This is a genomic window from Herbaspirillum seropedicae (genome assembly GCF_001040945.1).
Classification (GTDB): domain Bacteria; phylum Pseudomonadota; class Gammaproteobacteria; order Burkholderiales; family Burkholderiaceae_D; genus Herbaspirillum; species Herbaspirillum seropedicae.
Map to the genome: position 1 here is coordinate 1,985,319 of NZ_CP011930.1, position 56,422 is coordinate 2,041,740.

Below are 56,422 nucleotides of genomic sequence, written 5' to 3' on the forward strand. Positions count from 1 at the left end.
CCGAAAAGGAAACCCTGACCTCGCGCCTGATCGATCGTCCGATCCGCCCGCTGTTCCCGGAAGGCTACCTCAACGAAGTGCAGGTGATCATCCACGTGCTGTCGGTGAACCCTGAGATCGATCCTGACATCCCCGCCATGATCGGCGCCTCGGCCGCCCTGTCGCTGGCCGGCATCCCCTTCAATGGCCCGGTGGGCGCAGCCCGCGTGGGTTACATCGACGGCCAGTACGTCCTGAACCCGACCACTTCGCAGCTCAAGTCCTCGCAACTGGACCTGGTGGTGGCCGGTACCGAGACCGCCGTGCTGATGGTGGAATCCGAAGCCGACCAGCTGTCCGAAGAAGTCATGCTGGGCGCCGTCGTGTTCGGTCACGACCAGTCCAAGGCCGTCATCGAAGCCATCCACGCCCTGGTGCGTGACGGCGGCAAGCCGGAAGTCCAGTGGACCGCCCCGGCCAAGAACGAAGCCTTGATCGCCCGCGTCTCTCAACTGGCCGAAGGCCCGCTGCGCGAAGCCTACCAGACCAAGGACAAGCAAGCCCGTACCGAAAAGCTCAAGGCCGTGACCGCCCAGGTCAACGAAGCCCTGGTCGCTGAAGCCGCTGCCAACAACGGCGTGGCTGCGGATGCTGCCGAAGTCGGTTCCATCCTGTTCGACCTGGAAGCCAAGATCGTGCGTTCGCAGATCCTGGAAGGCGAACCCCGCATCGACGGCCGCGACACCCGCACCGTGCGTCCGATCTCGATCCGTACCGGCGTGCTGCCGCGTACCCACGGTTCGGCCCTGTTCACCCGTGGCGAAACGCAAGCCCTGGTCATCGCGACCCTGGGTACCGCACGCGACGAACAGAAGATCGATGGTCTGCTGGGTGAATACTCCGACCGCTTCATGCTCCACTACAACATGCCTCCGTTCGCCACCGGCGAAACCGGTCGCGTGGGCACCCCGAAGCGCCGCGAAATCGGCCACGGCCGCCTGGCCAAGCGCGCGCTGATCGCCGCGCTGCCGGCGGCTGACGAGTTCAGCTACTCGGTGCGCCTGGTCTCGGAAATCACCGAGTCCAACGGTTCCTCCTCGATGGCGTCGGTGTGCGGCGGCTGCCTGGCATTGATGGACGCCGGTGTGCCGATGAAGGCCCACGTGGCCGGCATCGCCATGGGCCTGATCAAGGAAGGCAACAAGTTCGCCGTGCTGACCGACATCCTGGGCGATGAAGATCACCTGGGCGACATGGACTTCAAGGTGGCCGGTACTGCCAACGGCATTACCGCCCTGCAGATGGACATCAAGATCCAGGGCATCACCAAGGAAATCATGCAGGTCGCGCTGGAGCAGGCCAAGGAAGGCCGCCACCACATCCTGGGCAAGATGCAGGAAGCCGTGCCGGCCGGCCGTGCCGAGCTGTCCGACTTCGCACCGCGCCTGATCACCATCAAGATCAACCCGGAAAAGATCCGTGACGTGATCGGCAAGGGCGGCGCAGTCATTCGCGCCCTGACCGAAGAAACCGGCACCCAGATCGACATCAGCGACGAAGGCGTGGTCACCATCGCCTCCGTGGATGCGTCGGCTGGCCAGGAAGCCAAGCGCCGCATCGAAGAGCTGACCGCTTCCGTGGAAGTGGGCAAGATCTACGAAGGCACCGTCCTGAAGCTGCTGGACTTCGGCGCCATCGTCCAGGTCCTGCCGGGCAAGGATGGCCTGCTGCACATCAGCCAGATCGCCAACGAGCGCGTCAATGCCGTGGCCGACTACCTGAAGGAAGGCCAGCAAGTGCGCGTCAAGGTTCTGGAAACCGATGACCGTGGCCGCCTGAAGCTGTCGATGAAGGCTGCCCAGGCTGAAGAAGGCGGCGAAGCTGCTGCTCCGCAAGAAGCCCAGTAAGACCGTCTGCCGCGGGCAGCCGATGAGCTTGTCCCGGCAGGTCTGACCAGGTAACAAGGAAGTCCCCCGTGCCGCAAGGCCGGGGGATTTTTTTTTGCCGGGATCGGCTACCGGGGGAGCGGACAATCTGCCCACGTGATTTCGAACCAAAAGTATGCGATTCTGTCGGTCTGCATTGAGGGACATCAATGTCCTGGTATGCCGCGCTCATCAGGGGAGGCGCGGGCGATACTGCCATGCAGGCATATCCGAATAGAGAGTAGGGGACAGCTGCGCAACCCGGCCACGTCAGAGGGACGGGTTTGCGCGGACAGAACAACAGGTTACTTTTGAAAGGAAGGCAATGCCCCACGTAGTCATCATCGGTTGTGGATTCGGCGGCCTGGCCGCCGCGCGCGAACTGGCCAATGCCGAGGTGCGCATCACCATGATCGATCGCAGCAACCACCACCTGTTCCAGCCGCTGCTCTACCAGGTGGCCACGGCAGGGCTGTCGGCCCCGGCCATCAGCGCACCGATCCGCGCCATCCTGGCGCACCAGCGCAACCTGACCACCTTGATGGCCGCCGTGACGGGCATCGACACCGCCGCCAAGACAGTGCAGCTCGAAGACGGCAGCACGATGGCCTACGACCACCTGATCGTGGCCGCCGGTTCCACCCACAGCTATTTCGGGCGGGATGAGTGGAGCAGCCTGGCGCCCGGCCTGAAGACCCTGGAAGATGCCTTCGAGATCCGCAAGCGCATCCTGATGGCCTTCGAGCGCGCCGAGCGTGAGAGCGATGCGCGACGCCGCCAGGAATGGCTGACCTTTACCGTCATCGGCGGCGGCGCGACCGGCGTCGAAATGGCGGGTACGCTGGTAGAGATTGCCCGCCACACCCTGGCCGGGGAATTCCGCAACATCGATCCGCATTCGGCGCGGGTGGTGCTCATCGAAGGATCGGACCGCATCCTGGGCGCCTATCCGCCCGACCTTTCCGACAAGGCGCGCGAGCAATTGCAGAAGCTGGGCGTGGACGTGCGTACCGGCAGCCGCGTGGTGCATATCGATGAGACCTGCGTGCGTTATACCAACTTCGATGGCGAACAGACCTTGTCCACCCGCACCGTGATCTGGTCGGCCGGGGTGGCCGCCTCGCCGCTGGGCCGTGCCCTGGGGGTGGAGCTGGACCGCGCCGGCCGTGTGCCGGTGTCGCCCGAGCTCAATATCGCCGGGCATGATGATGTCTATGTCATCGGCGACCTGGCGGCGGCGCAGTCGGAGGGCAAGCCGGTACCGGGCGTGTCGCCGGCGGCCAAGCAGATGGGGCGCGTGGCGGCACGCAACATCAAGCACCGCATTGCCGGCCAGACGCCGGAGACCTTTGTCTACCAAGACTATGGCTCACTGGCCACGATCGGCCGCAAGGCGGCCATCGCCATGGTGGGCAAGCTCAAGTTCTCGGGCTATCCGGCCTGGTTGTTCTGGCTGTTCGTGCACGTGTATTTCCTGATCGGTTTCCGCAACCGCATCATGGTGATGGCCGATTGGGCCTGGGCGTATTTCACCTTCAAGCGCAGTGCCCGGGTCATTTCGGCGACCATGCCGACGCAGGCCGAGCAGTCGCCCTTGCGCAAGGAAGCGGCTGAATAGGCCCTCTCGGCCCATCAGCAGAAAGCCCTCGTTTCCGGTGACGGAAGCGAGGGCTTTCTTCTTTCTTGCAGGGATGCCGAGTGTGGCTCAGTCTTCCAGCGCCAGCATGGCGAAACTGGCCAGCCAGTGGCCGCCGCTGTAGTGGCTGCCGACGACCTGGTCGATGGAGGCCGCGATGTGGCGCTGGATGGCAGCCTCGATGGCGCTGCGTGCGGCGTGGCCCGCGGGCAGGTGGCGCAGCACGGTCTTCATGCACCAGGCGCGCGAGAGGTTCAGGCCGTCCAGGTGGGCGATCTTGGGATCGGTCGGGTCGGAGACGAGGGCCGGCTGCATGATCTGCTCGATCTCTGCCACACGCGGTAGGTACTGGTCGAACCAGGCGGCGAAGGCTTGCGCCGACAGGACCTTGCTCATCAGGAGCGCCTCGGTGAGCGCGCCAGAGATGTACTCGTCGCCGCCGGGTTCATAGTGGGCAGGATAGTCGGTGTCCTTGCCGTAGTAGCGCTGTGCGCTGGCCAGGATGACCTGTTCCAGTTCGATATCCTTGACATGGCGCGCCTGATCCAGCGACAGCGCCAGGGCGAAGGCGGTGTTGTAGTGCGTGCCAACCCGGATCGGATAGCTCAGCTTGGACAGGTACTCCAGCAAGCGGCGGCGGATCTCCAGCGTCAGTGGCTGCATCGCGGTGCGCCAGCTAGCAGCACGCGGCAACGTGGATTGCGCCAGTTCCTGGTCCAGTGCGAGTATCCAGCCGAAGCCATAGGGACGTTCGAATGAGGCGCGGCCACCGACGCGGAAATAATCGGTCTCGCGCTCCATCAGTTCGGGCGTAAAGTGTTCATCGAAAATGGCCTCGACCTCAGCGCGCGCGGGCAGCTCGGGATAACGCTGTACGCAGCGCAGCAGCAGCCAGAAGCCATGCACAGCCGAGTGCCAGTCATAGCAGCCATAGAACACCGGATGCATGGCGCGCGGAGAGAGCACATCCCCGGCGTCATTGAGCACGTGCATGATGTGATTCGGATATTCCTGGCGCAGATAGGCCAGCGGCATGCGGGCAAACTCTTCAGCCCGTTCCAGTGTGAGTTGCATGGGGACTCCTTGAGGCAATGTGGGAGACCTGGCCAGCATCGTCTGCGGCCAGGTCCGGCCCTCCGAACAGATCAGCGGAAGGCGAGGAAGTACATCAGGAACACGTTCACCGTCAGCAGCGTCAGCGCGGTCGGGATCTGCACCTTGATGACCTGGTACTTGTTCTTCAGTTCCAGCAGCGCCGCCGGCACGATGTTGTAGTTGGCCGCCATCGGCGTCATCAGCGTGCCGCAATAACCGGAGTACATGCCGATGGCCACCAGCGGCGCCGGGTCGGCGTGATGGCCCAGGATCAGGAAGGGCAGGGCGATGCCGGCGCTCATCACCGGGAAGGCGGCGAAGGCGTTACCCATCACCATGGTGAACAGCGCCATGCCCACGCAGTAGATCACCACCACCAGGAAACGGTTGTCGGGATTGACGAACAGGCTCACCACCTGCTGTACCGACGTACCGGTCTTGGCCGCCACGAAGACGCCACCCAGCATGGCCAGCATCAGCGGCAGGATGGCGGCCCAGCCGATGGAATCCACCAGGCGGCGCGACTGGCGTACCGCTTGCAGTGGCGTGCCACGGGTCAGCACGCAACCGGCGATGAGTGCACACACGCAGGCCACGCACAGAGCCGCCAGCGTGAGCTGCTTCTGGTCCAGCAGCATCACGCCGCCCACCGAGACGCCCTTGAGCAGCACGGTACAGGCCACCGTGATCACCGGGATCAACACTGCGGGGAAGAACAGCCAGTTGCCCAGTCGCTTGGAGGACGCCACGCGTTCTTCATGCGTGGAGGTGGCATAGCTGCCCATGGAGAGCAGGCCGGTGCCGGCGATCAGGGAGATGATGATGACGGTGCCGCCGATGATACGGTGGGCCATGGACTTGCCGAGGTTTTCCACCAGCAGGTCACCGAACAGGAAGACCGCGCCGAAGAGGAACCAGAACAGCGCCGTGGTGAAGCGCTTGGGGTTGCCCTTGTCGCGCAGGGTCATGACGGTCAGCATCATGACGATGATGCCGATGAGGTAGTAGATGCGATTGATCGAGATGAGCGTATTCATGCGGACACCTTGGCAGCGGATTGGGTGGCCTTCCACGCATCGACATCGCGGCGGATGGAAGCGTCGAGGCGGGTCAGGCGGAACATGTGGATCACCAGTGCCGACAGGGCAGTGGGGATGGCCCACAGGCCGATGTGCAGCGGCTCGATATTGGTGATGCCGTTTTCCTTCAGGAAGGCGTCCATGAGCAGCACCGCGCCAAAGGCGATGAAGATGTCTTCGCCGAAGAAGACCGCGATGTTGTCGCACGCCGCAGCATGCGCCTTGATCTTGTCGCGGATGTGTTGCGGCAGGTCTTCGCCATAGGCGTTCACTGCAGCCCCCTCAGCCATCGGCGCCAGCAGCGGACGCACGGTCTGCGCCTGGCCACCGAGGTAGATCAGGCCGAGGGCGGCCGTGCCTTCACGCAGGATGAAGTAGAGCATCAGGATGCGCGCCGAGGTGGCGCTGGCGATGCTGGAGATCCAGGCCTGGGCACGCTCCTTCAGACCATAATGTTCCAACAGGCCGATGATGGGCAGGATCAGCAGGAAGGTCGCCAGCGAACGGCTGTTGACGAACTTCTCGCCGAAGGTTTCCAGCAGCATGCCGAAATCCATGCCCACCGACAGGCCGGTGGTGAGGCCCGCGACCGTGACCACCAGCAGCGGATTGAAACGCAAGGCAAAACCGGCCACGACGATCGGTATCCCGATCAGGGGCAGCAGTGTCGTACTCTCCATGAAAAACTCCCTATGTGAATGTGGAAAAGATCCTATCGTCCTAGTGCAAGGTCCGTGCCAACTGCATCGCGCAAAGCCTTGCCGGGTCTGGCTTTGCGGCAATCACTGTAGTGTCGGGACGTGACTTTTCCTGCGGCCTCGCGGGCCTCGTACTGGCGACTTTTCTTCTTGTGGTTGGAACAGAACTACCGCTTGTGACTACCTTGAATCCTGTCGTACGGCGCACATTCCCGCATGGTGCGATGTTGCGTAAGACATCTCACACCGTCTCACGCCGCCGCGCGCACCGCGATGCGCTCTTCGTGCAGGCGCGCCCGAATCTGGCGCGCAAAATCCAGTGCATGCGCGCCATCTCCGTGCAGGCATACGGTCTGTGCATTGACTTCGACGATGCTGCCGTCGATGGCCTTGACCTTCTTTTGCTTGACCAGCATCAGGGTCTGGGCGATGGCGTCGGCATCGTTGTCGATCAGGGCGCCCGGCTTGCTGCGCGCCACCAGGCTGCCATCGGCTTCATAGGCGCGATCGGCGAAGACTTCTTCCACCGCATTGAGGTCGGCATGGCGGGCGGCGGCGATCAGTTCGCTGCCGGCCAGGCCATACAGGCTCAGCTCGGGATTGAAGGTGCGGATGGCAGCGCAGATGGCATTGGCCAGCACGGCATCCTTGGCGGCCTGGTTGTAGAGCGCGCCGTGCGGCTTGACGTGGGTCATGCGGCCGCCTTCAGCGCGCACGATGGCCTCGAGCGCGCCGAGCTGATAGAGCATGCCGCTGACGATTTCCTCGGGCGGCAATTGCATGGCGCTGCGGCCGAAGTTCTCGCGATCGGGGAAGCTGGGGTGTGCGCCGATGGCCACGTGATTCTGGATCGCCCAGCGCACGCTGCGGCGCATGGTATTGGCATCGCCTGCATGCCAGCCGCAGGCGATGTTGGCGGAGCTGACCAGGGTCAGCAGTTGTTCGTCGGTGTCGCAGCCTTCGCCGAGGTCGGCATTGAGATCGATATGCATGGCGTTCCCTTATTTCTTGTAGAGCGTGGCGCGCGACCAGTCCAATGCGGCGACCGTGGCGCGGATGGAGTCGAGGTAGCGTTGCTGTTCTTCGGCGGCGGCCAGGGCATCGGCCATCTCGCAGGGTTCCAGCCGCAGCGTGGCGTTCAGCGGCGCTTGCGCCAGCTTCCACAGGTCGGCGCCGATGATCACGCCGATCTTGGGATAGCCGCCGGTGGTCTGCGCATCGCCCATCAGGATGATGGGCTGGCCCGAGGGCGGCACCTGGATCACGCCCGGCACTACGCCGTGCGAGAGCATGTCGCGGCCCTGCTTGCGCTTGAGTTCCGGGCCTTCGAGGCGATAGCCCATGCGGTTGCTGTTGGGTGTGACGCGCCAGGTATCGGACCAGAGCGCTTCGCGCGCACTCTTGCTGAACTGGTCGAATTCGGGAGCGGGCAGCACGCGCAGCGTGACGTGCTGGCTATGTTCGTCGGCGCGCAGGGCCAGGCCGCTCCAGCGCGGCGAACGGACACCGAAGGCAGGGCCGTGGACGGCGGCGGCAGCGGCTTGCGCATCGCCGATGGGCAGCTTGTCGCCGCGTTTGAGCGCACGTCCTTGATGGCCGCCGAAACCGGCCTTGAGATCGGTACTGCGCGAACCCAGCACCAGCGGCACATCGATGCCGCCGGCCACGGCCAGGTAGGTGCGCATGCTGTGACGCGGCGCCTGCTCGGGCGAATCGGCGGCGGCCAAGCTCAGTTTGAGGATGCTGCCGGCGCGCACCGGAATGCTCCAGCATGCCGCGATGGGCTTGCCATCGAGCGTGGCGCCGATGTCGTCGCCACCGAGGGCGATGCGGGTGGCCCGGGTGAAGCGCAGCTCGGCCACGCCCATGGTGATTTCCAGCCCTGCCGCATCGACCGGATTGCCGACCAGCAGGTTGGCGCTGGCCAGGGCCAGGGTATTGAGCGCGCCGCCGGGATGGATGCCCAGGCGGCGATGGCCGTAGCGGCCCATGTCCTGCACCGAGGCCAGCATGCCGGGTTGGATGATGTCGATCATGAGGCTACGCGCTCCACGGTAAAGCGTACACGGTCGCCGGGACGCAGCAGCGTGGGCGGTTCCTGGGAAGGGTCGAACAGTTGCAGGGTGGTGCGGCCGATGAGTTGCCAGCCCCCCGGCGAGGCCATTGGGTAGACGCCGGTCTGTTCGCCGCCGATGCCGACCGATCCGGCCGGGATGCTCACGCGCGGCGTAGTGTGGCGCGGAGTCGCCAGGCTGGCGTCGAGTCCGCCCATGTAGGCGAAGCCGGGCAGGAAGCCCAGGAAGTAGACGACGTACTCGGCATTGCTGTGACGGGCGATCACTTCCTCTGTCGACAGGCCGGTATGGCGCGCCACGTTGTCGAGGTCAGGGCCGGCGCTGCCGCCGTAGACCACCGGGATCTCGACCGTGCGCCCGACGCTGCGCTCGCCGCTAAGCTTGGGCCAGGTCGTCTCGATGCGGTGCGCCAGGATCTCCAGGTCGACCACGGGGCGTGTGGTGATGAGCGTCAGGTTGTTCATGCCGGGCACGACTTCGCTGACTTCTTCCCATTGGCCGGCCAGTTCGGCCAGCGCCCAGATGCGCTGCTGCTGGGGCAGGGTGGCGGGCGCCGGCAGACTGCATAGCAGTGCGCGATCGCCCAAAGGGTGGAGCTGTGGCTGCATGTGTCTCTTGCCTCGCCGTTGATTTTTGTTGAGAACCCGCCGATGCCGCCGACGGGGTCAAGGTGCGTCTGGTGATGCCCTGCTTTTTTGCGGATATTACATTCCAAAGAAAATATAAACAATATGTCGATAAATTATTTATTTGGTCTTTACGTTATAGTGTTGCCATTTCGTCGCCCTGACTTATCCGCTTCCCATGAGCCAAGAGAACAACGAGACGTCCAGCCCCGTCCAGCCTGATGCGCAAGACGTGGTCATGGCCCCGCGACCGACCAAGATCGTGTCGTCCCAGCACCTGGTGTCCGAACGCAGCGCCGAGCTGTCCGAGCTCGAATATGCGCTCATCATGGCCTGCAATGCCTTCAACCGCTGGATGGTGCGTTGCATGGCCGCCGCTGGCGCCAAGGACATGACGGCCATCGAGGTGTCGCTGTTGCATCACGTCAATCACCGTGACCGCAAGAAAAAACTGGCCGATATCTGTTTCGTATTGAACGTCGAGGACACCCACGTGGTCACCTATGCCTTGAAGAAGTTGGTCAAGGCCGGCTACGTCAAGAGCGAGAAGGCGGGCAAGGAACTGCTGTTCTCGACCACCCCGGCCGGGCAGGCGCTGTGCATGAAGTACCGCGAGGTACGCGAGCGCTGCCTCATCGAGGTCCAGGCCGAGAGTGGCATTCCCAACCAGGCCATCGGCGAGGCTGCGCAATTGCTGCGCAATGCCTCCGGGCTGTACGACACGGCAGCACGGGCGGCGGCCTCGCTTTGAGACCCATCACACTCCATTCAATGAAGGATAGGACACATGCGCGCAATCGAGATCAAGGAATTCGGCGGGCCTGAGGTATTGCAGGCCTGCGAACGGCCCGTGCCGGAACTGAAGGCCGGTGAGGTACTCATCAAGGTCCACGCCGCGGGCGTGAATCGTCCGGATGTGTTCCAGCGAACCGGCAACTATCCGGTCCCGCCTGGCGCTTCCGACCTGCCCGGCCTGGAAGTGGCGGGCGAGATCGTGGCCGGCGACTTGGGCGACAGTGGTTTCAAGCTGGGCGACCTGGTCTGCGCGCTGGTGCAGGGCGGCGGCTATGCGGAATTCTGCGCTGCGCCGCTGGCCCAGTGCCTGCCTGTGCCCAAGGGTTTGAGCGCGCTGGAGGCGGCAGCCCTGCCGGAAAACTACTTCACGGTGTGGAGCAATGTGTTCGACCGCGGACAACTGTCGGGTGAAGAAACCCTGCTGGTGCAGGGTGGTTCGTCCGGCATTGGCGTGACGGCCATCCAGATCGCCCGCGCGCTGGGGCACCGCGTGTTTGCTACCGCCGGCAGCGCCGAGAAGTGCCGCGCCTGCGAAGAGCTGGGGGCTGAGCGCGCCATCAACTACAAGACCGAGGATTTCGAGGCCGTGGTCAAGGAATTGACCGGCGGCCGTGGCGTGGATGTGATCCTGGACATGGTGGGCGGCGACTATCTGCCGCGCGAGATCAAGGCCTTGGCCGACGATGGCCGCCTGGTCTTCATCGCCCAGCTGGGCGGGGCCAAGGGACAGCTGGACATGGGGCAGGTGATGCGTCGTCGCCTGACCATTACGGGCTCGACCTTGCGTCCGCGTCCCGTGGCCTTCAAGGCCGCCATCGCGGCCAAGCTGCGTGAACATGTCTGGCCCCTGATCGAGGCCGGCAAGATCCGGCCGGTGATCCATCATCGCTTTCCCCTGGAGCAGGCTGCGCAGGCGCACGCCATGATGGAAGGCAGCACCCATATCGGCAAGATCATGCTGGAGCTATGAGTCGGTGGGGCTGCTGGGTCTCAGGCGGTCGGTCTGGTTTGACCGTGTGGATGGCAAGCGGCTACAATGTGGGGTTATCCAAATCGAAACCGAATTCAACGAACACAGCCTATGCGTCGCAAACTTGTAGCCGGTAACTGGAAAATGAATGGCAGCCTGGCTGCCAATGCTGCCCTGGTGGCCGGCATCAAGGAAGGGCTCGCGGCCCAGGCTTGCGATGTGGCCGTCTGCGTGCCGGCGCCTTACCTGGCGCAGGTGCAGGCGCTTGTGGCCGGTTCGCCGGTGGGGCTGGGTGCGCAGGATATGTCCGCCCATGCTTCGGGCGCCTATACCGGCGAGGTGTCGGCATCCATGTTGCAGGAATTCGGTGTGCAGTACGTCATCCTGGGTCACTCCGAGCGTCGCGCCTATCATGGCGAGTCCGATGCAGCGGTGGCGGCCAAGACGGTGGCTGCGCTCAAGGCCGGGTTAGTGCCGCTGGTGTGTGTGGGCGAGACGCTGGAGCAGCGTGAAGCCGGCCAGACCAATGCCGTCGTGGGTGGTCAGCTCGATGTCGTGCTGGCTGCGCTGAGCGCGGAAGAGGCTGCCCGCATCGTCGTGGCTTATGAGCCGGTCTGGGCAATCGGCACCGGCAAGACCGCTACGCCCGAGATGGCGCAGGAAGTGCATGCGATGTTGCGCGCGCGTCTGGGCGCCAAGAGCGCGGAAGCTGCTGCCAAGGTATGCATCCTGTACGGCGGCAGCATGAAGCCCGATAATGCCCAGCAGTTGCTGGCCATGGGTGACATCGATGGGGGTCTCATCGGTGGTGCGGCGTTGAAGGCGGCGGATTTCCTCGCGATCATCAATGCGGCGGCCTGAGTTTCAGGCAGGCGGTTCAGGTTTCAAGTAAGGGGTTTGTCAGCCGCGCGGGAGATACTCGGTGGCAGGCAGTCGAAATATCAAGAGTGGATTGGTTCAAATGAATACTTTGTCTTTGGTGGTAGTGGTAGTTCAGGTGCTGGCGGCGCTGGCAATCATCGGTCTGGTGCTGTTGCAGCACGGTAAGGGTGCCGACATGGGTGCGGCTTTCGGTTCCGGCGCGTCCGGCAGCCTCTTTGGCGCGACCGGCTCGTCCAACTTCCTGTCCAAGTCGACCGCTGTGGCTGCTGCCATCTTCTTCGCGGCGACCCTGGGTCTGGCCTTCATCGGCAATCACCATGTTTCGCAAAGCGGCGGTGTGATGGATAATCTGCAGGCGCCTGCCGTCCCGGCTCAACAAGCGGCCCCGGCTGCGCCCGCTGCACCGGCCGAAGCTGGCAAGCCTGGCGACCAGTCCAATCAGATTCCGAAATAAGCCTTTGCTGAATCTGAAATAATCGAAGAATAAAACGATAAGAATCTTTCTTTTTAGCTGATTGTGCATTGAACAAGAGTAACAAATGAAGGTACAATAGCAGTCTCAGGCCGACGTGGTGAAATTGGTAGACACGCTATCTTGAGGGGGTAGTGGCGAAAGCTGTACGAGTTCGAGTCTCGTCGTCGGCACCATAGAAATGAAATGAAAAGCCAGCGAAGGTCTTCGTGCCTGAGCTGGCTTTTTGTCGAGGAAGTTTCTGATTGATATTGAGAATCATTCCCATCGATAAACCAACGCATAGCGGCCAATCGTGAACCTCGAAAATTACTTCCCAGTCCTCCTGTTTATTCTTGTTGGCATCGGCGTCGGTGTCGCTCCCCAGCTCCTCGGTCGTCTTCTTGGTCCGCACAAGCCGGACGCTCAAAAAACTTCTCCTTACGAATGCGGTTTTGAAGCATTCGAAGATGCGCGCATGAAGTTCGATGTGCGCTACTACCTGATCGCCATCCTGTTCATCCTGTTTGATCTGGAAACCGCCTTCTTCTTCCCTTGGGGCGTGTCCATGCGTGAGCTGGGCTGGCAAGGTTTCGTCACGATGATGGTCTTCATCGCTGAATTTGTTGTCGGATTTTGGTACATCTGGAAAAAGGGTGCCCTGGATTGGGAGTAAGCCATGTCTATTGAAGGCGTATTGAATGAGGGGTTTGTTACCACCTCGCTGGATAAGGTAATCAACTGGACCCGTACCGGATCCCTGTGGCCCATGACCTTCGGTCTGGCCTGCTGCGCAGTTGAGATGATGCACGTCGGTGCTTCGCGTTACGACCTGGACCGCTTCGGTGCGGTGTTCCGTCCGTCGCCGCGCCAGTCCGACCTGATGATCGTAGCCGGCACCCTGTGCAACAAGATGGCGCCGGCGCTGCGCAAGGTCTATGACCAGATGCCGGAACCGCGCTGGGTCATCTCCATGGGCTCCTGTGCCAATGGTGGTGGCTACTATCACTATTCCTACTCGGTGGTGCGGGGTTGCGATCGCATCGTGCCGGTGGACGTGTATGTCCCGGGTTGCCCGCCGACGGCTGAGGCGCTGCTGTATGGCGTGATCCAGCTGCAGAACAAGATCAAGCGCACCAACACCATCGCGCGCTAAGAGGGCAGTATGACGACAAAATTGGAAACTCTCGAAGCCGCCCTGCGTAATGCGCTTGGAGGGTATCTTCAGAATCTGACCGTGGCCCTCGGTGAAGTCACCGTGGTGGTCAAGGCCGCTGACTACCTGTCGGCCATGCGCGTGCTGCGCGACCATGCCGACACCCGTTTCGAACAACTGATCGACCTGTGCGGCGTGGACTACTCCACCTACGGCGATGGCGCCTGGGAAGGTCCGCGCTTTGCCGTGGTGTCGCACCTGATGTCGATCGCGCACAACTGGCGTGTGCGTGTGCGCGTGTTTGCCCCGGATGACGACCTGCCCATCGTGGCCTCGGTCGATCCGATTTGGAACTCGGCTGGCTGGTACGAACGTGAAGCCTTCGATTTCTACGGCATCCTCTTCGACGGTCACCCCGACCTGCGCCGCATCCTGACCGACTATGGCTTCATCGGCCACCCGTTCCGCAAGGACTTCCCGGTGTCCGGCTATGTCGAGATGCGTTACGACGCCGAACAGAAACGCGTCATCTATCAACCCGTAACGATCGAGCCGCGCGAAATCACCCCGCGCATCATTCGTGAAGAAAACTACGGGATCAAATAATGGCAGAGATCAAAAACTATACGCTGAACTTCGGCCCTCAGCACCCGGCCGCGCACGGCGTGCTGCGCCTGGTGCTGGAGCTGGATGGTGAAGTCATTCAGCGCGCCGACCCCCATATCGGTCTGCTGCATCGTGGCACCGAGAAGCTGGCCGAGCAGAAGACCTTCCTGCAGTCCGTGCCTTACATGGATCGCCTGGACTATGTCTCGATGATGAGCAACGAGCACGGTTACGTGCTGGCCATTGAGCGTATGCTGGGTATCGATGTGCCGCTGCGTGCGCAGTACATCCGCGTGATGTTCGACGAAATCACCCGCCTGCTGAACCACCTGATGTGGATCGGCGCGCACGCGCTGGACGTGGGCGCCATGGGCGTGCTGCTGTATGCCTTCCGTGAGCGCGAAGACCTGTTCGACTGCTACGAAGCCGTCTCCGGCGCCCGCATGCACGCGGCCTACTATCGTCCGGGCGGTGTCTACCGCGACCTGCCGGACAGCATGCCGCAGTACAAGGCTTCCATCGTGCGCAACGAGAAGGCCATCCGCGAACTGAACGAAAACCGTCAGGGTTCGCTGCTGGACTTCATCGAAGACTTCACCAATCGCTTCCCGACCTATGTCGACGAATACGAGACCCTGCTGACCGACAACCGTATCTGGAAGCAGCGTCTGGTGGGCGTGGGCGTGGTCTCGCCGGAACGCGCCCTGCAGATGGGCTTCTCCGGTCCGATGCTGCGTGGCTCGGGCATCGCCTGGGACTTGCGCAAGAAGCAGCCGTATGAAGTCTACGACCTGCTGGACTTCGACATCCCCGTGGGCAAGAACGGCGACTGCTACGACCGCTATCTGGTGCGCGTGGCTGAAATGCGCCAGTCCAACCGCATCATCAAGCAGTGCGTGGAATGGCTGCGCAACAACCCGGGTCCGGTCATCACCGACAACCACAAGATCGCGCCTCCCAAACGTGCGGACATGAAGTCCAACATGGAAGACCTGATCCACCACTTCAAGCTGTTCACCGAAGGTTTCCGCGTGCCTGCCGGCGAAGCGTATGCCGCCGTCGAGCATCCGAAGGGCGAATTCGGTGTCTACCTGGTCTCGGACGGCGCCAACAAGCCGTACCGCCTGAAGATCCGTGCCCCGGGCTTTGCCCACCTGCAGGCCCTCAACGAAATGGCCAAGGGCCACATGATTGCCGACGCGGTCACCATCATCGGTACGCAAGACATCGTGTTCGGGGAAATCGACCGGTAAGTCGAAGAGCAAGAGTAAGAGTCAAGGCGGGCTTCGATGAGAAGCCCGTCAGGTTTGGGGAATATCCAATAACCGCGCAGTACTGATGCGCATGGATGGCCAACGATATGCTGTTAAGTCAAGAAGCCCTTAAGAAAATCGATCGCGAACTCGCGAAATACCCGGCGGACCAGCGCCAGTCTGCGGTCATGTCCGCACTGCGCATCGCCCAGGTGGAACATGGCTGGCTGCCGGCCGAGCTGCAGCAGGAGATTGCCGACTACATCGGCATGCCCGCCGTGGCCGTGCAGGAAGTGGCGACCTTCTACAACATGTTCAACACCAGCCCGGTGGGCAAGCACAAGATCACTGTGTGCACCAACCTGCCGTGCCTGCTGTCGGGCGGCGAACGCGCCGCACACCACCTGAAGCAAAAGCTGGGCATCGATTATCGCGAAACCACGGCCGACGGCCAGTTCACGCTGATGGAAGGCGAATGCATGGGCGCTTGCGGCGACGCACCGGTCATGCTGGTCAACAACCATCAAATGTGCAGCTGGATGTCCAACGAGAAGATCGACGCGCTGCTGGAGGAACTGAAGAAATGACCTGCCTGCACGACCGCCACATCAAACCGCTGATCCTCGCCGACCTGAATGGCGAGAACTGGCACCTCGAGGATTACGTCAAGCGCGGCGGCTACGAGTCGCTCAAGCGCATCCTCAATGAAAAGATCACCCCGGAACAGGTCATCGCCGACCTCAAGGCCTCGGGCCTGCGTGGCCGCGGCGGTGCGGGTTTCCCGACGGGCTTGAAGTGGAGCTTCATGCCGCGCCAGTTCCCCGGCCAGAAGTACCTCGTCTGCAATACAGATGAAGGCGAGCCGGGCACCTTCAAGGACCGTGACATCATTCGTTACAATCCGCACGCGCTGATCGAAGGCATGATCATCGGCGGCTACGCGATGGGCATCACTGTCGGTTACAACTATATCCACGGCGAAATCTTCTCCGCCTACGAGCGTTTCGAAGAAGCGCTGGAAGAGGCGCGCGCCGCCGGCTTCCTGGGTGACAACATCCTGGGCACCGGCTTCAGCTTCCAGCTGCACGCGCACCACGGTTATGGCGCCTACATCTGCGGCGAAGAAACCGCGCTGCTGGAGTCGCTGGAAGGCAAGAAGGGCCAGCCGCGCTTCAAGCCGCCGTTCCCGGCCAGCTTCGGCCTGTACGGCAAGCCGACCACCATCAACAACACCGAGACCTTCGCGGCCGTGCCCTTCATCTTCAAGGTGGGCCCGCAGGCCTACGCCGAGATGGGCAAGCCCAACAATGGCGGCACCAAGATCTTCTCGATCTCGGGCGACGTCGAGCGTCCGGGCAACTACGAGATCCCGCTGGGTACACCGTTCTCCACGCTGCTGGAGCTGGCAGGTGGCATGCGCGGCGGCAAGAAGATCAAAGCCGTCATCCCGGGTGGTTCGTCCGCACCGGTGATCCGTGGCGATGTCATGATGGACACCACCATGGACTACGACGCCATCGCCAAGGCCGGCTCGATGCTGGGTTCGGGTGCGGTGATCGTGATGGACGAAACCCGTTGCATGGTCAAGTCGCTGCTGCGGCTGTCCTACTTCTACTACGAAGAATCCTGCGGCCAGTGCACGCCGTGCCGCGAAGGCACCGGCTGGATGTACCGCATGGTGGAGCGTATCGAGAACGGTCACGGCAAGATGGAAGATCTGGACGTGTTGAACTCGGTGGCTGACAACATCCAGGGCCGCACCATCTGTGCGCTGGGTGATGCGGCGGCCATGCCGGTACGTGCGTTCGTGAAGAATTTCCGCGAAGAGTTCGAATACCACATCGAGCACAAACACTGCCTGGTTCCGGCATACATCTGAACAGGGCAGGGGATGCCAGGTGGAATGGAATAAGCCTTCCACCGGTATTGTTGGCAAGAATATTTAGCTTGGGCAAACAGCCATGGTTGAAATCGAAATAGACGGCAAGAAGGTTGAAGTGCAGGAAGGCAGCATGGTCATGGACGCTGCCAACAAACTCGGCACGTACATCCCTCACTTCTGCTATCACAAGAAACTGTCCATCGCGGCCAACTGCCGCATGTGCCTGGTCGAGGTCGAGAAGGCCCCGAAGCCGCTGCCTGCCTGCGCCACGCCGGTCAATGCCGGCATGATCGTGCGCACCGCCAGCGACAAGGCCGTCAAGGCCCAGAAGGGCGTGATGGAATTCCTCCTGATCAACCACCCGCTGGATTGCCCCATCTGCGACCAGGGCGGTGAGTGCCAGCTGCAGGATCTGGCCGTCGGTTACGGCGGTTCGTCCTCGCGCTACCAGGAAGAAAAGCGTGTCGTGGAGCCCAAGGACGTCGGTCCGCTGATCTCCATGAAGGAAATGAACCGCTGCATCCACTGCACCCGCTGCGTGCGCTTCGGCCAGGAAGTGGCCGGCGTGATGGAGCTGGGCATGCTGGGTCGCGGTGAGCATTCCGAGATCACCACCTTCGTCGGCAAGACCGTGGACTCCGAGCTGTCGGGCAACATGATCGACCTGTGCCCGGTCGGCGCGCTGACCTCCAAGCCGTTCCGCTACAGCGCCCGTACCTGGGAACTGTCGCGCCGCAAGTCGGTGAGCCCGCACGATAGCGTCGGCGCCAACCTGATCGTCCAGGTCAAGAATGGCAAGGTCATGCGCGTGTTGCCCTTCGAGAACGAAGAAGTCAACGAGTGCTGGATCTCCGACAAGGACCGTTTCGCCTACGAAGCGCTGGACAGCGAACAACGTCTGACCAAGCCGATGTTGAAGCAGGACGGCAAGTGGCAGGAAGTGGACTGGCAGACCGCGCTGGAATACGTCGCCCACGGCCTGCGCAACATTCGCCACGAACATGGTGCTGACGCCATCGCCGCGCTGGGTACCCCGTACTCCACGCTGGAAGAACTGAGCCTGCTGCAGAAGATCGTGCGCGGCGTCGGTTCGGAGAACATCGATTTCCGCCTGCGTCAATCGGACTTCGGCCTGGATGGCCAGATCAAGCCGTGGCTGGGCATGTCCATCGTCGAGTTCTCGCAGCTGAACCGCGTCTTCGTGATCGGTTCCTTCCTGCGCAAGGACCACCCGCTGCTGTCGGCCCGCCTGCGCCAGTCCGCCAAGAGCGGCGCCAAGGTCAGCGTGCTGCATGCCACCGACGATGATCTGCTGATGCCGGTGGCCAACAAGATCATCGCCGCGCCCTCGGCATGGCTCTCCGCCCTGGCCGAAGTGGCCGTGGCCGTGGCCGAAGCCAAGGGCGTGGCCGCACCGTCCGCCTACGCTGGCGTGACGGCCTCGGACGCCGCCAAGGCCACCGCGGCCAGCCTGCTGTCGGGCGACGCCAAGGGCGTGTTCCTGGGCAACGCTGCCGTACAGCACCCGCAAGCGGCGCAACTGCACGCTGCCGCACAATGGATCGCAGAACAGACCGGCGCCAAGCTGGGCGTGCTGACCGAAGGCGGTAACGCCGTGGGCGGCTACCTGGCCAACGCTGTGCCGGCTGCGGGCAAGGCCGCCGCTGTCTTCGCGCAGCCGCGCAAGGCTTACCTGCTGCTCAACGCTGAACCGGAACTGGACAGCTACGACCCGCAAGCCGCCAGCGCCGCACTGAAGCAGGCCGATATGGTCGTGGTGATGTCGGCCTTCAAGCATGGCGCCGACTACGCCGACGTGCTGCTGCCGATCGCTCCCTTCACCGAGACCTCCGGCACCTTCGTCAACACCGAAGGCCGCGCCCAGAGCTTCAACGGCACCGTCAAGCCGGCCGGCGATGCGCGTCCGGGCTGGAAGGTCCTGCGTGTGCTGGGCAACCTGCTGGAACTGGAAAACTTCGAGTACGAGACGTCCGAGTCCATCCGTGACGAACTGTTGGGCAAGGAGACCGACCTGTCGGCCCGCCTGAACAACCTCGCCTCCGTGCAGCTGCGGGCCGTCTCGACCGCTGCCGCTGAAGTGGAGCGTGTGGCCGATGTGCCCATCTACTTCGCCGATCCGATCGCGCGCCGTTCCGCGCCGCTGCTGGAAACCCGTGATGGTCAGGCCCCCAGGGCGTGGCTGTCGGCAGCACTGGCGTCCAAACTGGGCGTGGCTGAAGGCGACCAGGTCAAGGTCAAGCAAGGCTCGGGCAGCGCAGCGCTGACCGCAGCCATCGATAAGAAACTGCCGGAAAACGTGGTTCGCGTCGCTGCTGCGCACGCCTCCACGGCTGCACTGGGCGGCATGTTTGGCGCAATCGTCGTGGAGAAAGCGTAAAAATGGATCACCTGATCGCCCAAATCAATACGGTAGGCCCGGCCTACCTGGGTCCGACCCTGTTCACCCTGGTGTGGACGCTGGTCAAGATCCTGGTGGTGATGGTGCCGCTGCTGGTGTGCGTGGCCTACATGACCTACTGGGAGCGCAAGCTGATCGGCTGGATGCACGTGCGTCTGGGCCCCAACCGAGTCGGTCCGGCCGGCCTGCTGCAGCCCATCGCTGACGCCGTCAAGCTGATCTTCAAGGAAATCTCGACACCGTCCAAGGCCAACAAGGCGCTGTTCTACCTGGCTCCGGTGATGACCATCATGCCGGCGCTGGCCGCCTGGGCGGTGGTGCCGTTCTCGCCGGAACACGTGCTGGCCAACGTCAACGCCGGCCTCTTGTACCTGATGGCCATCACCTCGATGGAAGTCTACGGCATCATCATCGCCGGCTGGGCCTCCAACTCGAAGTACGCCTTCCTGGGTGCGATGCGCGCCTCGGCACAGATGGTGTCCTACGAAATCTCCATGGGCTTCTGCCTGGTGGTGGTGCTGATGGTCTCGGGCAGCCTGAACATGACCGACATCGTCATGGGCCAGACCCAGGGGCACTTCGCCAGCATGGGCCTGAACTTCCTGTCGTGGAACTGGCTGCCGCTGCTGCCGATCTTCGTGATCTACTTCGTCTCCGGCGTGGCCGAGACCAATCGCCACCCCTTCGACGTGGTGGAAGGTGAATCCGAAATCGTGGCCGGTCACATGATCGAGTACTCGGGCATGTCCTTCGCCATGTTCTTCCTGGCCGAATACGCCGCGATGATCCTGATCTCGATCCTGACCGCACTGCTGTTCTTCGGCGGCTGGTCGGCTCCGGTGTCGGCGCTGGACTTCATCCCGGGCTGGATCTGGCTGGGCTTGAAGACCTTCTTCTTCCTGTCGCTGTATGTGTGGATCCGCGCATCGTTCCCGCGCTACCGCTATGACCAGATCATGCGTCTGGGCTGGAAAGTGTTCATTCCGCTGACCCTGGTGTGGCTGGTGGTCGTGGCGATCTGGATTCAGTCGCCGTGGAATATCTGGAAATAAGTTGGAAGGCTGAGGCTAAAAATGGAAGCTATTAAGGATTTTTTCGGCAGCCTGATGCTCCGCGAGCTGTTCAAGGGCCTGGCCCTGACGGGTCGCTACCTGTTCAAGCGCAAGATCACGGTGCAATTCCCCGAGGAAAAAACGCCGATGTCGCCGCGTTTCCGCGGTCTGCATGCGCTGCGTCGTTATCCCAACGGTGAAGAACGCTGCATCGCCTGCAAGCTGTGCGAAGCGGTCTGCCCGGCCATGGCCATCACCATCGAGTCCGAGCAGCGTGCTGACGGTACCCGTCGCACCAGCCGCTACGACATCGACCTGACCAAGTGCATCTTCTGCGGTTTCTGCGAAGAGTCCTGCCCGGTCGACTCGATCGTCGAAACGCACATCCTGGAATACCACGGTGAAAAGCGGGGCGACCTGTACTACACCAAGGAAATGCTGCTGGCCGTGGGTGATCGTTACGAAAACGAAATCGCCGCTGCCCGCGCTGCTGACGCTGCCTACCGTTGATGGTGCTGCCAGGCCGCACTGCAGGACAGAGCGGCTGGGCAGGGTAGGGGAAGTCGCAGGACGATGTCGGATGGATTGCGATGGGGTGGCCGGTGCTTGCCGTCCCCGTGCTGATTGAATGAACCAACTTCTGGTTGATTATGGAATTTAAAACTGTCTTGTTCTACGTGTTCGCGGTGATCCTGGTGATCGCCGCCGTACGCGTCATCACGGCCCGCAATCCGGTGCATGCGGCGCTCTTCCTGGTGCTGTCCTTCTTCTCGGCAGCCGGTATCTGGATGCTGCTCAAGGCCGAGTTCCTGGCCATCGTGCTGGTGCTGGTCTATGTCGGTGCGGTGATGGTGCTGTTCCTGTTCGTGGTGATGATGCTCGATATCAACATGGACAAGCTGCGTGAGGGCTTCTGGGGTTACTTCCCGCTGGCCGCGACCATCGGCGTGATCATCGTGCTGGAAATGGCCGCCGTGCTGCTGCGCAGCTTCTGGACCCCGGAAACGCAGGTGCCTGCCGCCTCCGATACGCTGGGCCAGACCAAGCCGCTGGGCAAGCTGATCTTCACCGAATACGTCTACGCCTTCGAAATCGCCGCCGTCATCCTGCTGGTGGCCATCGTCGCCGCCGTGGCCCTGACACTGCGTAAGCGCAAGGACAGCAAGTACTTCGATCCGGCCAAGGCCGTCAAGGTCAAGGCGTCGGACCGTGTGCGCCTGGTCAGCATGAAGGCCGAGTCCACCCGTAACGAGCCGCCCGCCGACGCCGCCGCTGCGGCAGACAAGCCGGCCGCCGGTCAACAATCTTAAAAAGGGCGATCAAGAATCATGGCAATCACGCTCTCCCACTATCTGATCATCGGCGCGATCCTGTTCGCGATCTCGATCGTCGGCATTTTCCTGAACCGCAAGAACGTCATCGTGCTGTTGATGGCGATCGAACTGATGCTGCTTGCGGTCAACATGAACTTCATTGCTTTCTCGCATTACCTCGGTGACGCGGGCGGACAGATCTTCGTGTTCTTCATCCTGACCGTGGCTGCGGCTGAATCCGCGATCGGTCTGGCGATTCTGGTGGTGCTGTTCCGTAACCTGGATACCATCAACGTGGAAGACCTCGACAGCCTCAAGGGCTGAGTCGGCATCCGCAGCGTCCTGTTCTTGCGTTCTGGTTTGGATTTCATTTAAAGATGGGAGGCCCCCTTGCAGCAGATGGTGCAGGCGGGGCAGCCAATAAGCGATAAGGTTCATCATGGCTGGGCAACTTAACCCACATCTTCTTCTTGCTGTACCCCTGGCGCCGCTGGCAGGTTCGGCCATCGCCGGTCTGTTGGGTACCAAATTCTTCGGCAACGTCGTTGGCCGCAAGGTGTCGCATACCGCGACCATCCTGGGCGTGCTGATCGCCGCCATCATCTCCCTCCAGACCCTGCTCGCAGTGCTGGACGGCGCCACCTACAACGGTACGCTGTACAACTGGATGACGGTGGCCGGCCTCAAGCTGGAGATCGGCTTCATGGTCGATAGCCTGACGGCGATGATGATGTGCGTGGTGACCTTCGTGTCCCTGATGGTCCACATCTACACCATCGGCTACATGGCCGAGGATGAAGGCTACAACCGCTTCTTCTCCTATATCTCGCTGTTCACCTTCTCCATGCTCATGCTGGTCATGAGCAACAACTTCCTGCAGCTGTTCTTCGGCTGGGAAGCGGTGGGCCTGGTGTCCTATCTGCTGATCGGTTTCTGGTACACCCGTCCGACCGCCATCAAGGCCAACATGAAGGCCTTCCTGGTCAACCGCGTGGGTGACTTCGGCTTCATCCTGGGCATCGGCCTGCTGCTGGCCTATGCCGGTTCGATGAACTACACCGAAGTCTTCGACAAACGCGCCGAGCTGGCCCAGCTGACCCTGCCGGGTACGGACTGGATGCTGCTGACCGTGGCCTGCATCTGCCTGTTCGTGGGTGCGATGGGCAAGTCGGCCCAGTTCCCGCTGCACGTCTGGCTGCCGGACTCGATGGAAGGCCCGACCCCGATTTCCGCGCTGATCCACGCCGCCACCATGGTGACGGCCGGCATCTTCATGGTCACCCGCATGTCGCCGTTGTTCGAGCTGTCCGACACCGCGCTGTCCTTCATCCTGGTGATCGGCGCCATCACGGCGCTGTTCATGGGCTTCCTGGGCACCATGCAGAATGACATCAAGCGCGTGGTGGCCTACTCCACGCTGTCGCAGCTGGGTTACATGACTGTCGCCCTGGGCGCATCGGCCTACTCGGTGGCCGTGTTCCACCTGATGACCCACGCCTTCTTCAAGGCGCTGCTGTTCCTGGGCGCCGGTTCGGTCATCATCGGCATGCACCACGATCAGGACATGCGCAACATGGGCGGCCTGCGAAAGTACATGCCCATCACCTGGATCACCTCGCTGCTGGGTTCGCTGGCCCTGATCGGTACACCGTTCTTCTCGGGCTTCTACTCCAAGGATTCGATCATCGAAGCCGCGGCCGAGTCGCACCTGGCAGGTTCGGGCTTTGCCTACTTCGCCGTGCTGGCCAGCGTGTTCGTGACCGCCTTCTACTCCTTCCGCATGTACTTCATGGTCTTCCATGGCAAGGAGCGTTTCGGTCAGGCCCACGGTCATGACGATCATCATGCGCCGGCTGCGGCCCATGGCGTGCATGACGACCATGCGCACGATGCCCATGATGACCACGGCCATGATGAACACCATCACGGTCTGGCTCCGGGCCAGAAGCCGCACGAGTCGCCGCTGGTGGTGACCCTGCCGCTGATCCTGCTGGCCATTCCCTCGGTCATCATCGGTTTCTTCGCGATCTCGCCGATGCTGTATGGCGACTTCTTCAAGGGCGTGATCTTCTTCGGCGAAAACCACAAGGTCATGGAAGAACTGGCCCACGAATACCACGGTCCGGTGGCCATGGTGCTGCATGCCTTCACCAGCGCACCGCTGTGGCTGGCCATTGCTGGTGTGGTCGTGGCGTACTACTGCTACATGATCAACCCGCGCGTGCCGGCCTGGTTCAAGGAAAAGTTCAGCATCATCTACACCATCCTGGACAACAAGTACTACATGGACAAGTTCAATGAAGTCGTCTTCGCCGGCGGTGCACGCCTGCTGGGCAGCGGACTGTCCACCGTGGGTGACCGTGGCCTGATCGACGGTCTGTTCGTCAACGGCAGCGCCAAGGTCGTCGGCTGGTTCTCGAAATTCACGCGTCTCTGGCAGTCCGGTTACATCTATCACTATGCGTTCGTGATGATCATCGGGGTGCTGGGTTTCCTGGTGTGGTTCATGCCGTTCCCGTTCGCCAAATAAGCTGTCCGAGTAGATAACAACCATGATGCAGTCAACATTTCCCATCCTGAGCCTCGCGATCTGGGTACCGATCGTCTTCGGCATCCTCGTCCTGGCACTGGGCCGCGACAGCAATCCGGGCCTGGCCCGCTGGCTGGCGCTGTTCGGTTCGCTGGTCGGCCTGGTCGTTACTTTCCCGCTGATCCAGCATTTCGATCCGCTGGCGCACGGTTACCAGTTCGTCGAAAAGACGCCCTGGATCGATCGTTTCAATATCAGCTACTTCCTGGGCCTGGACGGCATCTCGCTGTGGTTCGTGCCGCTGACCGCCTTCATCACCGTCATCGTGGTGCTGGCCGGCTGGGTGGTGATCCAGAAGCGCGTGGCCCAGTACATGGGCGCCTTCCTGATCCTCTCGGGCATCATGGTCGGTGTGTTCTCGGCGCTGGATGCGATGCTGTTCTACGCCTTCTTCGAAGCGACCCTGATCCCGATGTTCATCATCGTGGGCGTCTGGGGCGGCGACAACCGCGTGTATGCAGCCTTCAAGCTGTTCCTGTACACGCTCTTGGGTTCGCTCTTGATGCTGATCGCGCTGATCTACCTGTACTACGTGTCGGGCGGCAGCTTCGAGATCCCGACCTGGCACCAGGTGCCGCTGTCGATGCTGGAACAGAAGATCCTGTTCTTCGCCTTCCTGGCCGCCTTTGCGGTGAAGGTGCCGATGTGGCCGGTGCACACCTGGTTGCCGGACGCCCACGTGCAGGCGCCGACCGGCGGCTCCATCGTGCTGGCCGCGATCATGCTCAAGCTGGGCGCCTACGGTTTCCTGCGCTTCTCCCTGCCCATCCTGCCTGACGCCAGCCATGCGCTGTCCGGCTTCATGATCTTCCTGTCGCTGGTGGCCGTGATCTACATCGGTCTGGTGGCCCTGGTGCAGCAGGACATGAAGAAACTGGTGGCCTACTCGTCGATCGCCCACATGGGCTTCGTCACCCTGGGCTTCTTCATGTTCAACGACATGGCAGTGCAGGGCGGTATCGTGCAGATGATCTCGCACGGCTTCGTCTCCGGCGCGATGTTCATGTGTATCGGCGTGCTGTACGACCAGATGCATACCCGCGAGATTTCGCAGTACGGCGGTGTGGTCAACAAGATGCCGCGCTTCGCCTTCTTCTTCATCCTGTTCTCGCTGGCCAACTGCGGCCTGCCGGCCACTTCCGGTTTCGTCGGCGAATTCATGGTGATCCTGGGCGCAGTGAAGTTCAACTTCTGGATCGGCCTGTTGGCCGCCACCGCCCTGATCCTGGGTGCGGCCTACTCGCTGTGGCTGGCCAAGCGCGTCATCTTCGGCGCGGTGACCAATCATCACGTGGCCGAGCTGGTGGACCTCAATGGCCGCGAGTTCCTGATCCTGGGTCTGCTGGCGATTGCGACCCTGGTCATGGGTGTCTATCCGGGCATCATCACCGATAGCATCCAGACCTCGGTGACCGACCTGTTGAAGCACGTGGCGGTCTCCAAGATCAACTGATCTGCGCAGTAAAGATGTGAAGGGCGGGGCGCTTGCGTCCCGCCGACAAAGAAGCTGGGCAACAACGAGTAACGAGACGAGCCGGTGTGATATTGCCGGTCGGGCGGCGCGGCGGGAAGTCGCGACACAAGCGGGCGAACACAAGCGGTAGTAACTAAATGAATAACATGAATCTGATCCCTGTCTATCCGGAAATATTTCTGCTGATCGCGACTTCCGCGATCCTGCTGATCGATATGTTCCTGCCGGAAAGCAAGCGCGTCATCACCTATCTGCTGTCGCTGGCAGCGCTGGTGGTGTGCGCGGTACTGACCTTTGCCGACCTCAACAGCGGCGCCACGGTCTACACGTTCAACAACATGTTCGTGTCCGATCCGCTGGCCAACCTGTTGAAGCTGTTCACCTACCTGGGTGTCGGCGTCACGCTGATCTACTCGCGCCAGTACAACACCGCGCGCGGCATCACCGGCGGCATGCTGGGCGGCGAATACTACGCCCTGGCGCTGTTCGCGTTGCTGGGCCAGATGGTCATGATCTCCGGCAACAGCTTCCTGTCCATCTACCTGGGCCTGGAACTGATGTCGCTGTCGCTGTACGCGCTGGTGGCCCTGCGCCGTGACCACGCTGCTTCCACCGAAGCCGGCATGAAGTACTTCATCCTCGGTGCGCTGGCTTCCGGCTTCCTGCTGTACGGCATGTCCATGCTCTATGGTGCGACCGGCGGTGCGCTGGAGCTCAACGAAGTCTTCCGCGCCATCGTCTCCGGCACCGTTGACCGTACTCCGCTGGTGTTCGGCATCGTCTTCGTGGTGGCCGGCCTGGCCTTCAAGCTGGGCGCCGTTCCCTTCCACATGTGGGTGCCCGACGTCTACCAGGGTTCGCCCACACCGGTGACCCTGCTGCTGGGCGCGGCGCCCAAGCTGGCCACCTTCGCCATCACCTTCCGTCTGCTGGTCGAAGGCATGCTGCCGCTGGCCGTGGATTGGCAGCAGATGCTGATGGTGCTGGCCGTGCTGTCCATCATCCTGGGTAACGTCACCGCCATCGCGCAGACCAACATCAAGCGCATGCTGGCCTACTCGACCATCTCGCACATGGGCTTCATGCTCTTGGGCATGATGTCGGGCGTGGTCGACGGCAACCTGTTCTCGGCCGTGAACGCCTACAGCTCCTCGCTGTTCTACGCGGTGACCTATGTGATCACCACGCTGGGCTCCTTCGGCGTGATCATCCTGCTGTCGCGCTCGGGCTTCGAAGCCGACACCCTGGATGACTTCAAGGGCCTGAACCAGCGCAGCCCGTGGTTTGCTGCCGTGATGATGATCATGATGTTCTCGCTGGCCGGCATCCCGCCGCTGGTGGGCTTCTACGCCAAGCTGTCGGTGCTGCAGGCGGCCATGGCCACCGGCCAGATCTGGCTGCCGGTGCTGGCAGTGATCTTCTCGCTGATCGGCGCGTTCTACTACATCCGCGTCGTCAAGGTGATGTACTTCGACGAGCCGGCTGACAACAGCAAGATCGTCGCTACGCCCGAGATGCGCGTCGTGCTGAGCCTCAACGGTATCGCTGCCCTGGCCATCGGCCTGTGGCCGGGTCACCTGATGGATGCCTGCACCAATGCCATCGTGACCACGCTGGCGACCTTCCTCAGCAAGGTCGTCGCCTAAGGGAACAGGGGAATGAATATTTCCCTGTTCAGCTGGGTCGTCATCCTGTTGGCCGCGCTTGCGGCCAATTTGCCGTTCTTGAACCAGCAATTGTTCGCGCTCATCCCGTTGAAGAAAGATCCTGCCTGGGTCAAGCCGGTCTGGCTGCGTCTGGTCGAGTTGCTGGTGCTTTACTTTGTCGTCGGCATCGTCGCTCACCTGCTGGAAGCCGGCGTGGGTAATGTCTTCTCCCAAGGCTGGGAATTCTATGCCATCACTGGCTGTCTGTTCCTGGTGTTGGCCTACCCCGGCTATGTAATGCGCTATCTGCGCAAGAGCAACGCCTGAGTTTCCGACTGTCCTGCCGGGCAGTGCGGCTGCGGGATCGCCCGGCGATGAACCCGGGCGTTCCGAGGCAGCGTGAGCCCGGCCATCTCCCCTGATCGCTCCTCCACCTTCCACGGTCATCACATGGACGCCCATCTCAAAGAGACCCAGAAAGACAATCGCCAGGTCTACACCGGCCACTTCCTCAAGGTGCAGCAGGATACGGTCATCCTGCCCGACGGCAAGCATGCCGTGCGCGAGTACATCAAGCATCCCGGCGCGGTCGCGGTGCTGCCGCTGTTCGACGATGGCAGCGTGCTGATGGAGCGCCAGTTCCGCTACCCCTTGCACCGCGTCTTCATCGAGTTCCCTGCCGGCAAGATCGATCCGGGCGAAGATACGCTGGATTGCGCCAAGCGCGAGCTGCAGGAAGAGACCGGCTACACCGCTGCCCAATGGCAGTATGTCTGCACCATCCATAACGCCATCGCCTACTCGGACGAGCATCTGGTGCTGTATGTGGCACGCGGACTGACGCAGGGCGAACGCAAGCTCGATGAGGGGGAGTTCCTCGATATCTACAAGGCGCCGCTGGAAGAACTGGTGGAACAGGTGCGCAATGGCGAGATCACCGACGTGAAGACCGTGATCGGTGTGTTCTGGCTGGAGAAGATCCTGAGCGGCGCATGGACGCCGCCGCCGCGTCCGGCCGGGATCTGAACCGCCGCTGCATCAGCCCGCAAAAAAGCCGCATCCTGGGATGCGGCTTTGGTGTTTCTGGAACCGGCGTTTTGCGTTACATGCCGGAGTAGTTCGGTCCGCCGCCTCCTTCAGGCGTGACCCAGACGATGTTCTGGGTCGGGTCCTTGATGTCGCAGGTCTTGCAGTGGACACAGTTCTGGGCGTTGATCTGGAGCCGGTCGGTATTGTCCTCGTTCTTGACGAATTCGTAGACGCCCGCCGGGCAGTAGCGCGATTCCGGACCCGCATACTTGGCCAGGTTGACCTGCACCGGCACGTTCTTGTCCTTGAGCGTCAGGTGCGCCGGCTGATCTTCGCCGTGGTTGGTGTTGGAGATGAAGACCGACGACAGCCGATCGAAGGTCAGCTTGCCATCCGGCTTGGGATAGGCAATGGGAGCGTAGTTGCTGGCCGGCTTGAGGCATTCATGGTCGGCATGGCTGTGACGCAGCGTCCACGGCGCCTTGCCGCCGAAGAGTACCTGATCGATGCCAACGAGCAGGGTGCCAGTCACCAGGCCCTTGCTCATCGAGGGCTTGAAGTTGCGCGCCTTGTGCAGCTCTTCCTTGAGCCATGAGGCCTCGAAGGCGGCGGGGTAGGCCGACAGTTCATCGGACTGGCGGTTCTCGCCCAGCGCATGGAAGGCAGCGTCGGCGGCCAGCATGCCGCTCTTGATGGCGGCATGGCTGCCCTTGATGCGCGAGGCATTGAGGAAACCGGCATCGCAACCGAGCAGCGCGCCGCCCGGGAAGACCAGCTTGGGCAGGGACTGCACGCCACCCGCGGTAATGGCGCGGGCGCCGTAGGAGAGGCGCTTGCCGCCTTCGAAGAACTTGCGGATCTCAGGGTGGGTCTTGTAGCGCTGGAATTCCTCGAAGGGCGAGAGGTAGGGGTTTTCATAGGCCAGCCCGACCACGTAGCCAACCGCCACCTGGTTGTTTTCCAGGTGATAGAGGAAGGAGCCGCCATAGGTATCGTTGTCCAGCGGCCAGCCGGCGGTGTGCACGACCAGGCCAGGCTGGTGGACTTCCGGCTTCACTTCCCACAGTTCCTTGATGCCGATGGCGTAGGTTTGCGGATCGCGGCCGGCGTCCAGTTGGTACTTGCTGATCAGTTGCTTGCCCAGGTGGCCGCGCGCGCCTTCGGCGAAGAAGGTGTACTTGGCGTGCAGTTCCATGCCCAGCTGGAATTCCGGACCGGGTTCGCCCTCCTTGTTGATGCCCATGTTGCCAGTAGCCACGCCCTTGACCGAGCCATCCTCGTGATAGAGCACCTCGGCTGCCGGGAAGCCGGGGAAGATCTCCACGCCCAGGGCTTCAGCCTGCTGGCCCAGCCAGCGGGTGACGTTGGAGAGCGAAATGACGTAGTTGCCGTGGTTCTGGAAGCAGGTGGGCAAGAGCCAGTTGGGCGTCTTGTAGGCTTTGCTGGCGGAGAGGAAGAGGAAGCGGTCTTCCGTCACCGGGGTGTTGAGCGGGGCGCCTTGCTCTTTCCAGTCAGGAATCAGTTCGCTCAGCGCGCGCGGGTCCATCACTGCGCCGGAGAGGATGTGGGCGCCGACTTCACTGCCTTTTTCCAGCACGCAGACCGAGACCTCGCGGTTCTGCTGGGCGGCCAGCTGTTTGAGGCGGATGGCCGCTGACAGGCCGGCGGGGCCGCCGCCGACGACGACCACGTCGTATTCCATCGATTCCCGTGGGCCGTACTGAGCGATCAAGTCTTGAGAAGAAGTCATGGGTGTCCCGTTTATATGAACTGCCTGTTTTCGAACGATCGTGCTATTGTTAATTATTTTTCGAAGGAACGCTAGAGGAAATCTGCATTTCCCTGCAGTTGAGATCCTTTTAGTCCGCTTGCCGGCGTTTCGCTGTTGACAAGGCACAGGCAAGGGCGGGGCGGCAGGGTGCCGGACCCGGAATATGTTTCCCTGAATGCAGCTATTTTATTGGATTTTGGGATGTCCTCTTATATTGTCTTGTCGTCTCGACATAGCCGGCAGCCATGACGCAGACCACGGGGTCAGCGCACCCACTGGTCAGATGACTCGATAATGACCCAGGAGTGATCTTGTTTCCCGAGTCGTAAATGCGACACAGCGCCAACGCGCCGCATGAAAAAAATTACATTCATTGATGAATCAAACCTGAAAAGGACCCACGATGAGCAGTCACCCGCAGGCCAATTCCAAGCAGTTGTATCTCTCCCGTCAGACCATCCGCTGGGGTGACATGGACGCGTTCGGCCATGTCAACAATACGGTCTATTTCCGCTTCATGGAGCAGTGCCGCATCGAGTGGCTCGAGGAAGTCTTCGGACCGACCATCGCAGGCGAAGAGGGCCCCGTCATCGTCAACGCCCACTGCAATTTCCGTCGCCAGATGAAGTATCCGGCGCGCATCTGTGTGGAGATGTCCGCGGGTCATTTAGGTCGCACGAGTGTGGAAACTACGTATATCATCCGCGACGCGGCCGACGAGCAGATCATTTATGCTGACGGTGCCGCAAAAATCGTCTGGGTTGATTTCAAGAAAGAAAAGTCCACCGCGCTGCCAGAACAGCTGCGACAGCTGCTGACAAGCTTGTAAGTTTGGCGCAAGGAAACTGGGACAGAATCGGCCCGACACTCCCGCAAGGAGCCGCCACAGAGCGGAGGGAGCAGAGAATTCGTTTCGCCTGGAGCGGGTTCAAAAGTGCTTAGCCCGTCACCGATGTGCGAGCCAACAATTACATTCTGGAGGATGACATGACATACAAGACCCAAGCCTTTGTTGCTGCCGCCCTGATGAGCCTGGCGCTCACCTCGCAGGCTGCTGACCCGATCAAGATCGGCGTGTCCGGCCCCTACACCGGCGGCTCTGCCCCCATGGGCGTGTCCATGCGTGACGGCGTCAAGCTGGCCGTGGCCGAGATCAACGCTGCCGGCGGCCTGCTGGGCCGTCAGATCCAGCTGATCGAGCGCGATGACGAAGCCAAGAACGAGCGCGGCGTGCAGATCGCCCAGGAGTTGATCAACAAGGAAAAAGTGGTCGCCACCGTGGGCTTCATCAACACCGGCGTGGCCCTGGCGTCGCAGCGCTTCTACCAGGAAGCCAAGATCCCCGTCATCAACAACGTGGCCACCGGCACCGTGATCACCAAGCAGTTCGAGAAGGAAAAGGACAACTACGTCTTCCGTACCTCTGCTGCCGACAAGATCCAGGCCAAGATGATCGCCGACGAAGCCGTGGACAAGCAGAAGTTCACCAAGGTCGCCATCCTGGCCGACTCCACCAACTACGGCCAGCTCGGTCGTGAAGACCTGGAAAAGGTACTGGCTGACAAGAAGGTCACCCCGGTCGCCGTCGAGAAGTACAACATCAAGGATGTGGACATGACGGCCCAGCTGCTCAAGTCCAAGCAGGGCGGCGCCCAGGCCGTGCTGACCTACGGCATCGGCCCGGAACTGGCGCAGATCGCCAACGGCATGGAAAAGCTGAACTGGCACGTGCCCATCATCGGCAGCTGGCCGCTGTCGATGGGCAACTTCATCGACAACTCCGGCAAGAACGGCAACGGCGCCCGCATGCCGCAGACCTTCATCCAGGACGGCAACACCCCCAAGCGCAAGGCCTTCATCGAGGCTTACCAGAAAGCCTACAAGGTTGACCGCATGCCCTCTGCTGTCTCGGCCGCCCAAGGCTATGACTCCATCCTGCTGCTGGCTGCCGCCATCAAGCAAGCCGGCACCACTGACGGCGACAAGGTCCGTGCTGCGCTGGAAAACCTGAACACCAAGGTCGAAGGCGTGGTCACCACCTACGACAAGCCGTTCACCCACGACGATCACGAAGCCATCAAGCCTGCCATGGTCGTGATGGGCGAGGTCAAGAACGGCCGCGTCATCCTCGGCAAATAAGACTCGACTTGCATCACGCACAGTAGTCGAAGAGGCCAGTCCTTGCGATCCGGGGGCTGGCCTTTTTAATACGATCTGTTGACGAATTCCTAACGGCACGGTGGCACCGCGCCGCGGGTCGTCGCAGCTCTGTGCCGCCACCCGGCGGTAGCCGCTTCTTGGGAAATACAATGGATATCCTCTTACAACTGGTCTTCTCCGGGATCGCGCTCGGCATGATCTATGCCGTGATCGCCTTCGGTTACCAACTGACCTTTGCCACCTCCGGCACACTGAACTTCGGCCAGGGCGAAGCCCTGATGCTGGGCGCGCTGGTGGGACTTTCCGTGGTGGGCAACATCCACGGCGGACCTTATCTCAACTACTGGCTGATGATCCCCATCGTGCTGGTCTTCGGCGCGCTGCAAGGCATGTTCGTGGAATGGATCGGGGTACGCCCGGCCATCAAGATCAAGTCCGAATTCGGCTGGATCATGTCCACCATCGCACTGGCCATCATCTTCAAGAACGTCGCCGAGAACATCTGGGGCAAGGATGACCTGCCGTTCCCCTCGCCGATCTCGGGCGCACCGTTCCAGATCTTCGGCGCCAATGTGCAGCCCATGCAGGTGCTGGTGGTGGTGGGCGCGCTGCTGATCATGGCGGCGGTCGAATTGTTCAACCGCAAGTCCATCTACGGCAAGGCCGTGGTGGCGACCTCCAATGACCGCGATGCCGCCGGCCTGATGGGCATCAATACCAGCATGGTGATCACCTTCTCCTATGCGCTGTCCTCGGCCACGGCCGCGTTCGCAGGCGTGCTGGTGGCTCCGCTGACCCTGACCGGCGCCACCATGGGAGCGGCGCTGGGTCTGAAGGCCTTTGCGGTGGCCATCATCGGCGGCCTGACCTCGGGCATGGGCGCCATCGTCGGCGGCCTGATCCTGGGCGTGGCCGAGACCTTGACCGGCTTCTACATCTCGACCGGTTACAAGGAAGTTCCGGGACTGGTACTGCTGTTGCTGGTGCTGGCGGTGAAACCTGCAGGCCTGTTCGGCAAAACTGCGATCAAGAAGGTCTGATGCCATGAACAAGAAAATCCTGCTGCTGTCCTTGCTGGGCATTGTCGCGCTGGCCGGCATTCCCATGGTGGTGCACAACCCGTATTACCTGCACCTGATCGAAACCATCCTCATCTACGCCATCCTGCTGTTCGGGCTGGACATCGTGGTCGGCTATACCGGCCAGGTCTCGCTGGGCCATGCGGGCCTCTTCGGCATCGGTTCCTACGCAGCCGGCGTGCTCTTCTTCAAGCTGGGCATGCCGATCTTCGTGACGGTGCCGGCGGCCATCGCCGTGACGGCCGTGTTCGGCGCCATCCTGGCGTTGCCGGCGCTGCGCGTGACCGGGCCTTACCTGGCCATGGTGACGCTGGCCTTTGGCACCATCATCCAGATCCTGATCAACGAGATGACCTTCCTCACCGAAGGTCCGCTGGGCATCAAGCTGCAAAAGCCCATGATCGGCGGCGACAAGATGAGCGAAGTGCAGTTCTTCTACCTGGTGGCGGTCCTGATGGTGCTCTCCATGCTGGTGGTGCACCGCATCCTCAAGTCCAACCTGGGCCGCGCCTTCCAGGCGCTGCGCGACAGCCCCATCGCCTCGGACTGCATGGGCGTGTCGGTGTATCGCTACAAGGTCTACGCCTTCATCATCAGCGCCGCTCTGGCCGGTCTGTCCGGAGCCCTGTATGCGTATTCGGAAGAGTACATCTCGCCCAATACCTACAACTTCGAGCTGACCATCATGTTCCTGCTGGCGGTGATCATGGGGGGGCGCAAGTCGCGCATCGGTTCGCTCATCGGCGCGCTGATCGTGGTGATGCTGCCCAGCCTGCTGTCCGATATCGCGCTGTTCCGCCAGATCGCCACCGTGCTGGCTGTGATCGTGGTGGTGGGCGCGGGTGTCCAGGTCGCGCGCAAGACCAAGACGGTGCGCGGCGTGATCGTGCCGGTGGTGGCGACCATCGCCATGGCGGCCTTCTCCTATAAGCTGGAAAACATCACCGACTGGCGTCTGACCATCTTTGGTCTGATGACCCTGTTCGTGGTGTATTACCTGCAGGACGGCATCGTCGGCTTCTGCCGCACCCTGTTTGGCCGCGTGCTGACCAAGCATGTGCCGGTGGCCCAGCAGATCGCCGGTGACAAGGAGCGTGCCGTCATCACGACCGACTCGGTCAAGGACGCCGGCGCAACGCTGCTGAAGGTCAACCAGATCCTGATGCAGTTCGGCGGCCTGAAGGCGCTCAACCGCGTTGACCTGGATGTGCGCAAGGGTACCGTGCATGGCCTGATCGGCCCCAACGGTTCCGGCAAGAGCACCATGATGAACGTCCTGACCGGTATCTATCGTCCCACCGATGGCGTGGTGGAATACGACGGCCGCCCGATCTCCGGCAATGTGCCCTCGGCCATCGCCCTGGGCGGCGTGGCGCGTACTTTCCAGAACGTGCAGCTGTTCGGTGAAATGACCGCTACCGAAAACGTGCTGGTGGGCCTGCATCACACCTTCAACAGCAATGTGGTCGATGTGATGGCCAATACCCCGCGTTATGTGCGCGAAGAGCAGGCCGCGCGCGAACGCGCAGCGGCCATCCTGGAGTTCGTCGGTCTGGCCAACCTGGCCAATGAAGAGGCGCGCAACCTGCCCTACGGCAAGCAGCGCCTGCTCGAAATCGGCCGCGCCCTGGGCCTGAACCCGAGCCTGCTGCTGCTGGACGAACCGGCTGCCGGCCTGACCGCGCCTGACATCAAGGAGCTCGTCGCCATCATCCGCAAGATCCGCGAAGCCGGCATCACCATCATCCTGATCGAACACCACATGGACGTGGTCATGTCGATCTGCGATACCGTCACCGTGCTCGACTTCGGTCAGAAGATCGCCGAAGGCAAGCCGGCCCAGGTCCAGGCTGACCCCAAGGTCATCGAAGCCTACCTCGGCAGTGGCGCAGGCGATGCCCACGACAACACATCCAGCCCCGCGGGAGCCTGAACATGCTGACCATTTCCAATCTGCACGCCGCTTACGGCAAGGTCGAGGTGCTGCATGGCATTTCGATGGAGGTACCCAAGGGCAAGGTGGTGACCCTGATCGGTTCCAACGGCGCCGGCAAGACCACCACCATGCGCGCCATCTCCGGCATGATCAAACCGAAGGGCGGCGAAGTCACGCTCGGCGGCAAGAACATCACCGGCCTGGATTCGCACAAGATCGCCCGCTTCGGGCTGGCTCATTCGCCTGAAGGCCGGCGCGTCTTCGCCACCATGAGCGTGACCGACAACCTGCTCCTGGGCGCTTTTCCGCGCTTCACCCGGGCGCGTCCCAAGGGCGACATCGCCCATGACCTGGAACGCGCGCTGGAACTGTTCCCGCGCCTGAAGGAGCGGCAGAGCCAGCTGGCCGGTACGCTCTCGGGCGGCGAGCAGCAGATGCTGGCCATGGCGCGGGCGGTGATGCTGAACCCCGAGGTGATCCTGCTGGACGAGCCCTCCATGGGGCTGGCGCCCATCCTGGTCGACGAGGTCTTCCGCATCATCGTGCGTCTCAAGGAGCAGGGCGTGACCATGCTGCTGGTTGAACAGTTCGCTGCGGCAGCGCTTAATGTTGCGGATTACGGCTATGTGTTGGAGAATGGCAAGATATCCGTACATGGACCCGCCGACAAGCTGCAGAACGACCCGGCGGTCAAGGCCGCCTACCTGGGCGGCGGTGCGCATCACTGATGCCTGGCGACGAGCCCGCCCCAGCATGCGCACAGCGTGATACTGGGGCTCGCACGTCGCCTGGCTGACAGCGTGTCCGGTATATTAAGGGGGAGGCATACCTCTTGAATGCTGATTAAGGCGCACCCTCGGGTGCGCCTTTTCTTTTGTGCCGCTGGCGCAGCCAGAGTGGGGCGCAGCCTGTTTCCATGAGGAGGTCGAGATGAGCGAGGCCAGGCATCATCGTATCGAGGTGGGCGCGGTCAGCCTGCATGCCAGCAGTTGGGGGCGGCTGGATGGCGAGCTGCCGGCCATCGTCCTGCTGCACGATTCGCTGGGGGCGGTGTCGCTATGGCGCGATTTCCCCTTTCAGCTGTCGCAACAGACGGGAAGGGCGGTGGTGGCCTATGACCGTTACGGTTTCGGTCAGTCCAGCGCGCGCCAGGATCGTCTGGCGCCCGGTTTCATTGCCGAAGAAGCCCGGCCATGGCTGCTGACAGTGCTGCAGCAACTGGGGTTGACCCAGGCGGTGCTGCTGGGCCACAGCGTTGGCGGCGGCATGGCCATCGCCGCCGCGGCGGAACTGCCGGAGCAGGTGGTGGCGGTGATCACCGAATCGGCCCAGGCCTTCGTCGAGGACCGCACCCTGCAGGGCATACGCAAGGCGCGCGAACAATTCGCCAATCCGGACCAGTTGGCCCGGTTGGCGCGTCATCACGGCCAGGACCAGGACAAGGCGCAGTGGGTGCTGGAGGCCTGGACCGAGACCTGGCTCGCGCCAGAGTTTGCCGCCTGGTCCCTGACGCCGGCGCTGGCGCGCTTGCACTGCCCGGTGCTAGCCATCCACGGTGACGAGGATGAATACGGATCGCTGGCGCACCCGCACAGGATCGCCACGCAACCACAGGCATTTCCCGGGCAGGGGCGCAGTCTCATCCTGTCAGGTTGCGGCCACGTTCCCCACCGGGAGCAGCCCGATGCGGTGCTGCGCGCCGTGGTGGAATTCCTGCGTTGAAGGCGCCTCGCGGGCCGAAAACAGCCTCGTGCAGAGGACCGCGCGGCTTATTCCTCTTCTTCCAGATCCCGCTGGTAGGCCTGCAATCCTCTCAAATACATGAGGCGTAAGAAAAGTGCCTTTGAGCGGTAACTTTGTCTCGCAAAGTGTTCTGCTTCTTCGAATTCCGCCGGTGTAAGTCGAAAATTAACCAGACGGGATGTTCCATTTGCGGGCTTGCGTTCGGATTGTTGCGTCGCTGCCATAAGATGTCTCCTGGCTTGTTGGTCCAAAAGCAATATCCTAGGAGAGGTCCTTTTCATATGTCATCGAATAAAAGCGAATATTTGACAACACTTGGTGATAGGTTGGCCAAAGAGCGCAGCCGCTGCGGCCACACCCAGAAATCCATCGCCGATAATCTCGATATCACCGCGCGCACTCAGATCAAGTACGAAATTGGCGAAACTGCCCCCGACGCCTACTATCTGCACGGCCTGGATGCGATCGGCATTGATGTCACCTATGTGTTGACGGGTGTGCGCGGCGCCACGCCCAGCCCTGAGGAGAGCCAGCTCATCGCCTGCTACCGCAGCGTCGACAAGGCCACGCGCAGCGCGCTGACACAACTGCTGGCCGGCATGGCCGACATGGTCAGGGCCAGCCGCAAGAAGCGTGACTTCTTTGCCGTTCCCGAGGAAGTGCGGGTCCGTCCCGGTCGGCAGCGCAAGCTGCCGGTGGGCCGTCCTCGCAAGCAGAAGGATTTTCTCAATGAGGCGCCCGCCAAGGAACAGGCACCTGCCAAGGAGGGTGGGGAGGGGGAGTCCGAACAAGGTTAGGCCGCGGTTGCAGGCGGCAGAAATGAAAAAAGCACCACGAGCGATCGTGGTGCTTTTCTGATATTGGTGGGGCGTCACAGATTCGAACTGTGGACCTACGGATTAAGAGTCCGCTGCTCTACCAGCTGAGCTAACGCCCCGTTCGCCGATCCCGCCAGAGGCAGGATGACCGGGAATATAAAAAGGCCTCTATTGAGGAGGCCTTTTGGAAATTTGGTGGGGCGTCACAGATTCGAACTGTGGACCTACGGATTAAGAGTCCGCTGCTCTACCAGCTGAGCTAACGCCCCGTTGCTGCACTCGTTGTTGCTGTGTGCTGCAAGAGAGAGCGCATTATAGGTGGGGGTCAGGGGTAGTGCAAGCATTTTGTGAACAAAATATGAAAATATTTTATCCGCCCCCGCTTACTACCCTCCGCCGCGCCCCGGCTGTGGCGCGTTTCCCTCACTGTCATCCCCGTCCTCGCGGCGTGAACAGCGGTCTTACTGCAACGCCGACTTGATCCCGTTCACCCACGACTTGGCGGGCAACTTGGTCTGGGTCTCGATGAGCGCCGCACGCGCGTACAGCTCTGGGAAATCGAACTGCACCTCGCCCTTGAAGGCCAGCGCCACGACATTGCCGTCATGGACTTCTGGCAGCGAGACCACGGTGTCGAAGGCATGCTCCATGGCGCGCAGATTCTTGGCATAGCTGGGATGATCGCCAAACAGGTTCACCGTCATCACGCCACCCGCAGCCAGGCTGTCGTAGCAGGCCTGGTAGAACTCGGGCGTATCCAGCACCGGCCCGCGCGCCGTGGCGTCGTAAAGATCCACCTGCAGCGCATCGATGATGCCGTGGCTGGCGGCATGCACGATGAAGTCCATGGCGTCGCTCTCCAGGATCATCAGGCGCTCATCCGGCTCGGGCAGCTTGAACATGCTATGGCAGATGGTGATCACGGCCGGATTCAACTCCACCGCCGTCACCTGCGCCTGGGGGAACTGCCGATAGCTGAACTTGGTCAGGGCACCCGTTCCCAGGCCCAGTTGCACGATGTGGCGCGGATCGCGGTTGAACAGCATCCAGGCCATCATCTGCTGGGCGTACTCGAGTTCGATCCAGTCCGGCTTGCGGATGCGCATGGCGCCCTGCACCCACTCGGTGCCGAAGTGGAGATAGCGTACCCCCTCCAGTTCGGACAGGGTCACGGGGGCGTACTTGATCTTGCGCGGCTTGCTGGCGTCGGCTTCCAGCTGTTGGCGGCGACGGTTGGGGCCGGCCTTGGTATTGGCCTGGGCTTCGATGGATTTTCTTCGGATGAGCATGATGTGGATGAATCTGGCCAGGCGCACGAGGAGGGGGCAACCTGTGGATGCCGAATGATACCTTGCCTAGCCCCGGTCAGCGGAGCAACGCACTTTGTGCATATGGACATGCGGATTCATTCCTTCATTCGGCAGCGTCATCGTGTGAGCATGCGTGGTTCATCATTCCCGGAGTTCCCATGCATTTCGCTTCCTGCTTCAAGAATATCAAGCGCCTTGCCGCCATCGGCGCGCTGTCTCTGGCCCTGGTCCCGCAGCTTGGACAGGCGCAGGACAAGCAGAAGATCAAGGTCGGCATCTCGGTCGGCAGCGCCGAAGCCATCTTCGACGTCGTCAAGAAGGTGGCCGCCCGCGACGGCCTGGAGATCCAGACCGTGGTCTTCAGCGACTACCTGCAGCCCAATGCCGCGCTGGCGGCAGGCGACCTCGACGCCAACGCCTTCCAGCACCGTCCATATCTGGAAAGCCAGATCGCCGCGCGCGGCTATCGCATCGTGCCGGTCGGACTGACCATCACTGCGCCGCTGGGCATTTATTCGCGCAAGTTCCGTTCGGTCGAACAGCTGCCGCAGGGTGCCGCCATCGGCATCCAGAATGATCCCTCCAATGGCAATCGCGCCCTGCTGCTGTTGCAGAAAGCCGGCCTGATTCGGCTCAAGCCCGGAGTAGGCGAGAATGGCGTGAACGCGACGCCGCTGGACGTGATCGAGAATCCGCGCAAGCTCAAGCTGGTGGAACTGGACGCGGCGCAGCTGCCGCGTTCGCTGGATGATCTGGCGGCCGCATCGATCAACAATGACTATGCCTTCAAGGCTGGCCTGTCTCTGCAGAAAGACACCATTGCCGTGGAAGACCCGCGCGGGCGTTATGCCAACATCATCGCCACCCGCGCCGAAGACAAGGATCGCCCCTGGGTCCGTAAGCTAGTGCAGGCCTACCACTCCGAGGAGGTGCGCAAGTTCATCGAGACCGAGTTCAAGGGCTCGCTGGTGCCAGCCTTCTGAGGCCGGCCTTGCCGCCGATGCGGCTGCAACCCTGGTCACCCCAGCGGCTCAACCGCCCGTGCATCGGGCGGTTTTTTTATGCGCTTGCCGACACAAAGCGCGCCCAGCCGGGCCGCACTCCATTACACTGCGGCCATCATGCTCAAGAACCTCATCCTCTGCCTGAAGCTTGCCCTGGTGTTTGCCGCCATCGTCTTCTTTGCCAAGGCGCTGCAATACCTGATCTTCAACGGCGGCTTGTCGGGGGAGTTCTACGATTATCTGTTTTTCCGGAAGTAGTCTCGCACAGGCCACCGGCCGGATCGGCGAGCTGCCGCCAGCTAGCCAGTTTCTGGGCATAGGAGAGGGCGGCATAGGCCGGGCTGCTGGAGGGCAGCAGCAGGATGCGATAGCACCCGGCCTGTTCGCCCAGCGCTTGCAGGCCGATCTTCCCAGCCGTGCCGCCATTGAAGGCGATCGTTTCCAGGGCGGGTAACTGGGCCAGCAGCGTCTGCAGGTCGTTCTGTGAATGATCCCGGATATCGCTGTCCAGGCTGCCGATGCGGCGCGCCTGGGCAATCACGTCCCATAGACCGACGCGATGCGCCAGCAGGGTTTGCAGGCGCGTCGGGTAGTCCATTGCGTAAAGGTCCGCGCCGAGCACCTCGCCGACCAGCTTCCAGAACGCATTGCGCGGATGCCCATAATACTGGCGCATCTGCAACGACGCCACGCCCGGCAGGCTGCCCAGGATCAGGGTACGCGTATCGCGCGCCACCACCGGGGGAAAGCTCGCCAGCAAGGGATCGCTGGCCGTGAAGGCCAGCGGCGAGGCCGGATCGGATGAGGACGAAGGAATGGGTTTGCGTGCAGCCATGATGCCGGAGAGGATGAAAAGAATTTCAGCAAGCACGCGCGCCGTCCCCCGCCAGGCACAATGGCGCGGCGGCTGCACGGGGCGCGTGCTTGCGGCAAAATGCACATCTTAGCGTAAGTAGCGTATGCGTCAGCGAAGCTCGCAGGCGATCGTGTCCGCAGCGTCGCAGGCATTTCCGATTTTTCAGTTCAGGGAGACATGAACATGGCAGATAAAGTCATCCTCGTCACAGGCGGCAGCCGTGGCATCGGCGCGGCCACCGCGCTCCTGGCCGGGCAGCGCGGCTATGCGGTCGCAGTGAACTATGTGACCAACCGCGCCGCCGCCGACGCGGTGGTCGCCCAGATCCAGGCCGCCGGTGGCCGGGCCATCGCAGTGGGCGGTGACGTGGCCCGTGAGGAAGATGTGTTGCAGCTCTTCGCCACCGTCGATGGCGAACTGGGGCGCGTGACCGCCCTGGTCAATAACGCCGGCGTGCTGGACCATCAGTCGCGCCTGGAGGACATGAGCGCCGAACGCATCAATCGCGTGCTCATCGCCAACGTGACCGGCAGCCTCTTGTGCGCCCGCGAAGCGGTCAAGCGCATGTCCACCCGCCATGGTGGTCAGGGTGGGGCCATCGTCAACCTGTCTTCGATGGCGGCCAAGCTGGGTGGGCCCGGGGAGTATGTGGACTACGCCGCCTCCAAGGGGGCCATCGATGCCTTCACCATTGGCCTGGCCAAGGAAGTGGCCGCCGAAGGCATCCGTGTCAATGCGGTGCGTCCCGGTCTGATCTATACCGACATCCACGCCAGCGGCGGCGAAGCCGGGCGAGTGGACAGGCTCAAGGACGCCGTGCCGATGAAGCGCGGAGGAAGCGCCGCCGAGGTGGCCAACGCCATCCTGTGGCTGCTCTCCGAAGAGGCTTCCTATGCGACCGGCACCTTCATCGATGTCTCCGGCGGCCGTTGAGCGCGGCGGCCCGCCATGCCAAGCTTGAACCCCGATCCTTGATCCTCGATCCTCGATCCCCGACCCGCCGCGGAGGCCAGCATGCATTCTTCCCGTTCCGAACGTCCCGTCGATGTGCTGCTGGCGCGCTATGCCCAGAGTCACCGCCATCCCATGAATGAGCGCATCCACTGCATCTGCGTGCCGGCCATCGTGTTGTCGCTGCTGGGGTTGTGCTGGAGCCTTTCTCCGGCCGTGGCGCTGGTGGTCGCAGCGGCGGCGCTGGCCTATTATCTGCGCCTGTCGCCGCCTTTCGCGGTAGGCATGCTGGCCATGGCGGCGCTGATGCTGGTGTTCCTGGCGCGCTTGCCTGCCGGGGCGGTGCTGCCGGTGTCGGCGGCGATCTTCGTGCTGGCCTGGGTAGGGCAGTTCATCGGCCACCGGATAGAGGGGCGCAAACCTTCCTTCTTCGAGGACCTGCGCTTTTTGCTGATCGGCCCGCTGTTCGTGCTGGCCTTCCTGTACCGCCGCTGGCGCATCGCCTATTGAGGCGGAAAACTGCATCTTTGTATTAAGATGTAAGAAATTGTTGGCGCAAACGGAAAATGCGCGAACATTGCACATCCGTGCGCACCTGCCGGATGCCACGCCGCCCGAAGCCGGGCTACTAATTCAGTCGGAGTATTTTTGTTATGAAGAAATTGCTTGTGATCGCAGCCCTGGGCTCCCTGGTGGCCGGCTGCGCCGTGACCCCCAATTCGGCCAGCGTCTACAACACCCGCCAAGCACAGGGCGAGCAGACGGTGCGCATGGGCGTGGTCGAGTCGATCCGTAACGTGACCATCGACAAGGGCTCGTCCGGCGTCGGCACCCTGGGCGGCGCGGCGCTGGGCGGTATCGCCGCAGGCTCCAATATCGGTGGCGGCAATGGCGCCCTGGCGGCGGGCATCGTCGGCGCACTGGCCGGCGGCGTGCTGGGCAACCAGGCCGAAGCGCACCTGAGCAACCGTCCCGGCCTGGAAATCACCGTGCGCCTGGATAACGGCGAACTGCGCGCCATCACCCAGGATGCCGACGAACCCTTCCGCGTGGGCGAGCGCGTGCGCCTGCTGTCCAACGGCCGTACCACCCGCGTGACGCACTAAGACCACGCGCCGCTACGCTGGTCGCAGCAGCAAAAAAGGCAGGACTGCGGTCCTGCCTTTTTTCGTTCTCAGCCGGCTGGCCTGTTCTGCGCCAGCCACTGCTGGCGTTCGATCCGGTAGAGCCGGTGCAGGCGCAGCCGATGGCCCGGCGGCAGGCGCGGATGGAGGAAGTCCTCGCGCACATCGCATTGCATGCCCAGCCGCTGCATCACGGCCAGCGAGCGCTGGTTCTCCGGTACGGTGAAGGAGACGATCTGCGCCAGTTCCAGCGTCTCGAAGCCATAGCGCAGTGCACAGCGCGCTGCTTCACTGGCATAGCCCTGGTCCCAGCAGGCGGGCGCCAGGCGCCAGCCGATTTCCACGGCCGGCGTGAAGGGAGCGGCAAACGCTACCCGCATCAGGCCCACCAGGCCTGCGAATTCGGTCACGCCGGGGATTTCCAGCGCCCAGGCGCCGAAGCCGTGCTGGGCAAAATGCGCCTCTATCCGGTCGATCAGGACATCGCTTTCCTGGCGCGACAACGGCGCCGGGAAATGTTGCATGACCTGCGCATCGGCATTGATGGCCGCCATCGGCGCGCGATCCGACGCCCGCCAGCGCCGCAGCAGCACGCGCGGACCGCGCAGCAGCGGCGATTCAGGCGCCGGCAGCGGGACCATCGTCAGCCTCCTTGCGCTTGACCAGCCAGATATAGACCACCGTCTGCAACAGCGCCACCGTGCTGCCCACGATGACTTCACCCACCCGCATCAGCGCCAGATGCAGCTCCTCGTTGAGGCCTTGTCCGCTGAAGGCCGCCGATAGCAGGATCACCACCGTGGCCGGCCCCAGTCGCCAGTTGCTGGGATAGTTCTGCAGCAGCATGGCCACCACCACCGCTGCGGTGAGCGCCGCCAGCATGGCCAGGAAGGTTGGGCCGAACAGGACCAGCGCGATGCAGGACACGATGCAGCCGGACAGGGTATTGATCAGGCGCGCGCGGAAGTTGGCCTTGGCCACCGTCATGTCCGGCTCGGTGACGATGATCAGCGAGATCATCGCCCAGTAGGGCTCGGCAATGCCCACCGCGCGCAGGCCATACCAGAGGATCAGGCAGCCCGAGAGGATCTTGATCAGGTAGACCAGGGCGTTCTTGCGTGGATTGATGAAGTGCAGTTCCATGGAGCGGGCGGGTAAGCAGAGGATCCGATGTTATCGATGAGAGGCAGGCCAGGCAAGCCGGCAAAAAAATACCGCCTTCCGGCTGGACCGGAAGGCGGCGTCATCGTTCCCGGCCCGTGATCGGGGCCGGCAAGCTTGCTTGCCTGCTTGCTTACTTGGCGGCCATGGCCAGCAGCATGTCGTTGAGGCGCTTGACGAAGCTGGCCGGATCAGCCAACGCGCCACCCTCGGCCAGCAGGGCCTGGTCGTACAGGATGTGCGACCAGTCGTCGAAGCGGGCTTCTTCATACTTCAGACGTTGCACCAGCGGGTGGTCCGGGTTGATTTCCAGGGTCGGCTTGGATTCCGGCGCGGCCTGGCCGGCGGCCTTCAACATGCGCACCAGGTTGCCCGAGAGTTCATTCTCGTCGGCCACCAGGCAGGCCGGGGAGTCGGTCAGCCGGAAGGTCACGCGCACTTCCTTGGCCTTGTCGGCCAGGGCGGTCTTCATCTTCTCGACCAGATCCTTGTACTCGGCCTGGGTCTCTTCGTGCTGCTTCTTTTCGTCTTCGTTTTCCAGCTTGCCCAGGTCCAGGCCGCCCTTGGCCACCGAGGCCAGTTCCTTGCCGTCGAAGTCGGTCAGGAAGGACAGCATCCATTCGTCCACGCGATCGGTCAGCAGCAGCACTTCCACGCCCTTCTTGCGGAAGATTTCCAGGTGCGGGCTGTTCTTGGCGGCTTGCCAGGTCTCGGCGGTGACGTAGTAGATCTTGTCCTGGCCTTCCTTCATGCGGCCCACGTAGTCGGCCAGCGAGACGTTCTGCACGTCGCTGTCGTTGTGGGTGGAGGCAAAGCGCAGCAGCTTGGCGATGCGCTCCTTGTTGGCTGCATCTTCGCCCACGCCTTCCTTGAGTACCTGGCCGAATTCGGTCCAGAAGGTGCTGTACTTGTCCTTCTGCGCCTGCTCGTCGCTGTTGGCCAGTTCTTCCAGCAGGCTCAGCACGCGCTTGGCCGAGCCGTCACGGATGGCGCGCACGTCGCGCGACTCCTGCAGGATCTCGCGCGAGACGTTCAGCGGCAGGTCGGCCGAATCGATCACACCCTTGACGAAGCGCAGGTACACCGGCATCAGCTGCTCGGCGTCATCCATGATGAACACGCGCTTGACGTAGAGCTTGATGCCGCCGCGCTTGTTGCGGTCCCACAGGTCGAAGGGGGCGCGCGCCGGGATATAGAGCAGCTGGGTGTATTCGCTGCGGCCTTCCACGCGGTTGTGGGTGTAGGCCAGCGGCGCGCCGAAGTCGTGCGAGACGTGCTTGTAGAACTCTTCGTATTGCTCCGGAGTGATCTCGGACTTGCTGCGGGTCCACAGGGCGCTGGCCTGGTTGACCGTTTCCAGCTCGTCCTTCTGGACGGTTTCCTTCTTCTCTTCATCCCACTCTTCCTTGTTCATCTGGATGGGCAGCGAGATGTGGTCGGAATACTTGCGGATGATGGACTTGAGCTGCCAGGAAGAGAGGAACTCATCTTCACCTTCACGCAGGTGCAGGATGATGTCGGTGCCCCGGCGCGGCTTGTCGATCTGTTCGATCGAGAAGTCGCCCGCGCCTTCGGACTCCCAGCGCACGCCTTCGGAAGCCGGGGTGCCGGCACGGCGCGTCTCGACCGTGATGCGGTCGGCGATGATGAAGCCGGAATAGAAGCCCACGCCGAACTGGCCGATCAGGGCGGCGTCCTTCTGCTGGTCGCCGGACAGGCGCGAGAAGAATTCCTTGGTGCCCGACTTGGCGATGGTGCCCAGGTGCGAGATGGCTTCCTCGCGGTTCATGCCGATGCCGTTGTCGGAGATGGTGATGGTGCGGGCGGCCTTGTCGAAGCTGATCCTGATCTTCAGTTCCGGGTCGTCCTCGAACAGGCTGGCGTTGTTGATCGCTTCGAAACGCAGCTTGTCGGCCGCGTCGGAGGCATTGGAGACCAGCTCGCGCAGGAAGATTTCCTTGTTCGAGTACAGCGAGTGGATCATCAGTTGCAACAGTTGCTTGACTTCGGCCTGGAAGCCCATGGTCTGTTTTTCGGTTGCCATGTTGAGGTCCTTATTGAAGAAATGGATCGTGGAAATAGGCAAAGACAATTGCCGGTGGGCAGGATATAGGGCGGGTCCTGTGGTTTTTCAACCGCATTTTTTTATGCTTTTTTGTGCGTTTATGTGTGTTTTCGTGGAAATGCGGCATTTCCCGATGGCGGGAGTTCAACTTGCTGACCATAATCAGAGTCTTAATTTTGATCAAGTCAATTGAAAACAAACGAGTTTTTGGAACTTTTGTAATTCTGCTGCCATGTGCCGATGGTAGAATGACCTTGCCAAGATGGTAAGTTTTCATACTCCCAGGATACCCCGCAGGTATCGCCCGCAAAGAAAAAGAATATGGGTTTGGCTAGCTGGATGACCGGATCGGTGGCGTGGGTGCCACCGGTCTTTCCTTGGGTGAAGGTTGGGGTAGGGGTGGCTGGCGTGACGCCGGCCGATGGTGTTGATGAAAGTAAAAAGCAAGCGTTTCCTCATTGGGGTTTCACTGGGATTGGCCACGCATCAGATGGTGAGTGCAGCGGATACGCCGCCAGCCTTCACCGAGCCGCCAGCGCCGACGCAGGTGGTCTCACCGGCGTCGGCCGCACCGCTGGACAGTCCGCCGCAGATTCGCCTGGGCGCCGACCCGGGCGGCGCCGCCGTCGGCGATTTCAAATTGCCGGCCTTGCCGGGCGAATCCGCCATGGGGTCGCCGCAGGACGAGATCCTTCAACTGCTGCGCCAGGCCGATCCCGAGTTCTCGGGCAATGCCATCGTGTTGCCGCAGATCAGCGTGGTGCCTGAAGGCGCGCCGGTCAATGACCTGACCCTGAGCCAGGTGCTGGACCTGGCCGTCAACAACAGCTACAGCTACGCCGCCACCTCGGCCCAGGCCGACCAGGCGCGCTACGCCGCCCGCGCCACCGCCGGGCAGATGGGGCCGACCCTGGACGTGCGGGCGCAGAAGGGGCAGGAGTATTCCTCGCCGTCCTCGGTGATCGATCCCAATACCGGCCTGGTCCGGCGCGCGTCCGACCACAAACGCTGGGATGTCACGGTGATCGGCCGCCAGCCGGTCTTTGCACCGGGCTCCTACTTCGACTACCGCAAGGCCAGTTCCCTGGCCGACGCGGCCGACCTGCGCCGCGAAGACGCCCGCGAGACCCTCTACTACACCGCCATCAAGTCCTATTACGACGTCATGCGCGCCTATGCCACGCTATCGTTCTCGCGCAGCTATGCCCAGCGCATGAACGCCTTGCTGGAATACATGCGCAAGCGTCTTGAAGGCGGCGGCGCCAGCCGCATCGATTTCGAACGGGTGCGCGGACGCTCGCTGACTGCCCAGGCCGCCGTGGCCGAAGCCGAAGGCGCGCTGGAAAGCGCCATGGTGTCGCTGAACCAGATCACCGGCCGCAAGATCGAGCAGCTCGAAGTGCCGGACCACATGATGCCGCCGGTGCCGGACACCTCCAAGCTCGCCCTCAAGGACATCTATGACACCAATCCCGGCGTGCGCGCTGCGCGCCAGGACGTGGAGGCCGCCAACCAGGAACTGAAGTCGGCGCGGGCCAAGTTCTCGCCCACGCTGGCCGTGGAATTCACCCAGACCAAGACCCGCGGGGCCGGTGGCGCCATCGATACCACCAACCCCACCGCCAACAGCCTGCAACTGTCCACCGACCGCCGCCTGATGCTGGTGATGACGATGAACCTGCTCAATGGTGGTTCCGACGTCTATTACAGCAAGCAGGCCGGCGCCAAGTACGTGGAAAAGAGCAATACCGTGCTGGACCTGGAACGCAAATTGCGTGAGCAGATCGAGATCAACTACCGCACCCTGGGCGCGGTGAGAAAGCGCATGGACATCTCGCGCCAGGCCTACCTGACCAATGCCAATGTGGCCGACGTCTTCCTCGATCAGCTCTCGGCGGGCAGCAAGCAGTTGATCGATGTGCTCGACGCCTACCAGCAGGCCTACCAGGCGCGCGTGGATTTCTCCAACCTGCTGTTCCAGCAGGCCGATATCAGTTACCAGATCCTGCGCAACACCGGCCGCGCTTCGGCAGCGGTGCTCACGCCGACGCAGGCAGAGAAGTAGGCGAGGGCAAGATGGAGAGTGGAAAAGAGCAGAATTTCTGGCCCGGCTTCGTGGATGCGCTGTCCAACGTGGTGCTGGTGATGATCTTCGTGGTGGTGGTGTTCGTGGTGACGCTGTTCTACTACTCGCAGAAACTGGCGCAGATGAAGGTCAGCAAGCTGATCTCGCAGGGCCATGTGCAGGTGGTGGGCGCGCAGAAGGCCAGCCAGACCGACGCCCAGGCCACCCCGGAGAGCAGCAGCACCCAGGCCGCCGAGACCCCGGGCGAGCGCGAGAAGGCGCAGGAGATCGAACAGCTCAAGCGCGAAGTGGCCACCCTCAAGGCCAAGCTGGCAGCGCCGCCGCTGCAGTCCGACGCCGGCAGCCTGCGCAGCGCCGCCGCGCCCTCCAGCCCCAACGCCATCCAGGTCAAGGCCGAGCCCAGCGACAAGGAAGTGGCCCCTGGTCTGCGCATCGACGCCAATGAAAAGGCCGTCACCCTCAACTTCGACGTCGATTCCACCCAATTGAGCGAGGAGGGCGGCAAAGCCCTCGACAAGAGCATCGGCGACTGGGTCCGGCGCGCCAAGTCCAGCCAGGGCAAGATCGTCATCACCGGCGTCATCGGCAGCGGCGCCTACAGCGAAAGCCGTCGCCGCGCCTATTACCGCACGGTGGCGGTGCGCAATTACCTGATCGACGCTGGCGTGGACAAGGAGCGTGTGGTCAGCCGCGTGGCCACCTCCGAGAACGGCGCGGCCGATGATTCGCGCGTGGTCGTCCAATACCAGGCCAGTGCAAAATGACACTCTCGCTCAAGCCCAACGCTACCCCCGGGATAGGCGCCCGCGGCCAGGGCTTCATGCGTCGCCTGGCGCCGCGCCTGGACCGCCGCCTGGGCGAACTGGCCACCATGCCGCGCCCGCGCCTGGCGGTGCTGGCCGTGACCGTGCTGCTGGCCTTGCTGGTGCTGTGGTCGGTGTTCGCCCCCATCGACATGGTGGTGCGCGGCAGTGGCCGCATCGTTGCCTCCGAACACAACCAGGTCATCCAGCACCTGGAGGGCGGCATCGTCTCGGCCATCCTGGTGCGCGAAGGTGCAGCGGTGAAGAAGGGCCAGACCCTGATCTCGATTTCGGATGTGCGCGCCAACGCCGACCTGGGCGAGGGGCGCGTCAAGATCCTCGGCCTGCGCGCCAAGATCGCCCGTCTGAGCGCCGAAGCCTCGGGCGCTTCCAGCCTGCAGATGCCCGATGACCTGGAACGCGGCGACCCGGCCGTGCAGAGCGAGCAGGCCGCCTTTGCGGCACGTTCTTCCAAGCTGATGCAGGAAATGTCGGTGCTGCGCGAGCAATCGGCGCAGCGCCAGGCCGAGCTAGGTGAGGCGATCAGCCGCCAGAAGAGCCAGGCCAGTGAACTGGAACTGGCGCAGCGCCAGTACAAGCTGATCCACGACATGCTGGTGCGCAATGCCGCCTCGCAACTGGAAGATATCCAGGCCGCCTCGCGCGTGCAGGACGCCCAGAGCAAGCTGGCCGCCACCAACGCCATGATCCCGCGCCTGAACGCAGCCATCGCCGAAGCCCAGGCCAAGCAGGGCGAAGCGGCCTCGCGCTTCCGCTCCGACGCCCGCACCGAATTGACTGCGGCCGAGACTGAACTGGCGCGGCTGCAGGAAGAGATCAAGTCACGCAATGACCGCGTCTCGCGCTCCGAGGTCAAGGCGCCCATGGATGGCGTGGTCAACCGCGTGATGATCAATACCATCGGCGGTGTGGTGCGTCCCGGCGACCCCATCATCGAGATGACCCCCAGCGATGACAAGCTGGTCATCGAAGCCAGGATCTCGCCCACCGATCGCGCCGAGCTGGTCACCGGTGCGCGCGCCCGGGTCAAGGTCTCGGCCTATGACTATGGCGTCTACGGCGCCATGGACGGCGTGGTCACCGAGATCAGCGCCGACACCGTTCCCGACGAAGGCAGCCCGCGTGGCGAGCGCTTCTATCGCCTCAAGATCGAGGTCAAGCGCGGTCATGACGAACTGCAGCAAAAGCTGGCCCTCATGCCCGGCATGACCGCCAGCGCCGACATCATCGTCGGCCGCCGCACGGTCTGGCAGTACCTGATGTCGCCACTGTCCCGTTTCGGTCAGGGCGCGCTGAGGGAGCCGCGATGATCGTCGCCTGCTTGCGCTTGTCTGGCCTGCCGTTGCGTCGGCGGCTCATTGACGTTTTCTGCACCATCCACCTCCATTTCCGATTTCATTTCCATCGCGTCCTTTTCTCCGGAACATCGTACGTATGAAAAATCTTCGCCAATTCTATGCACTCGCTGCCATTCCGACGCTGTTGCTGCTGTTGGGCGCGTTCCTGTTCCGGGGCTTCGTGCTGCACGCGATCCAGATCAATCCCTTCCTGAACCTGTTCATCATCGCCGTGGCGGTGTTCGGCATCGCGCTGATCGGCTACAACCTCTGGCGCGTGAACTGGGAACACGCCAAGCTGATGCAGTTCTATGAGCGCACCAAGGCTGGCGAATCCATGGAAAGCCTGGTCAAGGCCCCTGAATTCGAAGGCACCGAGATCGGCCAGGTGCTGGTCTCGGTGGCCAGCACCAAGGGCCGGCTGACCTCCCGTATCGAACAGGAAACCATCGAGGGTTCGCTGCATGACCTGCGCGCCCACCTCGACGCCAAGACCGAGTTCCCGCAATTCCTGACCGGCTTCATGATCGCGCTGGGCCTCTTGGGTACCTTCATCGGCCTGCTGGAAACCCTGGTCAGCACGGCCGCGCTGATCGACGGCTTCGGCAAGGCCAGTTCGGGCGGCGACATGGATGCCTCCTTCATGCACCTGGTGGCCGACCTGCAAAAGCCGCTGGCGTCGATGGGCACCGCGTTCTCGGCCTCGATGTTCGGCCTGATCGGTTCGCTGGCCCTGGGCCTGACCCTCACGCCCCTGCGCGCGGCCAGCAAGAAGCTGGTCAGCCGCGCCCGCGAATGCATCAGCGACATGGTGCAGCACGTCGTGCACGACATGAGCGGCCCGGCTGCGACCCAGCGCCAGGGCGTGTCCGAATCCTTCCTGGCCGAGTTCCTGCAAGACCTGATGGTGCTGCAGCGCGAATCCATCATGGCCGCCCGCAACAGCTCGGAAGCGTCGCTGCAGGCCGGCATCAAGCTCGAAGGCCTGAACGACCGCTTGAACAACATCGTCCAGCTCTTCAATGACAGCATGGAAGAATCGCGTAGCCTGCGCCAGCTGGTGGCCTTCGGTCCGCGCATGCACGAAACGGCACAGCAGACACTGGAAGAGATCCGCAACGTCGGCCAGTTGATCAATACCAAGATCACCTCGGCGCGCGACCTCTCCGACAGCCTGTCTTCGCTGGAAGAGCGTCTCTCGGTCAACGGCGACATCGCCAACCGCACCTTCGAAGTCCTGCCGCAGATCGTCACCACCATCCAGGCCGGCCAGCTGGCGCTGTCCTCGGCGCTGACCTCGCTGCAGACGCAGCAGGGCGAGATCGCCAACATGAACGAGAAGAATGCGCAGAACATTGCGCAGCTGCCGGCGCTGCTGAACCAGATCTCGGTGCGCCTGGCCGACGAGATGGGCGCCATCCAGTACCAGGGCGAACTGCAGGCCACCGTGGCGGCGCGCCTGAACGAGCTGGGCAACACCATCGGCGAGAACTCCAGCAACATGGCCCGCGATGCCCTCTCGGCGCGCCAGTTGCAGATCGACCTGGCCAAGCACATGGCGACCCAGAACGACCGCGTCAAGAACCTGGGCGCGATCCCGCAGTCGCTGACCTCCATCACCGAAGCGCTGATGCGCCAGAACATCAACTGGCAGACCGTCATCGACGAGATGCGCACCGGCCGCCAGACCATGGTCAAGGACCTGCGCCTGGAGATGCGCGAAGCCATCCGCGAAATCACCGCCGTGCGCGGCGCGTAAGCGCAGCCTTTCCCCTACGGATAGCCATAGCCGCCCATGAACGCCAGCGAACAGGTCCACATCGACCAGCCGCAAGTCCTGCAGGACCTGCGCGCCGATCCCAGCTACCTGTCGCTGTTGCGCGCCTATGGCAGCCGCTTCGTCGAGATCATCGTGGCCGGCATCGTGGTCAATGTGCTGGGCCTGCTCATGCCGCTGTATTCGCGGCTGATCTACGACAAGGTGATCGGCAATCACATTCCCGAAACCCTGTGGGCGCTGACCCTGGGCATGCTCTTGTTCGTGGCGCTGGAGCTGGTGTTGCGCATCATCCGCGTGTACTACACGGAGCAACTGGCCGGCCGCCTGGACAGTGAGTTCGATGAAGTCTCGGCGCGCCGCATGCTCACCGCCCGGGTGCAGGCCCCGGTGGGCGTGGTGCTGGCGCGCTATCGCGACCTCTCGGCGGCGCGCGACCTGATGTCCTCCAACTACATGCTGTTGCTGGTGGACCTGCCATTCCTGCTGCTCTACCTGGTGGTGCTGGGCTTGATCGGCGGTCACATGGTGTGGGTGCTGCTGGTGGGCGGTGGCTTGCTGGTGGGCCTGCAATTGCTGTTGAAGGTGCCCGGCAACGACTACGCCAACAGCGCCATGAAGGCTGGCACCGGCAAGGTCGACAAGCTGGCCAGCATCGTCTATGGCATGGAAACGCTCAAGACCTCGCCGCTGCAACATCGTCTCCTGCGCGCCTTCCTGGCCGATGCCTCGGCCAATGCGGTGGCCCAGGCCAAGAGCCGTTTCTGGATGAACACCAGCTATGCCATCTCCTCGGTGGGCTACACCCTCATCTCGGTGGCCACGCTCGTGGTGGGCGTCTATCTGGTGGAGGACAACCTCTTGACCGTGGGCGCGCTGATCGCCTGCTCGCTGCTCATCAGCCGGGCGGCCACGGTGCTGTCCTCGCTGGCGGCCTTCCTGGGACGCATCGAGATGTTCCGCCGCGCCCGCGCCGAATTCGACCAGCTTTTCGAGGAGCCCGAGCAAGGCCCCACCGCCGATGTGCTGCGCCAGGACATGCGCGGCCTGATCCAAGTCGGCAATCTCTTGCTGCACCTGGACAAGAAGGAAACGCCCACGCTCAGGAACATTTCCCTGACCATCCAGCCGGGCGAGAAGGTCGGCATCGTGGGCCGCTCAGGCTCGGGCAAGTCCACGCTGCTGCGCACGCTGGCCGGACTGCACCAGGCTGAAGAGGGCCATGTGCTCATCGATGGCGTGGCCGTGACGGCCTATGCCGAAGAAGTGCGCATGCGCTGCATCGGCTTCAAGCCGCAGGAACCCTTCCTCTTCGATGGAACGGTGGCGGCCAATATCTTCGTGGGCGACCGCGTGCCGGGGCAGGTGTATGAGGCAGCGCTGGCGGTGTCTTCGCTGGATGACCTGATCGCGCGCGGCGAGCTGCGCCTGGACCAGCTCATCAAGGCTCCCGGCAATCTCTCGGGGGGGCAGCGCCAGATGGTGGCCCTGGCCCGGGTGATCGCCTGCACGCCGCGCATCCTGCTGCTGGACGAGCCCACCACCGGCATCGACCAGCAGACCGAAGCCCGCATCATCGAGCGCCTGGTCGGCTATGCCGGCGGCCGCACCCTGGTGGTGGCCACGCATAGCCCGGCGCTGTTGCGCCATATGGACCGCATCGTCGTCATCGACGGTGGGCGCATCGTGGCCGATGGGCCGCGTGCGCAGATATTGCAATGAGGCTGCGTATTACTTATTACGTATTACGCATTGCTTATTGCGTACTAAGTATTACGCGCCAGAGATTACGCAGTCAGACTGATTCGAACCGATCTTCGATAGCGAGGAAACCATGGCAACCGCAAGCTCATCACAAGTGAACTCCAGCGACAAGGTCACCGGCCCGGTACGGGTGGTGATGCCCGACCAGAGCGGCAGCTTCCAGATCAACGCCAACCGTGGCGCGGTCCAGCATGTGCAGGTGGTCGATGTGGACATGGTGCTGCACATGGCCGATGGCAGCAAGGTGGTGCTGGCCGGCGGCGCCATGGAAGCCATGGATGACAAGTCCAAGGTCAAGTTCGCCGACAGCAGCTCGGAAACCGGCAAGCTGCTCGACGCCGTCGGCAAGATCCCCCTCAAGCCCAACGACCAGTCGCGCATCCTCAATTCCGATCCGATCGCCGTGGCCGACAATGTGGCCAGTTTCGATGCCCATGCGCAGGCCCAGCCGCATGTGACGGTGGACCGCAATGCCGCCAGCGTGGGCAGCGATGGCATCAGCCAGTTGTCCAAGATCATCACCGACAATGCCGGTTCGCTCACCAGCAATGGCAGCCAGAACCTGTCGGTGCCGACCCAGCCGACCGTGGGGGATTCGTCCCAGGTCAGTGTGGCGGCCTCCATTGCAGCGGCCCTCAACCCCAGTTCGAATGACGCGCCGATCCGGCCGGTCGATCCGCAGTTGCCGCCGGAAAAGCCGGGCACGATACCCTCGACCATCGTGGTCGATCCCTCGCAGCCGTCGATGGCCATCAAGCTGGTCAACCTCACCACCATCACCCAGACCGGCGACAGCCTCTTCGGCAGTGGCGGCATCCCGGTCTCGGCCACCGACGCCGGCCTGCCGCTGCAGTTCAGCACCCAGGTCATCAATGCCGGCAATGATGTGCACACCATCTATGCAGCGGGCAACAATGCCGGCACCTTCATCAAGGTATTTGACGTCACCATCAGCGGCAATGGCAATGTGCTCTCCGTGATCGTCTCGGGTGTGCCGGCCAACATGTCCATCGTCAACGCCACCAACCTGGGCGGCGGCCGCTACCAGATGTCGGTAGCGAGCGGGCAGACCGATTTCCCGATGCAGCTGCAGTACAACACGGTGGAAGCCAATACGGCCTCGCCGGTGCACCAGCATTTCGATCTGACCTTCACCACCGTGGTGGCGACCTCGCTGGGGCAGTTGACCCTCAATGACGTGCGCCATGTCGCGCTCAAGGACGCCACCGCCTATGGCGACCTGAGCTACCTCGACCCGGCCACCGGCGATCCGGTGCTGGTCTTGCCCGCCCAAGGGCTGCCGCACGAGGTGCATGCCGGCAATGGCGGCGTGACCATCTATGGCAGCAATGCCAACGACCTGCTCTACGGCGGCACCGGCAACGACACTATCTATGGCGGCAGCGGCAATACCTTCTTCGATGGCGGCGCAGGCGCGGACCGCCTGGTGGGCGGCGTCAACAGCACCGGCACCAACGTCAACACGGTCAGCTACGCCAATTCCAGCGCAGGCGTGAACGTCAACCTGGTCACCGGCGTGGGCACCGGCGGCGACGCCCAGGGCGACCAGCTCTCCAACATCCAGAACCTCAAGGGCAGCGCCTACAGCGACACCTTCGTGGCCAATGCCTCGGTGAACCGCCTCGATGGCGGCAGCGGCGGCTCCGATACGGTCTCCTACGAATCTTCCAATGCCGCCGTCACCGTCAACCTGGTGACCGGCACCGGCAGCGGCGGCCATGCCCAGGGCGATACCTATACCCACATCCAGAACGTCGTGGGCAGCGCCTTCAACGATATCTTCGTCGCCAGCGGCGATGCCAACCGTTTCGATGGCGGTGCGGGGTCCAACACGGTGTCCTACGTCAATTCGGCGGTCGGCGTGAACGTGAACCTGCTGACCGGCGTGGGCAGCGGCGGCGCGGCCGACGGCGACACCTATGTGCGCATCCAGAACGTCATCGGCACCGCCGGCGACGACACCTTCGTGGGCAATGCCGACGCCAACAGCTTCGACGGCGGCAG

The 56,422-nt window shown here is 62.5% G+C and carries 53 protein-coding genes and 3 tRNA genes (2 of these 56 only partly in view); 41 read left to right on the forward strand and 15 right to left on the reverse strand.

The window, feature by feature from the left end:
- Positions 1-1,886 carry the 3' portion of a polyribonucleotide nucleotidyltransferase gene (gene pnp / locus ACP92_RS08720; RefSeq protein WP_013233764.1) on the forward strand. It extends 253 nt beyond the left edge of the window, so the window shows 1,886 of its 2,139 coding nt (coding positions 254-2,139); its start codon lies off the left edge, out of view; it ends in the stop codon at positions 1,884-1,886.
- Between the two features lie 343 nt (positions 1,887-2,229).
- Positions 2,230-3,522, forward strand: coding sequence for an NAD(P)/FAD-dependent oxidoreductase (locus ACP92_RS08725; protein WP_013233765.1), 1,293 nt, complete (start codon positions 2,230-2,232; stop codon positions 3,520-3,522).
- Positions 3,523-3,609: 87 nt separating this feature from the next.
- Here the strand turns inward: ACP92_RS08725 and ACP92_RS08730 are convergent, their stop codons facing one another.
- The 6 genes from ACP92_RS08730 to pxpB form a co-directional block, all read right to left on the reverse strand.
- Positions 3,610-4,614, reverse strand: a complete 1,005-nt coding sequence (locus ACP92_RS08730) for a DUF2891 domain-containing protein (RefSeq protein ID WP_013233766.1) — start codon at positions 4,612-4,614, stop codon at positions 3,610-3,612.
- Positions 4,615-4,685: 71 nt separating this feature from the next.
- Complete coding sequence (locus ACP92_RS08735; protein ID WP_013233767.1) at positions 4,686-5,672, reverse strand: DUF979 domain-containing protein; 987 nt, start codon at positions 5,670-5,672, stop codon at positions 4,686-4,688.
- Positions 5,669-6,394, reverse strand: a complete 726-nt coding sequence (locus tag ACP92_RS08740) for a DUF969 domain-containing protein (protein ID WP_013233768.1) — start codon at positions 6,392-6,394, stop codon at positions 5,669-5,671. Before ACP92_RS08740 ends, ACP92_RS08735 begins: the two co-directional genes overlap by 4 nt.
- A 269-nt stretch (positions 6,395-6,663) precedes the next feature.
- A complete protein-coding gene (gene pxpA, locus ACP92_RS08745) occupies positions 6,664-7,404 on the reverse strand; it encodes a 5-oxoprolinase subunit PxpA (RefSeq protein ID WP_013233769.1) in 741 nt (246 codons plus the stop codon).
- A 9-nt stretch (positions 7,405-7,413) separates the two neighbouring features.
- Entirely contained in the window at positions 7,414-8,448 is a 1,035-nt protein-coding gene (locus ACP92_RS08750) for a 5-oxoprolinase subunit C family protein (protein ID WP_013233770.1), read from the reverse strand.
- Positions 8,445-9,095: a 5-oxoprolinase subunit PxpB gene (pxpB, locus tag ACP92_RS08755; protein ID WP_013233771.1), complete on the reverse strand. Its 651-nt coding sequence runs from the start codon at positions 9,093-9,095 to the stop codon at positions 8,445-8,447. The genes ACP92_RS08750 and pxpB overlap by 4 nt, the downstream gene beginning before the upstream one ends.
- Before the next feature lie 256 nt (positions 9,096-9,351).
- Between pxpB and ACP92_RS08760 the strand changes: the two genes are divergently transcribed.
- The 21 genes from ACP92_RS08760 (at position 9,352) to ACP92_RS08860 (ending at position 28,628) form a co-directional block, all read left to right on the forward strand.
- Entirely contained in the window at positions 9,352-9,864 is a 513-nt protein-coding gene (locus ACP92_RS08760) for a winged helix DNA-binding protein (RefSeq protein WP_048348685.1), read from the forward strand.
- Positions 9,865-9,900: 36 nt separating this feature from the next.
- Complete coding sequence (locus ACP92_RS08765; protein WP_013233773.1) at positions 9,901-10,878, forward strand: NAD(P)H-quinone oxidoreductase; 978 nt, start codon at positions 9,901-9,903, stop codon at positions 10,876-10,878.
- A 111-nt stretch (positions 10,879-10,989) separates the two neighbouring features.
- A complete protein-coding gene (gene tpiA, locus ACP92_RS08770; RefSeq protein WP_013233774.1) occupies positions 10,990-11,739 on the forward strand; it encodes a triose-phosphate isomerase in 750 nt (249 codons plus the stop codon).
- A 100-nt stretch (positions 11,740-11,839) separates the two neighbouring features.
- Positions 11,840-12,214: a preprotein translocase subunit SecG gene (gene secG, locus ACP92_RS08775; protein WP_075257778.1), complete on the forward strand. Its 375-nt coding sequence runs from the start codon at positions 11,840-11,842 to the stop codon at positions 12,212-12,214.
- 109 nt (positions 12,215-12,323) lie between these two features.
- A tRNA-Leu gene (locus tag ACP92_RS08780) sits at positions 12,324-12,408 on the forward strand.
- A gap of 119 nt (positions 12,409-12,527) precedes the next feature.
- Positions 12,528-12,887 carry an NADH-quinone oxidoreductase subunit A gene (locus tag ACP92_RS08785; protein WP_006712939.1) on the forward strand — a complete coding sequence of 120 codons (360 nt, stop codon included), beginning with the start codon at positions 12,528-12,530 and terminating at the stop codon, positions 12,885-12,887.
- 3 nt (positions 12,888-12,890) lie between these two features.
- A complete protein-coding gene (locus ACP92_RS08790; RefSeq protein WP_006712940.1) occupies positions 12,891-13,367 on the forward strand; it encodes a NuoB/complex I 20 kDa subunit family protein in 477 nt (158 codons plus the stop codon).
- 9 nt (positions 13,368-13,376) lie between these two features.
- Entirely contained in the window at positions 13,377-13,973 is a 597-nt protein-coding gene (locus ACP92_RS08795) for an NADH-quinone oxidoreductase subunit C (protein WP_013233775.1), read from the forward strand.
- On the forward strand, positions 13,973-15,226 hold the full coding sequence (locus ACP92_RS08800) for an NADH-quinone oxidoreductase subunit D (RefSeq protein WP_013233776.1): 1,254 nt from the start codon (positions 13,973-13,975) through the stop codon (positions 15,224-15,226). The genes ACP92_RS08795 and ACP92_RS08800 overlap by 1 nt, the downstream gene beginning before the upstream one ends.
- Positions 15,227-15,321: 95 nt before the next feature.
- The gene (nuoE, locus tag ACP92_RS08805; RefSeq protein ID WP_041310497.1) at positions 15,322-15,813 is read left to right on the forward strand and encodes an NADH-quinone oxidoreductase subunit NuoE; all 492 of its coding nucleotides are present in this window, start codon (positions 15,322-15,324) and stop codon (positions 15,811-15,813) included.
- Positions 15,810-17,105 (forward strand): NADH-quinone oxidoreductase subunit NuoF, encoded by a 1,296-nt coding sequence (nuoF, locus tag ACP92_RS08810; protein WP_013233778.1) that lies wholly within the window; start codon positions 15,810-15,812, stop codon positions 17,103-17,105. The genes nuoE and nuoF overlap by 4 nt, the downstream gene beginning before the upstream one ends.
- A gap of 82 nt (positions 17,106-17,187) precedes the next feature.
- Positions 17,188-19,506, forward strand: a complete 2,319-nt coding sequence (nuoG, locus tag ACP92_RS08815; RefSeq protein WP_013233779.1) for an NADH-quinone oxidoreductase subunit NuoG — start codon at positions 17,188-17,190, stop codon at positions 19,504-19,506.
- Between the two features lie 2 nt (positions 19,507-19,508).
- Positions 19,509-20,579 (forward strand): NADH-quinone oxidoreductase subunit NuoH, encoded by a 1,071-nt coding sequence (gene nuoH / locus ACP92_RS08820; RefSeq protein ID WP_013233780.1) that lies wholly within the window; start codon positions 19,509-19,511, stop codon positions 20,577-20,579.
- 21 nt (positions 20,580-20,600) lie between these two features.
- Positions 20,601-21,089: an NADH-quinone oxidoreductase subunit NuoI gene (nuoI, locus tag ACP92_RS08825; protein WP_006712947.1), complete on the forward strand. Its 489-nt coding sequence runs from the start codon at positions 20,601-20,603 to the stop codon at positions 21,087-21,089.
- A 140-nt stretch (positions 21,090-21,229) separates the two neighbouring features.
- On the forward strand, positions 21,230-21,889 hold the full coding sequence (locus tag ACP92_RS08830) for an NADH-quinone oxidoreductase subunit J (protein WP_013233781.1): 660 nt from the start codon (positions 21,230-21,232) through the stop codon (positions 21,887-21,889).
- 18 nt (positions 21,890-21,907) lie between these two features.
- Positions 21,908-22,216: an NADH-quinone oxidoreductase subunit NuoK gene (nuoK, locus tag ACP92_RS08835; RefSeq protein WP_013233782.1), complete on the forward strand. Its 309-nt coding sequence runs from the start codon at positions 21,908-21,910 to the stop codon at positions 22,214-22,216.
- A 115-nt stretch (positions 22,217-22,331) separates the two neighbouring features.
- On the forward strand, positions 22,332-24,422 hold the full coding sequence (gene nuoL / locus ACP92_RS08840; RefSeq protein WP_013233783.1) for an NADH-quinone oxidoreductase subunit L: 2,091 nt from the start codon (positions 22,332-22,334) through the stop codon (positions 24,420-24,422).
- 22 nt (positions 24,423-24,444) lie between these two features.
- On the forward strand, positions 24,445-25,935 hold the full coding sequence (locus ACP92_RS08845) for an NADH-quinone oxidoreductase subunit M (RefSeq protein ID WP_013233784.1): 1,491 nt from the start codon (positions 24,445-24,447) through the stop codon (positions 25,933-25,935).
- A 158-nt stretch (positions 25,936-26,093) separates the two neighbouring features.
- Positions 26,094-27,602 (forward strand): NADH-quinone oxidoreductase subunit NuoN, encoded by a 1,509-nt coding sequence (gene nuoN, locus ACP92_RS08850; RefSeq protein ID WP_013233785.1) that lies wholly within the window; start codon positions 26,094-26,096, stop codon positions 27,600-27,602.
- Positions 27,603-27,614: 12 nt separating this feature from the next.
- On the forward strand, positions 27,615-27,929 hold the full coding sequence (locus tag ACP92_RS08855) for a DUF2818 family protein (protein WP_013233786.1): 315 nt from the start codon (positions 27,615-27,617) through the stop codon (positions 27,927-27,929).
- A 123-nt stretch (positions 27,930-28,052) separates the two neighbouring features.
- On the forward strand, positions 28,053-28,628 hold the full coding sequence (locus tag ACP92_RS08860) for an NUDIX domain-containing protein (RefSeq protein WP_013233787.1): 576 nt from the start codon (positions 28,053-28,055) through the stop codon (positions 28,626-28,628).
- A 76-nt stretch (positions 28,629-28,704) separates the two neighbouring features.
- On the opposite strand, the gene ACP92_RS08865 is transcribed toward ACP92_RS08860, so the two are convergent.
- On the reverse strand, positions 28,705-30,381 hold the full coding sequence (locus ACP92_RS08865; protein ID WP_013233788.1) for an electron transfer flavoprotein-ubiquinone oxidoreductase: 1,677 nt from the start codon (positions 30,379-30,381) through the stop codon (positions 28,705-28,707).
- A 424-nt stretch (positions 30,382-30,805) separates the two neighbouring features.
- Between ACP92_RS08865 and ACP92_RS08870 the strand changes: the two genes are divergently transcribed.
- The 6 genes from ACP92_RS08870 to ACP92_RS08895 all read left to right on the forward strand — a co-directional run bounded on the left by ACP92_RS08870 (position 30,806) and on the right by ACP92_RS08895 (position 37,299).
- A complete protein-coding gene (locus ACP92_RS08870) occupies positions 30,806-31,231 on the forward strand; it encodes an acyl-CoA thioesterase (RefSeq protein WP_013233789.1) in 426 nt (141 codons plus the stop codon).
- Positions 31,232-31,389: 158 nt separating this feature from the next.
- Entirely contained in the window at positions 31,390-32,541 is a 1,152-nt protein-coding gene (locus ACP92_RS08875) for an ABC transporter substrate-binding protein (protein ID WP_013233790.1), read from the forward strand.
- A 170-nt stretch (positions 32,542-32,711) separates the two neighbouring features.
- Entirely contained in the window at positions 32,712-33,602 is an 891-nt protein-coding gene (locus ACP92_RS08880) for a branched-chain amino acid ABC transporter permease (protein ID WP_013233791.1), read from the forward strand.
- 4 nt (positions 33,603-33,606) lie between these two features.
- The gene (locus ACP92_RS08885; RefSeq protein ID WP_013233792.1) at positions 33,607-35,574 is read left to right on the forward strand and encodes a branched-chain amino acid ABC transporter ATP-binding protein/permease; all 1,968 of its coding nucleotides are present in this window, start codon (positions 33,607-33,609) and stop codon (positions 35,572-35,574) included.
- Between the two features lie 2 nt (positions 35,575-35,576).
- Positions 35,577-36,305 (forward strand): ABC transporter ATP-binding protein, encoded by a 729-nt coding sequence (locus ACP92_RS08890; RefSeq protein WP_013233793.1) that lies wholly within the window; start codon positions 35,577-35,579, stop codon positions 36,303-36,305.
- A gap of 202 nt (positions 36,306-36,507) precedes the next feature.
- A complete protein-coding gene (locus ACP92_RS08895; RefSeq protein ID WP_013233794.1) occupies positions 36,508-37,299 on the forward strand; it encodes an alpha/beta fold hydrolase in 792 nt (263 codons plus the stop codon).
- Between the two features lie 47 nt (positions 37,300-37,346).
- Here ACP92_RS08895 and ACP92_RS24255 read toward each other — a convergent pair whose 3' ends face one another.
- On the reverse strand, positions 37,347-37,544 hold the full coding sequence (locus ACP92_RS24255) for a hypothetical protein (RefSeq protein WP_081441894.1): 198 nt from the start codon (positions 37,542-37,544) through the stop codon (positions 37,347-37,349).
- A 57-nt stretch (positions 37,545-37,601) separates the two neighbouring features.
- On the opposite strand from ACP92_RS24255, the gene ACP92_RS08900 reads away from it, so the two are divergent.
- Positions 37,602-38,117 carry a helix-turn-helix domain-containing protein gene (locus tag ACP92_RS08900; protein ID WP_013233795.1) on the forward strand — a complete coding sequence of 172 codons (516 nt, stop codon included), beginning with the start codon at positions 37,602-37,604 and terminating at the stop codon, positions 38,115-38,117.
- A 64-nt stretch (positions 38,118-38,181) separates the two neighbouring features.
- Here ACP92_RS08900 and ACP92_RS08905 read toward each other — a convergent pair.
- The 3 genes from ACP92_RS08905 to ACP92_RS08915 all read right to left on the reverse strand — a co-directional run bounded on the left by ACP92_RS08905 (position 38,182) and on the right by ACP92_RS08915 (position 39,427).
- A tRNA-Lys gene (locus ACP92_RS08905) sits at positions 38,182-38,257 on the reverse strand.
- 74 nt (positions 38,258-38,331) lie between these two features.
- Positions 38,332-38,407 (reverse strand) — tRNA-Lys (locus ACP92_RS08910).
- 192 nt (positions 38,408-38,599) lie between these two features.
- Positions 38,600-39,427 (reverse strand): class I SAM-dependent methyltransferase, encoded by an 828-nt coding sequence (locus ACP92_RS08915; protein ID WP_013233796.1) that lies wholly within the window; start codon positions 39,425-39,427, stop codon positions 38,600-38,602.
- Between the two features lie 179 nt (positions 39,428-39,606).
- On the opposite strand from ACP92_RS08915, the gene ACP92_RS08920 reads away from it, so the two are divergent.
- Both ACP92_RS08920 and ACP92_RS24840 read left to right on the forward strand, forming a co-directional pair.
- Complete coding sequence (locus ACP92_RS08920) at positions 39,607-40,431, forward strand: MetQ/NlpA family ABC transporter substrate-binding protein (RefSeq protein ID WP_013233797.1); 825 nt, start codon at positions 39,607-39,609, stop codon at positions 40,429-40,431.
- Positions 40,432-40,569: 138 nt separating this feature from the next.
- Positions 40,570-40,710, forward strand: a complete 141-nt coding sequence (locus tag ACP92_RS24840) for a hypothetical protein (protein ID WP_167578384.1) — start codon at positions 40,570-40,572, stop codon at positions 40,708-40,710.
- On the opposite strand, the gene ACP92_RS08925 is transcribed toward ACP92_RS24840, so the two are convergent.
- Positions 40,658-41,212 carry a DNA-deoxyinosine glycosylase gene (locus ACP92_RS08925; protein ID WP_013233798.1) on the reverse strand — a complete coding sequence of 185 codons (555 nt, stop codon included), beginning with the start codon at positions 41,210-41,212 and terminating at the stop codon, positions 40,658-40,660. The genes ACP92_RS24840 and ACP92_RS08925 overlap by 53 nt on opposite strands.
- A 279-nt stretch (positions 41,213-41,491) precedes the next feature.
- Here ACP92_RS08925 and ACP92_RS08930 point away from each other — a divergent pair, with 279 nt between their 5' ends.
- The 3 genes from ACP92_RS08930 to ACP92_RS08940 all read left to right on the forward strand — a co-directional run bounded on the left by ACP92_RS08930 (position 41,492) and on the right by ACP92_RS08940 (position 43,365).
- Positions 41,492-42,241 (forward strand): SDR family oxidoreductase, encoded by a 750-nt coding sequence (locus tag ACP92_RS08930; RefSeq protein ID WP_041311708.1) that lies wholly within the window; start codon positions 41,492-41,494, stop codon positions 42,239-42,241.
- Between the two features lie 81 nt (positions 42,242-42,322).
- Positions 42,323-42,769 (forward strand): Mpo1 family 2-hydroxy fatty acid dioxygenase, encoded by a 447-nt coding sequence (locus ACP92_RS08935; protein WP_013233800.1) that lies wholly within the window; start codon positions 42,323-42,325, stop codon positions 42,767-42,769.
- 143 nt (positions 42,770-42,912) lie between these two features.
- A complete protein-coding gene (locus ACP92_RS08940) occupies positions 42,913-43,365 on the forward strand; it encodes an outer membrane lipoprotein (RefSeq protein ID WP_041310500.1) in 453 nt (150 codons plus the stop codon).
- Positions 43,366-43,433: 68 nt separating this feature from the next.
- Here ACP92_RS08940 and ACP92_RS08945 read toward each other — a convergent pair whose 3' ends face one another.
- The 3 genes from ACP92_RS08945 to htpG form a co-directional block, all read right to left on the reverse strand.
- Positions 43,434-44,024: a GNAT family N-acetyltransferase gene (locus ACP92_RS08945; RefSeq protein WP_013233802.1), complete on the reverse strand. Its 591-nt coding sequence runs from the start codon at positions 44,022-44,024 to the stop codon at positions 43,434-43,436.
- The gene (locus tag ACP92_RS08950; protein ID WP_013233803.1) at positions 44,002-44,526 is read right to left on the reverse strand and encodes an FUSC family protein; all 525 of its coding nucleotides are present in this window, start codon (positions 44,524-44,526) and stop codon (positions 44,002-44,004) included. Before ACP92_RS08950 ends, ACP92_RS08945 begins: the two co-directional genes overlap by 23 nt.
- 151 nt (positions 44,527-44,677) lie before the next feature.
- Positions 44,678-46,588 (reverse strand): molecular chaperone HtpG, encoded by a 1,911-nt coding sequence (gene htpG / locus ACP92_RS08955; protein WP_013233804.1) that lies wholly within the window; start codon positions 46,586-46,588, stop codon positions 44,678-44,680.
- A gap of 442 nt (positions 46,589-47,030) precedes the next feature.
- Between htpG and ACP92_RS08960 the strand changes: the two genes are divergently transcribed.
- The 6 genes from ACP92_RS08960 to ACP92_RS08985 form a co-directional block, all read left to right on the forward strand.
- Positions 47,031-48,674, forward strand: a complete 1,644-nt coding sequence (locus ACP92_RS08960; RefSeq protein WP_013233805.1) for a TolC family protein — start codon at positions 47,031-47,033, stop codon at positions 48,672-48,674.
- A gap of 11 nt (positions 48,675-48,685) precedes the next feature.
- Positions 48,686-49,459, forward strand: a complete 774-nt coding sequence (locus tag ACP92_RS08965; protein WP_013233806.1) for an OmpA family protein — start codon at positions 48,686-48,688, stop codon at positions 49,457-49,459.
- Positions 49,456-50,829, forward strand: a complete 1,374-nt coding sequence (locus ACP92_RS08970) for an HlyD family type I secretion periplasmic adaptor subunit (RefSeq protein ID WP_013233807.1) — start codon at positions 49,456-49,458, stop codon at positions 50,827-50,829. The genes ACP92_RS08965 and ACP92_RS08970 overlap by 4 nt, the downstream gene beginning before the upstream one ends.
- 124 nt (positions 50,830-50,953) lie before the next feature.
- Positions 50,954-52,615: a hypothetical protein gene (locus ACP92_RS08975; protein ID WP_013233808.1), complete on the forward strand. Its 1,662-nt coding sequence runs from the start codon at positions 50,954-50,956 to the stop codon at positions 52,613-52,615.
- Between the two features lie 36 nt (positions 52,616-52,651).
- Positions 52,652-54,355: a peptidase domain-containing ABC transporter gene (locus ACP92_RS08980; RefSeq protein ID WP_013233809.1), complete on the forward strand. Its 1,704-nt coding sequence runs from the start codon at positions 52,652-52,654 to the stop codon at positions 54,353-54,355.
- Between the two features lie 112 nt (positions 54,356-54,467).
- Positions 54,468-56,422 carry the 5' portion of a calcium-binding protein gene (locus ACP92_RS08985; RefSeq protein ID WP_013233810.1) on the forward strand. The gene runs 6,016 nt beyond the window's last position, so 1,955 of the gene's 7,971 nt are visible here — the first part of the coding sequence; its start codon is at positions 54,468-54,470; its stop codon lies off the right edge, out of view.

Excerpts from the sequence above, each read along its gene's own strand:
- ACP92_RS08725 (WP_013233765.1), top strand. The coding sequence starts at position 2,230 with ATGCCCCACGTAGTCATCATCGGTTGTGGATTCGGCGGCCTGGCCGCC.
- ACP92_RS08730 (WP_013233766.1), bottom strand. The coding sequence starts at position 4,614 with ATGCAACTCACACTGGAACGGGCTGAAGAGTTTGCCCGCATGCCGCTG.
- ACP92_RS08735 (WP_013233767.1), bottom strand. The coding sequence starts at position 5,672 with ATGAATACGCTCATCTCGATCAATCGCATCTACTACCTCATCGGCATC.
- ACP92_RS08740 (WP_013233768.1), bottom strand. The coding sequence starts at position 6,394 with ATGGAGAGTACGACACTGCTGCCCCTGATCGGGATACCGATCGTCGTG.
- pxpA (WP_013233769.1), bottom strand. The coding sequence starts at position 7,404 with ATGCATATCGATCTCAATGCCGACCTCGGCGAAGGCTGCGACACCGAC.
- ACP92_RS08750 (WP_013233770.1), bottom strand. The coding sequence starts at position 8,448 with ATGATCGACATCATCCAACCCGGCATGCTGGCCTCGGTGCAGGACATG.
- pxpB (WP_013233771.1), bottom strand. The coding sequence starts at position 9,095 with ATGCAGCCACAGCTCCACCCTTTGGGCGATCGCGCACTGCTATGCAGT.
- ACP92_RS08760 (WP_048348685.1), top strand. The coding sequence starts at position 9,352 with ATGGCCCCGCGACCGACCAAGATCGTGTCGTCCCAGCACCTGGTGTCC.
- ACP92_RS08765 (WP_013233773.1), top strand. The coding sequence starts at position 9,901 with ATGCGCGCAATCGAGATCAAGGAATTCGGCGGGCCTGAGGTATTGCAG.
- tpiA (WP_013233774.1), top strand. The coding sequence starts at position 10,990 with ATGCGTCGCAAACTTGTAGCCGGTAACTGGAAAATGAATGGCAGCCTG.
- secG (WP_075257778.1), top strand. The coding sequence starts at position 11,840 with ATGAATACTTTGTCTTTGGTGGTAGTGGTAGTTCAGGTGCTGGCGGCG.
- ACP92_RS08790 (WP_006712940.1), top strand. The coding sequence starts at position 12,891 with ATGTCTATTGAAGGCGTATTGAATGAGGGGTTTGTTACCACCTCGCTG.
- ACP92_RS08795 (WP_013233775.1), top strand. The coding sequence starts at position 13,377 with ATGACGACAAAATTGGAAACTCTCGAAGCCGCCCTGCGTAATGCGCTT.
- ACP92_RS08800 (WP_013233776.1), top strand. The coding sequence starts at position 13,973 with ATGGCAGAGATCAAAAACTATACGCTGAACTTCGGCCCTCAGCACCCG.
- nuoE (WP_041310497.1), top strand. The coding sequence starts at position 15,322 with ATGGCCAACGATATGCTGTTAAGTCAAGAAGCCCTTAAGAAAATCGAT.
- nuoF (WP_013233778.1), top strand. The coding sequence starts at position 15,810 with ATGACCTGCCTGCACGACCGCCACATCAAACCGCTGATCCTCGCCGAC.
- nuoG (WP_013233779.1), top strand. The coding sequence starts at position 17,188 with ATGGTTGAAATCGAAATAGACGGCAAGAAGGTTGAAGTGCAGGAAGGC.
- nuoH (WP_013233780.1), top strand. The coding sequence starts at position 19,509 with ATGGATCACCTGATCGCCCAAATCAATACGGTAGGCCCGGCCTACCTG.
- nuoI (WP_006712947.1), top strand. The coding sequence starts at position 20,601 with ATGGAAGCTATTAAGGATTTTTTCGGCAGCCTGATGCTCCGCGAGCTG.
- ACP92_RS08830 (WP_013233781.1), top strand. The coding sequence starts at position 21,230 with ATGGAATTTAAAACTGTCTTGTTCTACGTGTTCGCGGTGATCCTGGTG.
- nuoK (WP_013233782.1), top strand. The coding sequence starts at position 21,908 with ATGGCAATCACGCTCTCCCACTATCTGATCATCGGCGCGATCCTGTTC.
- nuoL (WP_013233783.1), top strand. The coding sequence starts at position 22,332 with ATGGCTGGGCAACTTAACCCACATCTTCTTCTTGCTGTACCCCTGGCG.
- ACP92_RS08845 (WP_013233784.1), top strand. The coding sequence starts at position 24,445 with ATGATGCAGTCAACATTTCCCATCCTGAGCCTCGCGATCTGGGTACCG.
- nuoN (WP_013233785.1), top strand. The coding sequence starts at position 26,094 with ATGAATAACATGAATCTGATCCCTGTCTATCCGGAAATATTTCTGCTG.
- ACP92_RS08855 (WP_013233786.1), top strand. The coding sequence starts at position 27,615 with ATGAATATTTCCCTGTTCAGCTGGGTCGTCATCCTGTTGGCCGCGCTT.
- ACP92_RS08860 (WP_013233787.1), top strand. The coding sequence starts at position 28,053 with ATGGACGCCCATCTCAAAGAGACCCAGAAAGACAATCGCCAGGTCTAC.
- ACP92_RS08865 (WP_013233788.1), bottom strand. The coding sequence starts at position 30,381 with ATGACTTCTTCTCAAGACTTGATCGCTCAGTACGGCCCACGGGAATCG.
- ACP92_RS08870 (WP_013233789.1), top strand. The coding sequence starts at position 30,806 with ATGAGCAGTCACCCGCAGGCCAATTCCAAGCAGTTGTATCTCTCCCGT.
- ACP92_RS08875 (WP_013233790.1), top strand. The coding sequence starts at position 31,390 with ATGACATACAAGACCCAAGCCTTTGTTGCTGCCGCCCTGATGAGCCTG.
- ACP92_RS08880 (WP_013233791.1), top strand. The coding sequence starts at position 32,712 with ATGGATATCCTCTTACAACTGGTCTTCTCCGGGATCGCGCTCGGCATG.
- ACP92_RS08885 (WP_013233792.1), top strand. The coding sequence starts at position 33,607 with ATGAACAAGAAAATCCTGCTGCTGTCCTTGCTGGGCATTGTCGCGCTG.
- ACP92_RS08890 (WP_013233793.1), top strand. The coding sequence starts at position 35,577 with ATGCTGACCATTTCCAATCTGCACGCCGCTTACGGCAAGGTCGAGGTG.
- ACP92_RS08895 (WP_013233794.1), top strand. The coding sequence starts at position 36,508 with ATGAGCGAGGCCAGGCATCATCGTATCGAGGTGGGCGCGGTCAGCCTG.
- ACP92_RS24255 (WP_081441894.1), bottom strand. The coding sequence starts at position 37,544 with ATGGCAGCGACGCAACAATCCGAACGCAAGCCCGCAAATGGAACATCC.
- ACP92_RS08900 (WP_013233795.1), top strand. The coding sequence starts at position 37,602 with ATGTCATCGAATAAAAGCGAATATTTGACAACACTTGGTGATAGGTTG.
- ACP92_RS08915 (WP_013233796.1), bottom strand. The coding sequence starts at position 39,427 with ATGCTCATCCGAAGAAAATCCATCGAAGCCCAGGCCAATACCAAGGCC.
- ACP92_RS08920 (WP_013233797.1), top strand. The coding sequence starts at position 39,607 with ATGCATTTCGCTTCCTGCTTCAAGAATATCAAGCGCCTTGCCGCCATC.
- ACP92_RS24840 (WP_167578384.1), top strand. The coding sequence starts at position 40,570 with ATGCTCAAGAACCTCATCCTCTGCCTGAAGCTTGCCCTGGTGTTTGCC.
- ACP92_RS08930 (WP_041311708.1), top strand. The coding sequence starts at position 41,492 with ATGGCAGATAAAGTCATCCTCGTCACAGGCGGCAGCCGTGGCATCGGC.
- ACP92_RS08935 (WP_013233800.1), top strand. The coding sequence starts at position 42,323 with ATGCATTCTTCCCGTTCCGAACGTCCCGTCGATGTGCTGCTGGCGCGC.
- ACP92_RS08940 (WP_041310500.1), top strand. The coding sequence starts at position 42,913 with ATGAAGAAATTGCTTGTGATCGCAGCCCTGGGCTCCCTGGTGGCCGGC.
- ACP92_RS08945 (WP_013233802.1), bottom strand. The coding sequence starts at position 44,024 with ATGGTCCCGCTGCCGGCGCCTGAATCGCCGCTGCTGCGCGGTCCGCGC.
- ACP92_RS08950 (WP_013233803.1), bottom strand. The coding sequence starts at position 44,526 with ATGGAACTGCACTTCATCAATCCACGCAAGAACGCCCTGGTCTACCTG.
- htpG (WP_013233804.1), bottom strand. The coding sequence starts at position 46,588 with ATGGCAACCGAAAAACAGACCATGGGCTTCCAGGCCGAAGTCAAGCAA.
- ACP92_RS08960 (WP_013233805.1), top strand. The coding sequence starts at position 47,031 with ATGGTGTTGATGAAAGTAAAAAGCAAGCGTTTCCTCATTGGGGTTTCA.
- ACP92_RS08965 (WP_013233806.1), top strand. The coding sequence starts at position 48,686 with ATGGAGAGTGGAAAAGAGCAGAATTTCTGGCCCGGCTTCGTGGATGCG.
- ACP92_RS08970 (WP_013233807.1), top strand. The coding sequence starts at position 49,456 with ATGACACTCTCGCTCAAGCCCAACGCTACCCCCGGGATAGGCGCCCGC.
- ACP92_RS08975 (WP_013233808.1), top strand. The coding sequence starts at position 50,954 with ATGAAAAATCTTCGCCAATTCTATGCACTCGCTGCCATTCCGACGCTG.
- ACP92_RS08980 (WP_013233809.1), top strand. The coding sequence starts at position 52,652 with ATGAACGCCAGCGAACAGGTCCACATCGACCAGCCGCAAGTCCTGCAG.